Consider the following 57,671-nt stretch of genomic DNA (forward strand, 5'->3'; position numbering starts at 1 on the left):
CCCATCAGAATGTTGTCCCGCACGGAGCCAAAGAACAGCCGCGCCTGCTGGCTCAGCAGCTGCATGTCGCGGCGCACGTCAGCCGGGTCCAGGTGGTTCAACGCGATATTATCCAGCAGAATGCTGCCCTGCTGAGGCTCCTGCATCCCTGCCAGCAGTTGCAGCAGCGTGCTTTTGCCGGAGCCATTGCGTCCGAGCACCGCCACCCGCTCACCGGCGCGAATCTGCAGTTTGCTGATGTTCAGAACGGTGAGTTTTTCTTCATCGTCGTACCAGAACCCCACCTCTTCCAGCGCATAATCCCCCCGCAGATGGGCTTTATGCACCTTCTTGCCCTGCTGAGGATCGTCAATCGGGCGCTGCATCAGATCGTCGAGTCCTTTACGCGCCACTTTCGCCGACTGCCAGCGGGAGAGCACGCCTGAAATTTGCGACAGCGGCGCGATGGTCCGCGACGCGAGAATAGAGGTCCCCACCAGCGCACCGGTGGTCATGTCCCCGCTGATAACCAGGTAACACCCCACCAGCAGCACCACGGCATACACAATCGACTGCACCTCCTGCGTCCAGGTCAGCAACAGCCCGGTCAGCCAGCGCTGCTTCATGCCGACGTTAGCGGCAACATCATTGGTGTTATTCCACTGATTCTGGAAGCGCTGTTCAGCGCGCATCAGCTTGATGTCTTCAATGCCCTGAACCGCTTCCACCAGCGTGGCGTTACGAATGGCAGACTCGCGCATCCCTTCGCTGGACAGTTTGCCCAGCGGGCGCTGGACCAGCAGGCCCGGGATAAGCAGCAGCGGCACGGCAAGCAGGACAACCAGTACCAGCGGTCCGCCAATCATCCACAAAATGAACACAAACAGCAGGAAGAATGGCAGATCGGAGATGGCCGCAATGGTGGTGGACGTGATCAGTTCACGAACCGACTCCAGCTCGCGGATCTGGGCAATAAACGACCCGGTTGACTTAGAGCGGGCCCCGTTTTTAATTCGCAGCGCGTGTGCAAAAACGCGTTCAGAAATACGCAGGTCGGCGCGCTTACCCACCACATCCGAAATGTGCACGCGCAGCATGCGCATGATGAATTCGAAAACAATGGCGATCATCACGCCGCCAAACAGGACCCACAGCGTGGCTTCCGATTGCGAGGGCACCACCCTGTCATACACCTGCATGGAAAAGACCATGCCGGAAAGGGCCAGGACGTTAGCGACCAGCGCCACCAGCATAATATCGCTGTAGCGTCGCCAGTCCTTCAGGGCCAGCTGCCAGAACCAGTTTTTCTCATACGGTTTGATGTAATCATCCACCCGGGCATCCGGCGTGGACTCGAGCGGGCGCAGCACCAGCAGTCCTGTCAACCGTGAGCACAGCGCCTCACGCGTCAGCGTCGTCTCCAGGCCGCCGTCACCGCTGAACTGCAGGCTCACGTTGCCCTCGCTGTCCATGCGGTTAATGACCGCGATTTGTCCGCCGGTAAATTCCGCAAGCAGAGGTAAACGCCACGGGTCGAGGGAGACCGCGTCGGCCGCCACCATACGCATCCCTAACCCAAGCTGGCGTGCCATCTCTTCCAGCACCAGCTGGCGTGGAGACTGGCTTTCATGGTTAATCGTGACCCGAACATGCTCTGCCGAGAAGTCCAGCCGATAGTGCTTCGCGATGATGAGCATGCCCTGCAACCAGGGTTCGTACTGTGGATGTGTCTTCATAATGTTGTGAAATCTTTTATCGCTCTTCGTTGTAGCCACGCAAAAGGCCGCGAGGAGTGATCCTCGCGGCATAGTTTTACGCAATTAACAGTTGATGATTTGCCAGCAGCGTAGCCAGATCGGTCTGCACGCCGTTCAGCGTGACCAGCGTTGTGGGTGAGAACTGGCCGCCGCTACCGTCCAGGTCAACCTGGATTTCGGTATTGCTGCCGTTTTGCACCACGCGGATGTAATCGGTGATATTCCCCGCACTGCCGTCCAGCGTGGCGACCCCGTTCACATAGCTCGCTGAGCCCGTACCGGTGTAGCCGCTGCCTGAAAGCAGGTCGCGCAGGTCAATACGGTCCGTATCCGCCGTGCCTTCCCAGGTGCCTACCGTAAAGCCGTTCACCACATCACTGCCGTTACCGCCTGTGGCATTGGAGGCGTTGATCAACGTGTAGAGCAGCGTATCGTGACCGCCGCTGCCAATATTGAACGTATCGTTACCGCCACGGCCTTCGAACTGGTTGTTACCGCTGTTGCCGGTAATGACATCGTCAAAGTCCGAGCCGTTAATGCCCTCAATGTTCAGCAGGCGTGAGGTACCAAACCCGGTGTCCTGCGCGGTTGAAAGACGCAGGTCGACGGTCACGCCGGACGTCGCATTGCGGTAGTCCACCACGTCCATCCCCCCGGTGTTGCTCCAGGTGTCGTGATCCGAGTGGGTCGTCCAGCCGCCGGAACCGTTATAGGTATACGTGCCGTCCTCGGCGATAAAGGTGTCGTTATACCCGGTACCGGTAAGCGTCCCGCTGTGCCCTCCGGTTGCTGCTTCGGCAGTGAGGACGTAGCCCTCTTTGCCGTTGCCGGCTTCCAGACCGCTCCAGGTGACGTTATCCGACACGCCATTGGTGATTTTCAGGATCTCGGCCGAGTAAGTTTCATTCGGATCCAGACCGTAGAAACTCACCAGTGCAGAGGTATCGTTCGAACCGATACCGGACTGGGCGTTGATGATCTGCGAGGCCACCAGTACGCCCGCCGCGTTATACAGATTGACCGTATTACCGTAGTAGGCGTTGATACCCTCACTGTCGACAATGTGCAGATGCATCGCCGTGCCGTCGGCAACGGTTTTGCTGTTTTGCACCAGCACCACCTTGCCGTTCTGCTGCGACACCAGCAGATCCTGCGCGCCGTCCCAGTTGTAATCCACGGCGGCCACACCGGTGACGTTCGCCAGTCCGGAAGCCAGCTGACTTGATGTCCAGCTTGAACCGTAACCGTTGTTGGTAAACAGGGTTGCGGTCTGCGCTCCGCTGTAGGTACTGAGCTTGATGACGTCCATCTGGCCGTCAGCGTTCCAGTCCACCGCCACCGACAGATACCCTGCTGACGCGTTAGAGGCCTCAACCGCGCTCTTGGTGGTGGACAGTTTCCCGGTACCGTCGTTGTAGTAGATCACCCCGCCGTTGTTGTTGTAGCTGCTGCCCAGGTACAGATCCATGTAGCCATCGCCGTTGAAATCCGCCCACGTCATCGACGCCGCCGTGGTGGTATTCGCCACGTTTGCCACAAACACGTTAGTCAGGTTCTGACCGAGGGATAACGTCCCGTTACCGTTGTTGTTAATCACGGTAAGCGAGTACGCGCCGCTGCGGTTGGTGTGCTGAACCACATCCACGGTGCCGTCGTTATTCAGGTCAACACCGGAGATTTCACGCATGGTGGTGAATTGTCCCCAGAACCCGGCGCCGCCATAGCTCCCATCCGGCGTGAGTACCCCCTTGTTGTTAATAAGGTAGGTAATGGAGTCCGCACCGGCATCGCCATACGCAAGGTCCAGATATCCGTCACCGGTTTTATCGTAGGCAATGACACCGCCGTACCAGATAGTGGTTCCCATACCCAGTTGGCTGGCGTTGTAAGTGCTGCCATCGTAGGTCCACATCACCTGTGTAGACCCGCCGTAGGTGGTTTCAGTCGCAAAGATGTCCTGCGTGCCGTTACGGTCAAAATCGGCAGCGGTCTGGCTAACGGCAGGGTAGCCACGCGTATTGGTCAGCGCGTTCGCCGCGTAGGTAGAATCATCACTGCTGGAATAGGACTGTCCGTTAGCAATGATATTCCACAGGCCGCTGCTGTTCATGCCGACGGTCATGGTCGAGTTATCGCTGTTACCCGCCGTGGTGGCCCAACTGGTATTCACCGTGGTGGTATCAATCACCAGGCTGCCGCTCGCCGTCCCGGTGGTATTGCCGTTACCCGCGCTGCTCTTCACCTGTGCCGTTACGTTATAACTGGCAACGCTCAGTGCATCGCTGTCCGGGATCTGCAGATACCAGGTGTTGTGATCCGGGTCGACCACCACCGCGCCGCCCGTCTGCGAGGTGTAGGTTTTACCGTTCACATTCACCACCAGGTACTCGCCGTTCACCAGATCCGCGGAGACCGTTCCGCTGACAATCGGCGTGGTATCCGATGTTGTCTGCGCGGTAATTGCCGCCGTGGTGGTCGGGATACTGGTATCGACGTTCAGTACAAACCCGTCCGATTCCGTATAGTTACCGGCTTTATCGGTTACCCGCAGGATATACGTATGATTGCCATCGCTCAGGCCATTATCCTGGAAGGACCAGCTTGCGCTACCGTTCATCGTGACCTGGCCCAGCAGGATCCCGTCACGATAAAGCTGCACAATCTCACCGTCATCCGGCGCGCGGTTCAGCGTTCCGTTGATCAGCGGCGAGCTGTCATCCGTCGCCATCGCGCTGCCAAAGGAGCCCTGACGCTCACCTTCGCCATCGGTATAGCTCACCACGGTGCCCACGGTGGTTGGCGGCGTGGTATCCACCGTCACCACCTGCGATGAGGTTGAGCCCACGTTGCCCGCCTGGTCGATAATCCGCACCTGATAGGTGTAATCACCGTCAGCCAGATCGCGGGTATCGGTGTAGCTCCAGCGCTGGTTGGTTACCGTTGCATCTGTCCAGGTATTCCCGCCGTCCAGGCTAATCTGCACGCGTTCATCATTGGCCAGCGCGCTGCCAAGCGAGCCGTTGAGCGTAAGCGTGGTGTCCATGGTGATGAAATCAGTGCCGGACTGCCCGGTATCTTCACTGATGCTGTCAATGGTGATGCCGTACTGAGGCGCATGGGTATCAACCGTGACCGTCTGCGACGTGGTCGCCCCGACGTTACCGGCCAGATCGACCACCCGCACCTGATAGTTATAGCTACCGTCGGCCAGGGTACGCGTGTCGTTATAGCTCCACTGTGTGCCATTCACCGTCGCGTTAACCCAGGTGGTGCCGCCATCCATACTGACCTGAACATACTCGCCCGCACCGGGTTGCGCCCCCAGCGTCCCGTTCAGGGTGTAGGACGTTGAACTGGTCAGGAAGTCGTTGTTGTCGAAGCCGGTATCCACGGTGATGTTATCCACGGTCACCGTAATCGCCGCATCCGGGGCGACCGTATCGACAGTCACCTGCTGATGGGCACTGGATCCCACGTTACCTGCGGCATCCACCACGCGCACATAATAGTCATAGGTGGCATTACCCAGCGTGCGGCCGTCTACGTAGTACCAGCTGTTGCCGGTGACAATCACGTTCTGCCAGGTCACTCCACCGTCGATGCTGATTTGCGCATATTCGCCGTCAGCCAGCGTCGCGCCGAGCGAGCCATGCAGCGTCAGCGAGGTATCATGGGTGATAAAGTCGCTGCTGCTCAGGCCAGTGTCATCGCTGATGCTGTCAATGGCGATGGTTTTACTGGCATCGGGTGCCACGGTATCAATGGTGACCACCTGGCTGGTGGTGGCGCTGATATTGCCCGCATCGTCAATCACGCGAAGCTGATAGTTATAATCGCCGTCCGCCAGCGTGCGGGTATCAACCCAGGTCCAGCTCAGTCCGCTGACGCTGACGTCCGTCCAGGTTACGCCGCCGTCGAGGCTGATCTGCGCGTGATCGCCACTCCCCAGCGCCGCACCGAGCGTCCCTTTCAGGCTGATCTGGTTATCGCTGGTGATAAAGTCGCTGCCAGACAAACCGGTATCCTGACTGACGGAATCGACCGTAATGGTCGTCGCCGCAGGCGCGGTGAGATCCACCACCACGTTCTGGCTGTCCGTTGCCCCTACGTTACCCGCGTTATCAATCACGCGGACCTGGTACTGATACGTACCGTCCGTCAGGGTGCGGCCATCGGTGTAGCGCCAGGTGGTGCCCGTGACGGCCAGGTCAATCCAGCTCGCCCCGCCGTCCACGCTGATCTGCGCTTTCTCGTTATTGCCGAGCTGCGCGGTCAATGAACCGTTAACAATAATCTGGCTGTCGTTGGTGATGAAATCACTCGCGCTCAGCCCGGTATCGTTTTGCAGGGCGTCGATACTGATCCCCATTGACGGCGCGGTCAGATCCACGGTCACGGTGTGATCGTCGCTGGCAGTGTTACCGATGGTATTACTCACCTGGGCATGGATCACATACGATCCTCCGTCTGCCAGCGCGGTCACGTCTGCACTGCCTACGGTGTAGTTCCAGCTACCGTCAGCCTGCACGGTTGTGGTGTAGGTTTTGCCGTTCAGGGTGATGGTCACCGTCTGGCCCGCAGGCGCGTCGGTGGTACCACTGACCACCAGAGGGATACCATGTTCAGCGGCGCTGACGATATCGTCCTGCGCAAAGGTGTGGATAGTTATGGTCGGGACATCACCGTTCAGCGTCACGTCGTGCGTCGCGCTGCCCGGGTTACCGGCCTTATCGTTCACCGTCGCCGTTAGGGTGTAATTCCCGTCGCTCAGGCCGAGGAAATCATGCCCCGGCACAAAGACCGACCACGAGCCGTCCGCCCCCACGGTCGCCTGATAGCGGTGATCGTTGAAGGAAACCGTCACCGTCTGGCCCTGTTCCGCCGTGGTGGTGCCGCTGATGGTCTGGCCTGCCAGCTGCTCAGCGTTATTGACAATATCGTCATCCGCCACAGTGCCGATGGTTACGGTTGGCGCCACGGTATCCACCGTCAGGGTGTGAGTGGTCTGTCCGCTGTTACCCGCTTTATCGTTGACTGAAGCGGTCAGCGTCAGCGCCCCTTCATTCAGGGCCGCCAGGTCGGCGGCCGGCACATTCAGCGTCCACGTACCATCGTTCGCCACCGTTGCGCTGTAGGTTTTACCCCCCAGCGTTACGGTAACGGTCTGCCCGGCTTCCGCGCTGGTAGAACCGTGCACGGTCAGCGGCTGCTGTGCTTCTGCTGCATTTAACACGTCGTCGCCAGAGAGCGTATTCACACCGATCACCGGCGCGGTGGTATCCACGCTGATGCTGTGCGTTGCCGACGCGCTGTTGCCCGCGCTGTCCTGGGCAGCAACGGAGACAGGATAATGTCCGCCATCGGTCAGTGCGCCCACATCAGCAGCCGGCACGGTAGTCGTCCAGGAGCCGTCACTCTGAATGGTGGCGGTGTAGCTTTTACCGTTCAGGGTTACCGTGACCTGCGTCCCGCTGGCAAACTGCGCGCTCGAGCCGTTAATCACCAGTGAGGAGCCTGCTTCTGCCGCGTTGATCACGTCGTCGCCGGCAATGGTATTCACGGTCAGCGCCACCGAGGCCGTGTTGACCACCACATCATGGGTCTTCGTGCTGCTGTTGCCCGCACTGTCGGTAATGGTTGCACTGAGGGTCGCGGTGCCGTCAGCCAGCGAGGAAATTACGCTGGCCGGTACGCCCACACTCCAGTTGCCGCTCGCATCCACGGTTGTCGTGTACTGATGAGACCCGACGGTAATCACCAGCCTGTCGCCGACGTTTGCACCGGTTGCACTACCGCTGACGATCTGCGCCTGCGCATGCTCCACGCTGTTGATCACATCATCAACGGCGACCGCGTTAAAGCTGATAACCGGTGGCGTGGTGTCAAGGGTAATGGCTTTAGCCGCACTGCCTGGGTTACCGGCCGCATCGCTCACGCTAACCTGTACGGTGTAGCCGTTGTCGGCCATCGCAGTCAGGTCGGCCCCGGGCACATTCACACTCCACGTGCCGCCTGCCTGAACCTGCGCGGTGTACTGCTTATCGCCGAGCGTTACGGTGACCGTCTGACCCGCTTCTGCCGTGGTGGTGCCGGTGATGGCCACACCTGCAGACGCTTCGCTGGCGTTGATCACATTGTCGCCGGCAACTGTATCAATTGTCACGCCAGGCGCGGTCGCATCGACGCTGTATTCGCGCCCTGCTGAGGCGCTGTTGCCGTTCACGTTGGTGACGCTCACCTGTACGCTGGCATCGCCCTCTTTCAGACCGGCCAGGTCAGCAGACGGTACCGTCGCCGTCCAGTTACCGCTGGCATCAACGGTGGCCGTGTAGTGCTTGCCGCCAAAGGTGATGCTGACGGTCTGGTTGGCTTCCACGTTGCTGGTGGTGCCGGAAAGCAGCAGATCTGCCCCTTTCTCCGCCGCGTTAATCACATCGTCAACGGCAATGGTATCAATGCTGATGGCGACGGCCGCCAGATCAACAGTGACGTCATGGCTGATGGTCACCGGATTGCCCGTGGTGCTTTGGCCTGCAACGGTAACGCTTACCGTTCCTGCCTGCAGCGCGCTTACATCCGTCGCCGGAATAGCCGCGTTCCAGGTCCCGTCAGCCAGTACGGACGCCGCATAGGTTTTGCCGTTCACCGTTACCGTAAGCATGGTCCCCGCTGCCAGCCCATCGCTGGAGCCGCTGACAATCAGGTTCTGACCATGCTCAATGCTGTTGATCACATCGTCGCCTGCCACGGTATCGACACGCAGCCCCGGCAGGCTGGCATCGATGGAGATATCACGCTCGCCGGAACCGGTATTGCCGTGCCCGTTGGTAACCGTTGCGGTGACGGTCAGGTCGCCATTACCCAGCGCGGTCAGCACGGACTGCGGGACATCAACCGACCAGCTCAGATCGCTCTGTACCGTTGTGGTGTAGGTATTGCCACCGACAGAGACCGTCACGGTGTTACCCGCTTCGGCGTTCACCACTTTCCCGCCGATCGTCTGGCCTGCCGCCACTTCCGCTGCATTGATGACGTTGTCACCGGCCACGGTGTTGATGGTGACGGTCGGCAGCGCGGTGTCGACCTGCAGGTTCGCCGTATTGCTGACGCTGTTCCCCACGGTGTTCGTCGCGGTTGCGCTCAGGGTGTAGTTCGCCTCACCCAGCGCGGCCAGATCCGCTGCCGGTACCGTCAGGCTCCAGCCGCCGTCCGCCGCGGTTGTTGCGGTGTATTGTTTGCCGTTCAGGGTCACGGTGACCAGGGTGCCTTCCGCAAGGTTAGCGCTGGTACCGCTGACGCTCAGATCCTGACCTTTCTCCACCGCGTTCAGCACATTGTCGCCGCTCAGGGTACTGAAGCCCACGGAAGGCAGTCCGGTATCGACGGTCACGTTATGGGTGCCAGATCCGGTATTGCCCGCGGCATCGGTGACGCTGACGCTGACCGTCACGGTGCCATCCTGCTGCGCGGAAATCACGTTCGCCGGAACGCCGACGCTCCAGTTACCCGCGGCGTCCAGCACGGTGGTGTAGGTCTGGCCGCCAACGGTCACGGTGACTTTATCGCCCGCCGCCGCGCCGGTGGCGGAGCCGCTGACGATCTGCGCCTGCGCATGCTCAGCCACGTTAATCACGTCGTCGCCCGCCACGGTGTTGATGGTCACGACCGGCACCGTCACGTCGACCGTCAGGTTGTGAGCCACCGAGGCCGGGTTACCCGCCTTGTCACTGACGGCGGCCGTTACGGTCACGCTGCCGTCCGTAAGCGCCGCCAGGTCGGCTGCCGGAACGTCCAGCGTCCAGTTGCCGTCTGCCCCCACGGTGGTGGTGTAGTCCTTCCCGTTCAGGCTTACGGTGACCGTCTGGCCCGCTTCGGCGGTGCTGGTACCGGACACCGTCAGGTCAGCTTTCGCTTCGGTCGCATTCAGGATGTCGTCAGCCGCCAGGGTGTTAATCGTTACGGACGGCGCGGTGGTGTCCACGCTGTACTCGCGACCCGCAGACGCGCTGTTGCCGTTGACGTTGGTGACGCTCACCTGCACGCTGGCATCGCCCTCTTTCAGACCGGCCAGGTCAGCAGACGGTACGGTATAAGTCCAGTTACCGCTCGCATCGACAGTGGTGGTATAGATTTTACCGCCCATGGCGAGGGTGACGGTCTGTCCGGCTTCCACGTTGGTGGTCGCACCTGACAGCACCAGATCGGTCCCTTTTTCCGCCGCGTTAATCACGTCATCGGTAGCGATGGCGTTAATGCTGATCGCCACGGTCGCCAGATCCACCTTCACGTCGTGGCTGATGGTCATCGGGTTGCCCGTCGGGCTATCACCGGTAACGGTAATTTTCACGGTGCCTTCCGGCCACGCGCTGACGTCTGCGGCCGGCACGGCTGCGTTCCAGGTCCCGTCCGCCAGTACGGACGCCGCATAGGTTTTGCCGTTCACGGTGACGGTCAGTGCCGTGCCCGCTGCCAGCCCATCGCTGGAGCCGCTGACAATCAGGTTCTGACCATGCTCGATGCTGTTAATCACATCGTCGCCTGCCACGGTATCGACACGCAGGCCCGGCAGGCTGGCGTCAATGGTGATATCGCGTTCGCCGGAACCGGTATTGCCGTGCCCGTTGGTGACGGTGGCCGTCACGCTCAGTCCGCCGTTACCCAGCGCCGTCAGCACCTCTGAAGGCACGTTGACGGACCAGGTCAGGTCATCCTGCACCGTCGCCGTCCAGCTGTTACCGCCCATCGTAACGGTGACGGTATTGCCCGCTTCGGCGTTCATCACTTTCCCGCCGATCGTCTGACCTGCCGCCACTTCCGCCGCATTGATCACGTTGTCACCGGCCACGGTGTTGATGATGACGGTTGGCAGCGCGGTGTCGACCTGCAGGTTCGCCGTATTGCTGACGCTGTTCCCCACGGTGTTCGTCGCGGTTGCGCTCAGGGTGTAGTTCGCCTCACCCAGCGCGGCCAGATCCGCTGCCGGTACCGTCAGGCTCCAGCCGCCGTCCGCCGCGGTTGTTGCGGCGTACTGTTTGCCGTTCAGGGTCACGGTGACCAGGGTACCTTCCGCAAGGTTGGCGCTGGTACCGCTGACGCTCAGATCCTGACCTTTCTCCACCGCGTTCAGTACGTTGTCGCCGCTCAGGGTATCGAAGCCCACGGAAGGCAGCCCGGTATCGACGGTCACGTTATGGGTGCCGGATCCGGTATTGCCCGCGGCATCGGTGACGCTGACGCTGACCGTCACGGTGCCGTCGCTGAGGCCAGAAATCACGTTCGCCGGAACGCCCACGCTCCAGTTACCCGCGGCGTCCAGCACGGTGGTGTAGGTCTGGCTGCCAAGGGTCACGGTGACTTTATCGCCCGCCGCCGCGCCGGTGGCGGAGCCGCTGACGATCTGCGCCTGTGCATGCTCAGCCACGTTAATCACGTCGTCGCCCGCCACGGTGTTGATGGTCACGACCGGCACCGTCACGTCAACAGCCAGGTTGTGAGCCACCGAGGCCGGGTTACCCGCCTTGTCACTGACGGCGGCCGTCACGGTCACGCTGCCGTCCGTAAGCGCCGCCAGGTCGGCTGCCGGAACGTCCAGCGTCCAGTTGCCGTCTGCGCCCACGGTAGTGGTGTAGTTCTTCCCGTTCAGGCTTACGGTGACCGTCTGGCCCGCTTCGGCGGTGCTGGTACCGGACACCGTCAGGTCAGCTTTCGCTTCGGTCGCATTCAGGATGTCGTCAGCCGCCAGGGTGTTAATCGTTACGGACGGCGCGGTGGTGTCCACGCTGTACTCGCGGCCCGCAGACGCGCTGTTGCCGTTGACGTTGGTGACGCTCACCTGCACGCTGGCATCGCCCTCTTTCAGACCGGTCAGGTCAGCAGACGGCACCGTCGCCGTCCATTTGCCGTCGGCATCCACCGACGCCGTATAGGTTTTACCGCCGAAGAGGATGCTGACGGTCTGATTCTCCTCCACGTTGGAGGTGGTGCCAGAGAGCACCAGGTCCGCGCCCTTCTCAGCCGCGTTAATCACATCATCCGTGGCAATGGCGTCAATCCCGATGGCGACCGCCGCAAGGTCCACCGTCACATTGTGGCTAATAGACACCGGCGTACCGGCGCTGTTCTGCCCCTCAACGGTGACAGCTACCGTGCCTGCCGCCAGCGCGCCAACATCGGCCGCCGGAATAGCCGCACTCCAGGTGCCGTCAGCCAGCACGGTGGCCGGATAGGTTTTATTATTTACCGTTACGGTCAGTGCGGTTCCTGTCGCCAGTCCTTCGCTGGTGCCGGTCACGATCAGGTTCTGGCCATGCTCGATGCTGTTGATCACATCGTCACCCGCCACGGTATCCACGCGCAGGCCCGGCAGGCTGGCGTCGATGGTGATATCGCGCTCGCCGGTGCCGCTGTTGCCCACGCCGTTAGTCACGCTGGCGGTGACGGTCAGTTCGCCGTTACCCAGTGCGGTTAACACGGACTGCGGTACGTTGACGGACCAGGTCAGGTCATCCTGCACCGTGGCGGTCAGGGTGTTACCGCCGAGGGTCACGGTGACGGTGTTGCCCGCCTCGGCGTTCACCACGGTACCGCTGAGAGTCTGGCCGGTCGCCAGCTCCGCGGTATTGATAATATCGTCGCCAGCCACGGTGTTGATGGTGACACCCGGCAGGACAGACTCCACGTTCACGGTGTGAGTCACGCTGGTACTGTTGCCAACAGCATCGGTTGCAGACGCGGTGAGGGTGTAGATCGCTTCACCCAGTGCGCCGACCTGATCCGCCGGAACGGTAGCCCTCCACAGCCCGTTATCATCCACCGTCGCGCTGTAGGCTTTGCCGTTCAGCATCACGGTGACGATCGCGCCCGCCGCCAGACCTGACGCGGTGCCGGTGAGGGTGAGATCCTGCGTTTTCTCGGTGCTATTGATGACATCGTCGTCTGAAACGGTGTCAATGGTCAGCACCGGAGCGGTAAGGTTGACGGCCACGTCGTGAGTCGCACTGTTGCTGTTACCCGCTTTATCGGTCAGGGTCGCGGTGATGGTGTGATCCCCGGCGGCCAGAGCAGTGACGTCGGCCGCAGGCACTCCCACGCTCCAGTTGCCCGCGGCATCCAGCGTGGCGGTGTAAGATTTATTATTGATGGTGACGGTGACCACATCACCCGCTGCCGCGCCGGTGACAGACCCGGTGACAATCAACGCCTGCGCGTGCTCAACGCTGTTGATGACGTCGTCATCCGAAACGGTGTGAATGGTCAACTGCGGCACCGTGGTATCCACCAGCACGTCACGATCCACCGAGGCCGGGTTACCCGCTTTGTCGGATACCGCCGCGGTGATGGTGTAGTTTCCGTCGATAATGCCGCTCAGGTCGGTTGACGGTACGCTCAGGCTCCAGCTGCCATCCGCCTGCACGGTGGTGGTGTAATCCTTGCAGTTCAGCGTCACGGTCACGGTCTGACCCGCTTCCGCGTTTGTGATGCCGTTAACCACCAAATCCTGCTGCGCTTCAGACGCATTAATGATGTTGTTGTCGCTGACAATGTCGATAGAGACCGTCGGCGCGGTCGTATCCACGCTGTATTCACGGCCCGCTGACGCGCTGTTGCCGTTCACGTTGGTGACGCTAACCTGCACGCTGGCATCGCCCTCCTTCAGGCTGACTAAATCAGCAGAAGGCACGGTAGCGGTCCAGTTACCGCTGGCATCCACGGTCGCGGTGTAAGACTTGCCGCCGAAGGTGATATACACGGTCTGGTTGGCTTCGACGTGGGTGGTGGTACCCGACAGGACCAGGTCCGTGCCTTTTTCCGCCGCGTTGATCACGTCGTCGGTGGCAATCGCGTTGACGCTGATCGCCACCGCGGCCAGATCGACCGTGACGTCATGCGCGATCGTCACCGGGTTTCCTGCGGTGCTCTGACCCTCAACGGTTACCGTCACCTTGCCTGCGCTCAGCGCGCTGACGTCGGCGGCCGGGATCGCTGCCGTCCAGGTTCCGTCGGCCAGAACCGTCGCGGCATAGGTTTTACCATTGACGGTCACCGTCAACGCGGAGCCGGTTTTCAGCCCATCACTGGAGCCGCTAATAATCAGGTTTTGACCATGCTCGATGCTGTTAATCACATCGTCGCCCGCCACGGTATCGACCCGCAGACCCGGCAGGTTGGCATCAATGGTGATGTCGCGGCTGCCGGAGCCGGTATTGCCGTGACCGTTAGTGACGCTTGCCGTCACGGTCAAATCGCCGTTGCCAATGGCCTTTAAGACTTCAGGCGGCACATTGACCGACCAGCTCAGATCATCCTCAACGGTGGCGGTCCAGGTGTTGCCCCCCATTGAAATCGTGACAGTGTCACCACTTGCGGCACCGCTGACTTTTCCGCTCAGGGTCTGTCCCGCAGTCACTTCCGCCGCATTGATGACATCATCAATGGCGACAGCGTTAATGGTCACCACCGGTAGCGCACTGTCGACAAGTGCCTGATGGCTGGTGCTCGCGCTGTTGCCTGCTGTATCGGTCACGCTCGCGGTGACCGTGTAGTTCGCTTCGCCCAGCGCCGAGACGTTTGCTGCCGGTACCGTCACGCTCCAGTTGCCGCTGGCGTCAGTCGTGGCCGTGTAGTTAATGCCATTCAGGGTCACGACGATCGTGGTGCCGTCCGGCTGGTTGCTGGTGCCGGAAAGTTGCAGATCTTCGCCTTTCTCGATGGCATTGATCACATCATCGCCCGCAACGGTATTGATAGCGATAACCGGAGCGGTCAGGGAAACCGCAATCTCATGCGTCTGCGTGGTGCTGTTGCCCGCTTTGTCGGTGAGGGTCGCAGACATCGTATGGTCGCCATTGCCCAGCGCGCCCGCGTCAGCCGCCGGAATACCCATACTCCAGTTGCCGGACGCGTCCAGCATTGCGCTGTAATTTTTACCGTTCAGCGTCACGGTGATCACGTCGCCTGCCTGTGCCCCGGTGACTGTGCCAGAAACGATCAGCGCCTGACCGTGTTCAGCAATATTCAGAATGTCATCACCGGCAACGGTGTTGAAGGTGATCTGCGGCACGGTAGTGTCCACCAGCACAGACGCATCCGTGCTGGCCGGGTTACCGGCTTTATCCGACACGGTCGCCGTAACGACGGCAGTGCCGTCGGCGATACCGGCCAGATCGGCTGCCGGCACGTCAAGCGTCCAGCTGCCGTCAGCCTGTACCTGTGCGGTGTATTGATTGCCATTAAAGGTCACCGTGACCGTCTGCCCCGCTTCGGCAGTCGAGGTGCCGCTCAGGGTGAGATCCTGTGCCGCCTCTGCCGCATTGAGCATGTTGTCGTGACTGACCGTATCGATGGTGACCGCAGGCGCAGTGGTATCGACGCTGAATTCGTGTGACGAAGAGGCCGGGTTGCCATTCACGTTGCTCACGCTCACCTGAACGCGGGCATCGCCCTCTTTCAGGCCGCTTACATCCGCAGCCGGAACGGTGTAAGCCCAGTTGCCATTCGCATCCACGGTGGTGGTGTAGCTTTTGCCACCAAAGGTGACCGTCACCGTCTGACCGGCTTCGACCCCAGACGTGGTGCCGGAGAGCGCCAGATCGTGTCCCTTCTCTGCCGCATTCAGCACGTTATCAGGGGTCACGCTGTTAACGCTTATCGCGACCGGGGCGAGATCGACATCCACCACGGTCCCGATATTCACCGGGTTGGCGGAAGCATCCTGTGCGCGGGCTGTAATGTCGAGAGGACCGTCCGCCCACTGGCTGACATCCGCCGCAGGCACAACCGCTTTCCAGGTTCCGTCGGCCAGGACCGTGGCGACGTACTCAATGTTGTTAATGGTCACGGTAACGCTGCTGCCCGCCGCCAGATCGGTGCTGGTACCGGAAACAATCAGGTTCTGCCCATGCTCGATGATATTGATAACATCGTCGCCCGCCACGGTATCAATACGCAGACCAGGCAACTGGGCGTCGATGGTGAAGTCCAGCGCGGCAGAACCGGTGTTTCCGTGCGCATTCGTCACGCTGGCCGTAACCGTCAGCTCACCGTTACCGAGCGCGGTTAACTGGCTCTGGGTTAACGGCAGGCTCCAGGTAAGATCGTCCTGCACCGCAACGGTATACGTCTGGCCGCCCAGGGTAAGGGTGACAATGTCGCCTGCCGCCGCGTTGGCGACTTTCCCCGTCAAGGTCTGGCCTGCCGCCAGTTCCGCCGCGTTGATGATGTTATCGCCCGCCAGCGTGTTGAGCGTGACCACCGGCAGCGAGCTGTCTACCAACACATCGTGCGTGGCCGACGCGCTATTACCCACACTGTCCGTGACGCTCGCCGTCACCGTGTAGTGCGCCTCGCCCAGCGCGCTTACTGCGGAGGCCGGTACGGTAACACGCCAGTTACCGCTGGCATCCGTAATGGCGGTGTAGTGAATGCCATTCAGGGCCACGGTGATCGGGGTGCCTTCTGGCTGGTTGCTGGTCCCGGAAAGCAGCAGATTTTCGCCTTTTTCGGTGGCGTTAATCACGTCGTCCGCCGCCAGAGTGTGAATACCTATCTCCGGCGTCACGGTATTAACCACCACCTCCAGCGTGCTGCTGCCGGTGTTGCCAGATTGATCGGTCACAGAGACCGTAATCGTCCAGGTTCCGTCCGCCAGGCCCTGTACCACAGACGCAGGCAGGCCGAGGCTCCAGTTGCCCGCCGCATCCACCACGGTGGTGTAATCCACGTTATTGATGGTCACCGTGACCCAATCACCCGCTGCCGCTCCGGTCACGGAGCCGCTGAGAACCTGCGCCTGGGTATGGGCAAGCTGGTTAATGGTATTGGTATCGGTGACAAAATCGTTAATGGTCACCTGCGGTACGGTGGCATCCACCAGCCCGACGCGATCCGTGCTGCTGCTGTTACCTGCCACATCGCTCACGGTTGCCGTTACCGTGACGGTGCCATCGGCCAGTGCGCCGACGTCCGCGGCAGGTACTGTCAGTTGCCAGCTACCGTCATGTTGAACGGTGGTCTGGTAGGTTTTACCGTTCAGCGCGACGGTGACCGTCTGGCCCGCTTCCGCCGTGCTGCTACCGCTTAACACGATATCCTGCTGCGCTTCGGCGGCACTGACGATGTTGTCATCGGTCAGATTATTGATCGTGATGTCCGGAGGCAGCGTATCGACCGTCACCACGCGCGACGCATCGGCGCTGTTGCCGTTAACGTTCGTCACGCTGACGCTCACCTGCGCGCGGCCGTCAATCAACGTTTCCATGGCGCTGGCCGGTACGGTCAGGCTCCAGGAGCCGTCCTGCTGCACCTGCGCGGTATAGGTCCGATCGGCGAATTTCACCACCACAGTCTGCCCGGCTTCCACGCCCTGCGTCTGGCCTGAGAGCGTGAGATCGCTGCCTTTTTCCGCCGCGTTCAGCCGGTCATCACCGGAGATGACATCAACAGTAACCGCCACGGCGTTCAGGTCGAGTTCGATCGGATGTTCAGCGGCAACGGCATTGCCCCACGCATCTTCTGCACTGACGTGCACCGCGATATGGCCCGGCGTCCAGGACTGGAGGTCGATCGCCGGGACACCAATCTGCCAGCCACCGGTGGCGTTGACCACGGTGACATAATCGACGTTATTGATGGTGACGGTGATCTGCGTGCCTGCGGCCAGATGGCTGCTGGAGCCGGTCACGGTAAGATCCTGATGCTGCTCAATGGCATTGATCACGTCATCACCGGAAAGGGTGTTGACGCGCAGACCCGGCAGCGTCGCGTTGATATTGATATCGCGCTCGCCGCTGCCCGTATTGCCGTGGCTGTTGGTGACTGACGCGGTAATGGTCAGGTCGCCGTCGCCGAATGCCCTGAGATCCGCAGACGGGATAGTGAGGTTCCAGGTCAGATCGCTACCCACGGTGGCGCTGTAATGCTTGCCACCAACGGAAACAGACACCGTATCCCCTGCCGCTGCACCCGTGACACGACCGCTGATCGTTTTATCGGCGGCCACTTCGGCGTTATTCACCCGGTTGTCGCCGGCAAAGGTATTGATGACCACCTGTGGCAACACGGTATCAACCAGCAGTGTGGCCTCCGCTGAGCCGCTGTTGCCCACGCTGTCGGTACCGCTGACGCTGACGGTGTACAGCGTGTTCGCCAGTTGCAGGACGTCGGAAACCGGTACCTGAACTGACCAGCTCCCGTTCTCGACAACGGTTTGATAATTGACGTTGTTCAGCGTCACGGTGATGGCGCTGCCGTCTGGCAGCGTGCTGGTGCCTGTCAGGCTCAGCGGCTGCATAGCCTCCTGAGCATTGAGAACGTTATCCTGGCTGATGGCATGAACGGTAAATTCCGGTGGGTTACCGCTCAGCGTAATGCCGTGTGTGGCGCTGCCTGTATTGCCCGCGGCATCGGTAACGGAAACCGTAATGTTGTGGTTGCCTTCTCCCAGCAAGCCCACCACGGACGAAGGCACACCCACGCTCCAGCTGCCATCCGCCTGCACCACACCGGTGAAGGTCTGACCGCCAACGGTTACGCTCACGACATCCCCTGCTGCGGCGCCGCTCGCCGTACCGGAAATAATCTGCGCCTGGCCCTGCTCGCTGGTATTGAGGATATTGTCGTCAGCAACGGTGTTAATCGTCACGACCGGCGCGGCGGTATCCACGGTGAAATCGACGGTCGTGGAAGATCCGTTCCCCGCTTTATCGCTGACGTTCACCGTTAGCGTATGGTCGCCATTCGCCAGCGATTGCACCTCGCTGGCGGGCAGCGTAACGGACCACGTGCCGTCGCTCCCTACCGTGGCGGTATGATTTTTCCCGTTGAGCGTTACCGTCACAATCTGGCCGGCTTCCGCATCGGTTTTACCGGTGAGCGTCAGCGCCTGGTTGTGCTCAGCCGCGTTGATGATGTTGTCCTGCGCAATCGTATCAACAGAAAGCGCTGGCGCGTTGGTATCCACACCTATCGTCTGGCTGCCGCTCACGGTATTGCCCGCGGCGTCTTTACCGCTGACGTTCACCGTCCAGGTGCCGTCACCCAGCGCCTGTGCATCCGCGGCAGGCACGTTCACACTCCATACGCCGCCGGCCCCCACTTCCGCCGTGTAGGTTTTGCCGTTCAGCGTGACGGTAAGCCCGGTTCCCTGCGCCAGATTTTTGCTGGTGCCGGACAGCGTAAAGCCAGCGGAGTGTTCGCTGGCATTGATCACGTTGTCACCGGCCGTTGTCCCCAGCGTGATGCTGGCGTTAGCGGTAGAAATTGTGACGGTAATGCTGCCCGCCTGCGTCGTTTTGCTCCCGTCGATTTGCACGACAGACCAGGTATGTTCGCCGTCAGCCTGAGTCGGGAGTTTTACGGTCCAGGTACCCTCTTTCCCGACCATGGTGCTGGCAATGGTGCTTCCGCTGCTGTCTTTAACCTGAATGGTCGCGCCCGGCTGCCCGGTACCGCTGAAGGTTGGGGTGTGGTCGTCCGTGATCGCTTTTCCACTCAGCACACCCTGCTTATCACCCGCGTTGTCCGTCAGCAAAAAGGTCGGCGTCGCGCTTTCAACATCTTTGGTGTTGTCGATGACTTTAGTTTTGGTTTCGCCGTCACCCCCGTGCGCCAGCAGTGCGCCAATGGCACCGCCGCCCAACGCAGCGCCTGCAATCCATCCCCATGGCGCGTCATTGAGAACGCTTCCCTGCTCAAGGAAAGGCTCAATGCTGGCAACCGGCGTAGCCTGCGCGGTTAACTCGGTAACAGCAACGCCAGACGCTTCCCCGGCATCGGCAAAAGAAATATGCGTCAGTTCCTGCTGATCGTTGAAGACCAGTTCTGATTGATTATGGGTCTGTGGATCTTCAACAAAATAGTTATTGCAGCGAATAACGCTGCCGTCTTTCATATAAATAAGCAGGTCTTTACCCTGGCGAACATAACGCACAACATCCTGAGCAGAACCCTGAATTTCAATCACACTCGGCGAAGAAATAGAAACCGACAAATTACCCTCTCCGGTTAATTTCGTTTTCTCGGCCGATTTGCGAATGATGACATCAACAATTTTTACGTTACTCATTTTCCTCTCCTTGCAGGTGTCCGGATTCCTGTGGATATGTCCACCAAATGGATGTAGCTATCCCTGGGAAAAAGCACCCATTATTTTCTTACTTATTTCGCACAAAAAGACGCGTGTTTTTTAACTCAAATCAGGTAATTTTGCGGCAGCGTTTTTCTCTATGCCGATCATTGGCATCAAATTATCAACGGCAGATGCGTAATTAATCGCCGAACTCCAGCCATCATATTCAGCCATTATTTTGGCTGAGGTGGCTTGCCAGACATCCTGTTCAACGCTGAGCAAATCGTTAATGCTCCGCTTGCTCAGGGTATATTCATTTCTGTAAACATCCCGGGCGCGTAACGCGCTTTCCAGCTGCAGCTTCCCCGCCTGCATTCTCCCCTGCGCGCCGGTCCAGTCAGCCTGCGCGACAGAGGCTTTTTGCAGGACATCGAACCGCGCCTGGTCAACCTGAGACGATGCCATGGCCCTTGCCCCTTCGGCCTGGCGAACGCGGGCTGAAACGGCGCCACCCTGGTATAGCGGTGCGTCAATATTGAGCTGAATCTGGTCATCCCAGTAAGAACGGTTGTCGGACTCGTAGCGGGTGCGGCCTCCTTTCAGGCTTAACGTCGGCCAGTGCTGAGACTTTGCCGTTGCCACGCCATACTGAGCTGAACGCTCCATATTCTGCGCGGCCATGACCGCGGGAATGGCCGAGTAATCAATGCGATTAAGCGAATCTTGCTCAACGGCAAGCTTCGCCGGTACAGGTGAATAGCGCTCGGCCTCCATGCCAGTCAACACCGCAAGCCGTGCGCGGGCGCTGTTTAACGCCGCGTTATACTGCTCGACCGTGGCCTGCATACCGGCAATGCGCGTGCGCGTCTGAAGCTCGTCAGAGGTTGAACTGACGCCTGCGTCGGCGCGGAGTTTGGCCAGTTGTTCAACGTTTTTGAGCGCCTGAACGTTCTCTTTGGCGGCCTGCAACAGGTCGGAATAGCGTTTGACTTCTACGTAGCTGAGCGCCGTTTTTTCCGCCACCGCAGACAAGGTGCTCATCAACTGGTAACGATAGCTATCGCGCTGCGCCGTGGACTGGTCGATGCTGTTGTTGGTCTTGCCAAAATCGTATACCAGCTGCGTCAGACTCAATCCCCAGGCCGCAGAATTGCGCAGCGAGCCGCTGGAATCGGTGGTCTGGCTATGGCCGGCGCTACCGTTTAACGATATTTGTGGCATCCAGCCGCTGCGTGCTTCATCTATTTGTGCCTGACCTATTCCCAGTTGCGCGGCCTGCTGGCTAATCGACGGATCGCGATCGATGGCAAAAAGAATACTCTCTTTTAATGTTGTCGCGGCAATCGGAGCAATCCCCACCTGGCGGCTATTCGCAGAGGCCGTATTAAAGGCTAGCGAAATTAATGCCAGGGCGACTGGAAATCTCAGCAACATATTATTTCGCATGATAGTCATTTTTATCTCCCTGACTTTGAATGACGCTTAAATATTTACCCCTAAAGGGGTATAAATAATTCGACAAATATCTTACCTGGGTCCGAATAAATATTGGACAAACGCTCCCCAACCCCATTTCCATTGGAGATGAGAGCCGACCATATTCTTATGACAATAAGAATTTACTTATTTCTTTAACTGGTTTGCAGCATAACAAAATGCGCTATAGGCAACTACACCCACAATGTTAATGTGGTGTTACAGATAAGAAAAAAGATGGGGTTTCTGGACAAAACCTTAAAAAGGGGCTTTCAAATGAAACAAATAAAGTCTTTGTTATTTAAGTAAAATTTTAGAATCGCCGGATGCACATTTTTGCGTTAATTTCAGCATGCGTCAGACACAAAGATTTTCAAAGAAATGTCAATTTAAGTAACCATAATGCCATATACAACATTAATATCTATTAATATAAAAATACACAGAATTTATTGCTATTTATTAATTTCATTAAAGCATTAATGGTTGTATATTGGTATCACAATGGTTATATCCGCCAGTGTGTTTAATAAAACACAACAGTAACATTGCTGTTAACATTTGGAATGAATCACTCACACCGTATTAATAACATTTTAATAATAACCAATGTGAACAATACCGGACATTGATACTTACAGGCGATCAACACCCTTCCCTCTGCGGTAAAATGCTGTAATATGCAACTTATTGCGACATTTTGCGGGATTCACCCATGCACAAAACGGCCAGACAAAAATATGTGCTTGATATCATTAGTGAGCACGGGCAGGCCAGCATTACGGAACTGGCGGACAAACTGCAGGTCTCAGCGGACACCATCCGCCGGGATCTGACCGATCTCGAGAAACAGGGGCTGGCGCAAAAGAACCACGGCGGGGCAATTGCCCTGAATCTGTCGGCCATGAATCGTCAGGGGCGCAATACACTGCTGCCGGAAACCAAACAACGTCTTGGTAAGCAGGTGGCGCAGGCTGTTCCGCCAGGTTCGACGCTGTTTCTGGATGCGGGGAGCACGGTAATGGCTGTCGCCTCGTTCCTGAAGGGACCGCTGACAATCATCACCACCTCGCTGGATATCGCGTGGCACTTCAGCGACCGTGACGATATCGAACTGATCCTGCTCGGCGGAAAATGGGATCACAAGCAGCGACTGTTTGCCGGCAGCGCCACCCTCTCCCTGCTGTCACGCTACCGCGCGGATATCGCCATTTTGGGAGCCTGTGCTATTCATGCTGAACTCGGTCTGAGCGCCGGAAAAGAGGCCGATGCCGAGGTCAAACGGGCGATGCTCGCGGCCAGCCATGAGCGCTGGATTGTCGCCGACCATCTGAAACTAAACCGCTGTGAACCGTATCTGGTCAGCGGATTATCCAACATCCAGCACCTCTTTTTAGATCGTCCCTGGCCTGAGCTTGGGGACCCTGGCGCAATGCACATTACGGTTTGCGCGAAATAACGTGGAGAAGGTCATGAGTAAAGTGAAGACAATCAACATTGCGCTGATCGGGTATGGATTTGTAGGCAAGACCTTCCATGCCCCGCTGATCCAGTCCGTGGACGGCCTTAAGCTGGCGGTGGTTTCGTCTCGTGATGAAGAGAAGGTTAAACGCGATCTTCCTGATGTTCAGGTGGTGGCAACCCCGGAAGAGGCAATTCAGCATCCCGATGTCGATCTGGTGGTGATTGCCTCCCCTAACGCCACCCACGCGCCGCTGGCAACGCTTGCCCTGAATTCAGGCAAACATGTGGTCGTGGATAAACCGTTCACGCTCGACATGCAGGAAGCCCGCGACCTGATTGCCCTGGCGCAAGAGAAGCAACGGCTGCTCTCCGTCTTCCATAACCGCCGCTGGGACAGCGACTTCCTCGGCATTAAGCAGGTTATTGAGCAAGGAACCCTTGGCAAGGTCAAACACCTTGAGTCGCACATTGACCGTTTCCGCCCGGAAGTGCGCGTGCGCTGGAGAGAGCAAAACGTGCCCGGTAGCGGTCTGTGGTTTGATCTGGGGCCGCACCTGATTGACCAGACGCTGCAGCTCTTTGGACTGCCACAGTCGGTACAGGGCAATATCGCCACGCTGCGTGACGGCGCGGAAATTAACGACTGGGCACACGTGGTCTTAGATTATCCGCAACATAAAGTGATTTTGCACTGCAGCATGCTGGTGGCTGGCGGAACGGCACGTTTTACCGTTCACGGCGATAAAGGCAGCGTGGTGAAAGCCCGAATCGACCAACAGGAAGCGCAGCTGCTGGCGGGCGTGATCCCCGGCAGTGAGGCCTGGGGCGAGGACAGTGACAGCATGGTGTTCTTTGGTGTAAACGGTGAGCCGCAGACCGTTACCACGCCGAAAGGCGATCAGCGTCAGTACTACATCAACGTGCGTGATGCGCTACTCGGAAAAATCACCAATCCGGTTCATCCGGTCGAGGCGCTGGCGGTAATGGCGGTACTGGAAGCGGCCGTGAAATCCTCAGAGACGGGCACCACTCAGGCGCTGGAGTTAACCCCGGAAGAGCGCGCTCAACTGCAATAAAACGCTAAAAAACAGCCCTGCAGACTGCTGCAGGGCTCGTTGTTATGGGTTACTGGCGTTTTTTTGGCATCATGCGCAGGAGGGTGTTGTCTTTCCAGAAATAGTGATGCATCAGCGCCGCCATCGCGTGCAGACCAATCACAACGTACCCCACGTTGGCCAGCGTCTCGTGCCATTCTTTCAGAACGTCGACCAGATCAAAATTCGATTCTGCCGCGTGCGGCATCACCAGACCAAAGGCTAACCAGTCAGTACCGCGGTTATACATCATGACAATACCAATCAGCGGCAACGCGATGAACAGCAGATACACCACCAGATGACCAAGATGGGACAGCCCGGTCACCATCGGTTTTGGCTTTGGTTCAATCGGCGGTGCGCGGAATTTAAGGCGAACCACTAAACGCGTCACCATCAACACCAGCACAGAGATGCCGCACGAAACGTGGATCATGTTGATTACCGGCCGGGCGGTGCGTGGGAAGAAGCCTTTGAACTCCATCGCGCAGTAGGCGACGATGATTAACAAAAACACCAGCCAGTGGATAGCAATTTGCAGGCTTGTATATTTAGTACGCATGAGATTTCCTGATAAATAACCGATATCGCGCCAACATAATCCCCTTTCCTTAAAAATTCATTAATTTTTCTGTATGGTTTTTCAAATACTTCCCCTCGCATGAAGCTTCTTCAATGTAAGCGTTAAGTGAGCGCCGTATTGACGGTTATTTATCGGTAAGAACCACGTTCCATGGCAGCAGTTCGGCCACTTTGTTGCTGGGCCACTCCGGCAGTACGCTCAGGATATGGCGAAGGTAGGCTTCCGGATCGATACCATTCAGCCTGCACGTCCCGATCAGTCCGTACAGCAGGGCTCCGCGCTCACCACCGTGGTCGCTGCCGAAGAAGATAAAATTCTTTTTCCCAAGACAGACGGCACGAAGGGCTCGTTCGGCAGCGTTGTTATCAGGCTCTGCCAGGCCATCTTCACAGTAGTAGCACAGCGCATCCCACTGGTTCAGGACATAAGCGAACGCTTCGCCCAGACGGGACTTTTTCGACAGCGTCTCATTTTTTTCTACCAGCCATTCATGCAGCGATGCCAGCAGTGGTTTGCTTTGCGATTGTCTGGCTGCCAGACGCTCTTCTGTCGTGAGGCCGCGTATTTCTTCTTCTATCGCGTACAGCTCACCGATACGTTTCAGGGCTTCTTCTGCTGTCGCTGTGTGAGTGCTTATACAGACATCATGGATTTTTCGGCGGGCATGGGCCCAACATGCGGCTTCTGTCAGCGGCCCTCCTTCACGTTCCGGACTGAACAACCGATCGTAGCCTGCGAAGGCATCCGCCTGCAGCACACCATGATAGTGGCGAAGGTGTTGCTGAGGATGTTTTCCCTGCCGGTCTGGCGAGAAGGCGAACCATGCCGCTGGCGGATCTGATGAACCTGCGCTTCTGTCGTCACGTACATACGTCCAGATACGCCCGGTTTTCGTCTTCTTTCTGCCCGGTGCAAGCACCGGAACCGGAGTGTCATCCGTATGCAGTTTGTGGCAGTCCATCACGTAGTGGTAAAGGGCCTCATCCAGCGGGGCCATTAACCGGCAACATGCATCCACCCAGTTGGAGAGCAGAGCCCGGCTCAGATCCACGCCCTGACGGGCAAAGATTTCGCACTGGCGATACAGCGGCAGGTGTTCGCAGTATTTGGCCGTTAACACGCGGGCCAGCAGACCCGGCCCGGCGATACCCCGATCGATGGGACGTGATGGCGCAGGTGCTTCAACGATACAGTCACATCGGGTGCAGGCCTTTTTCACCCTGACCGTGCGGATCACTTTCAGGGCGCTGGAGACCAGTTCCAGCTGCTCCACGCTGACTTCGCTGAGGTACGCCATACCGCTGCCGCATTCCGGACAGCTGGTTTCCGCAGGATCCAGCCGATGTATCTCGCGGGGAAGGTGTGCCGGTAACGGGCGACGATGGCGGGACTGACGCAACTGGCGAGGTACCTGCGGATCGTCTTCCCGTCCGTTGTAGCGATCGCTTTGCTGCTCCTGCTGTTTCAGCAGGGCTTCGGCTTCTTCAACCTGTCGGCGAAGTTTTTCGGAGCGGGTACCGAACAACATTCGACGCAGTTTTTCTATCTGTGCCCGCAGATGCTCTATCTCGCGCTCTTCGTTCTCTATTTTCTCTTCTGCGCGGGCCAGTGCAGAACGCAGGAATGACTCAGTCTCTGCAACGAGACTGAGCTGACTGTCTTTCTGGCGAAGCGTGTCTTCCAGCGCAGCGATACGGGCGAGATAGTCGTGATTCATAACCGCTTTTATAATGCGGTCATGATTTTTTTACAACATTGTCAGTGAGTTAAGGCGGGATATTTTTGGCTGGCGCCAGTCCAGCTTATCAAGGAGCATGGCAAGTTGTGAGCGGGTGATCGCGATTTTGCCGTCGCGTACAGCAGGCCAGACGAACTGTCCCTCTTCCAGGCGTTTGATAAACAGGCACAGACCATCAGCATCAGCCCAAAGTATTTTCACGGTATCGCCACGGCGTCCCCGGAAGATAAACAGATGGCCGGAGAAGGGATCCTCATCCAGAACGTGGTGTATCTGTTCGCCCAGCCCGTTGAAGGATTTACGCATATCCGTGGCCCCGGCGACCAGCCAGATGCGGGTGCCTGACGGGAGGGATATCATTGTGTCCTCCCGGTCAATTCGCGGATCAGCACAGTCAGCAACTCTGACGACGGGTTCTCCAGCGTCATTTTGCCGTGGCGGAACTCAACATGACAGGAAGTGGCGCTGGCGTGAGCGGAGGAGAACGTACACAGAGTGTCATTCTCTGCGGCGGGCAACGGGTCGTTGAAAACGTCGACGGACAACAGAGTCGGAGAAGCCGGAAGAGATTGAGGTACCACCGGCCCCACGATAGTTGCAGGCATTCGACGAGAGATTCGCCCCTCTCTCTGCCAGAGGCGTAGCCACTTAAAAATGAGATTATTATCAACGCCATGTTCCCGCGCCAGTTGTGCGACGTTGGCATCTGGTCGTGAAGCCAGTTCGACCATCCGAAGTTTGAAGTCACTGGAATAGACGGTACGCGATTCAGTTCGCCAGTTGGCAGCATTTTCCATAAACAGAGCTCCTTCTAAATTAGACGGAGCTCTAAGCTAGCGATCCCGGGACTGGAATCACAGGCGGCAGTGACTTGACGCTTACCTTCAATTGCCGCCCTGTCCGTGATGGTCTAAGCCTGGATGAGTTCAAACTGTCGCAAAGACGCGTTCACAGGAGTACACCATGAGTAAAATTGGCATTAACGGATTTGGACGCATAGGACGCCTTGTCCTGCGTCGCCTTCTTGAAACCCAGGACAGCAACACCGTCGTCGCTATCAACGATCTTACTTCTCCCAAAGTGCTGGCCTACCTGCTCAGGCATGATTCCAACTACGGTGGCTTCCCGTGGAGCGTAGATTTCACCGAAGACGCCCTGATTGTTGATGGAAAAACTATCGCCGTGTACGCCGAAAAAGAGGCAAAACATATCCCGTGGAAAGCCGCGGGCGTGGATATCGTCGTGGAATGCACCGGCTTCTACACGTCGGCAGAAAAATCACAGGCACACCTCGAGGCCGGTGCCCAAAAAGTGCTGATCTCTGCCCCTGCCGGTGAGATGAAAACCATCGTGTATAACGTGAATGACGATACCATTGACGCCAGTGATACGATTATTTCCGTTGCTTCCTGTACCACCAACTGCCTCGCCCCACTGGCAAAAGCCCTGCACGATGCGTTTGAAATAAAAGTGGGCACCATGACAACCATTCACGCCTATACCGGCACGCAGGCGCTGGTGGATGGCCCGCGCGGGAAAGACCTTCGCGCCTCACGCGCCGCGGCGGAGAATATCATTCCGCACACCACCGGGGCGGCCAAAGCCATCGGTCTGGTGATTCCGGCCCTCAGCGGCAAGCTGAAAGGCCACGCCCAGCGCGTACCGGTGAAAACCGGTTCAGTGACCGAGCTGGTCTCGATTCTGGGTAAAAAGGTCACCGTTGAGGAGATCAACGCCGCGCTGAAAAAAGCGACGCAGGGGAATAAATCTTTTGGTTATACCGATGAAGAGATTGTTTCGTCTGATGTGATTGGCTCTCACTTTGGTTCTGTCTTTGACGCCACACAGACCGAGGTATCAGAGGCTGGCGATCTGCAACTGGTGAAAACCGTCGCCTGGTATGACAACGAATACGGTTTCGTCACCCAGCTGGTGCGCACGCTGGACAAATTCGCCTCGCTGTAATGCCTGTCCCCTCTCCGCGGAGAGGGGAATACCGCAAACGGCCTCTGCTCAGAGAAGCGACCGGTGGTTCAGGGCATCCGTAAGCACAGGATCCTGCTTTAACCGTGCCCACGCTGCAGTCACCTCGTCGGGGAATTCAACGTGTGCAATAAAATCACGCCCGGCCGGGCCATAGCCGTTCATGTCATCACAGAGTCGCGGAAGCTCGCCTAAAATGAGCGAGAGATAACGCTCTACCGGCCAGAGACCAGCACTCTCCCCGCTGAACACCAGCCCGTTTTCGCCATTTTTCAGCACCGGTGTATAGCCCGGGTGGCTGACCCACTGCGGCGAAGCAGACTCGTCACGGCACACGCGGGCAAAGGTTGCCATCGTGCGGCGCTGCATGGTCGGATCCTGCACGACCAGCACACGCCCGGACGTCTGTTGATGCTGTTTGAGCATGTTCCAGCTAAAACGCGCGTTTTCTCCGCAGTTGGTTGATTGATCGTCAACCCACACGCGCGCATCAGGGATCTGCCAGAACTGGCGGGCAATATCGGCCAGAATACGTGCTTCCGCTCGCCCCGTTACCGGGACAGTGTGATAACGCGGATGCTGAGCGATGGCCGCATACAAAAACGCGGTCGAATGGCCAATCCCTCCGCTAATCAGTAACGGAACGTCGTGTTCAGCGGCAAGACGGCAGGCAGCGTCGATGGTCGGCATCACCGCGTTTCCGGCCAGAATAACCCTGTCAACCGCCGCCACGTCGCGGGTATCGCCCAAATCATCCTGTGCCAGCCACTGGCCGACCGTGTTGATTGCCGCCAGGGTTGACTCCGGCAGAAGGGGAAAATGCGTCTGAACCATGGTGATGTCCTCAGTTGCTCAGGTTCAGATTAACGACTTCAGATCGACAAAACAACGGCCTTCCGGGCCGCTCTTTTTCCTTAACCTGTTCTTCAACATTTGATTAACCTGCGAAAATCATATTCACTTGAATTATCATTTGCGGCAAACGTAGAATCGTTAGCCCACTCATTATTCAATTTTTTCTAAGGTAAAAGACGTTATGCGCCTGCCCGAACGCGACCCTTATGCTCCTCGCGAGTGGCAGCCTCATGAGAAACCCGCCCTGTTGGGTTCGCCCTCCACGCCAGAACACAGCACGCCAAAACGGATTGCCTACGGGGTTGTCGGTCTGCTGGTGTGCCTGACGGGGGCGTTGGGTAATGCGGTGGTCACCGCCAATCTGCAAAATCTGCAGGGAACCTTCGGGGCCTGGTCGACAGAAATCGCCTGGCTCCCGGCGGTGTATGTGATGACCAACATCTCCATCAACCTGCTGCTGGTGAAATTCCGCCAGCAGTATGGTTTGCGCGCCTTCACGGAAGGTTTTCTGGTGCTGTATGTGCTGGTCACCTTTTTCCACCTGTTTGTAAACGATCTCAGCTCCGCGCTGATGGTGCGTGCCGCACACGGGATGGTGGCCGCCGCGCTCAGCTCCCTCGGTATTTACTACCAGATACAGGCCTGGCCCGCGAAACACCGTCTGAAGGCGCTGACCATCGGGATTACCGGGTCATCGCTCGCCATCCCCCTCGCCCGCCTCTTTTCGACCGAGCTGCTGCAGCTTGACGAGTGGCGCGGGCTTTACTTCTTTGAGCTCGGGCTGGCGCTCATTTCACTGGCCTGCGTGATAGCGTTGAAACTGCCTCCTGGCGACCGGCGCAAGGTCTTCGAGAAAAAAGACTTCATCACCTTCTTTTTACTGGCCCCGGGGATGGCGCTGCTCTGCGCGGTGCTCTCCTTAGGCCGTCTTTACTGGTGGTTTGAAGCGCCGTGGATCGGCTGGTCGCTGGCATTAGCGCTGGTATTAATCGTGTCTGCGATCGTGTTTGAACATAACCGTTCTAACCCGTTGCTGAATACCCGCTGGCTGTCGAGCGGCAGCATCGTGCGTCTCGGGCTCATTATGCTGCTGATCCGCATCGTGCTGGCGGAGCAAAACACCGGCGTTATCGGCTGGCTGCAGTATGTCGGCCTGCAGAATGAGCAGATGACCCACCTGGCGTGGTCTATTTTTGCCGGTATTGTCTGCGGGATTGTGACCAGCTGTTTGACCATCAAGCCCACAAAACTGGCGTGGCCGATCATTACCTCGCTGGCGCTCATGATTGTTGCCTCCCTGCTGGACAGCCAGTCGAACAACCTGACCCGCCCGGACCAGCTGATGCTCAGCCAGTTCCTGCTGGGCTTCGGCAGCGCCTTCTTCCTCGCGCCCGCCATGCTGGCCGCCATTGGCGGGGTAATCGCCGATCCACGTAACCTGGTGAGCTTCTCGGTGATGTTTGGCATGAGCCAGAACCTCGGCGGCCTGCTCGGCTCTGCCATCCTGGGGACCTTCCAGACCTGGCGCGAGAAATACCACTCCAGCATGCTGGCCGATCAGCTCACAACCCTGAACCCGCTGGTGAATGACCGTATTCAGGCTTACACCGGGCTGTACCGGAGCCTGATTGGCGACAGCTCGCTGCTGGGTACCCAGGCCATCACCCAGCTGCAAACGGTTTCATCGCTTGAAGCAAATATTCTGGCTTATAACGATACTTATTTACTGACGGCGAGCATTGCCGCCGCCACCCTGGTCTGGATTTTATGGCGCTTGCTGCGCCTGCGCCTGACTGCCCGTATGGCCCTGAAGAAGGCAACAGGCAACAAGTAATGAATATGAAGATGATTTCTCTGGAGATGTTATGAGTCAGCAGGATGCCGCTAAAGAGCAGGCCAACACCCGTAAAAATGTTCGTATCGTTTCGGTTTTCACCGCGGCGGCAATCGGTATTGTCGGCGTACTGGTGATCCTCTACGCCTGGCAGCTACCCCCGTTTACCCGCCACTCGCAGTTTACTGATAATGCCTACGTGCGCGGACAGACGACCTTTATCAGCCCGCAGGTTAACGGCTATATCACTGAGGTGAAGGTGCAGGATTTCGACCGGGTCAAAAAGGGCGAGCTGCTGCTGCAGATTGATGACCGTATCTACCGCCAGCGGGTGCATCAGGCCGAAGCGCAGCTGGCGATGAAGATTGCCGCCCTGAACAACAACCTGCAACAGCGCAAAAGCGCCGAAGCGGTGATCGCCAAAAACGAAGCGGCTCTGAAAAATGCCCGCGCCCAGAGTCTGAAATCCCAGGCGGATTTGAAGCGCGTGAAGGACCTGACGGCGGATGGTTCACTGTCTATCCGTGAGCGCGACGCCGCGCTGGCAAGCGCAGCCCAGGGCAGCGCCGACATTGATCAGGCGAAAGCCACGCTGGAAATGTCGCGCCAGGATCTGCAAACGGTGATCGTCAATCGCGGCGCGCTGGAGGCGGATGTGGAAAACGCCAAAGCGGCGCTGGAGCTGGCGCAAATTGACCTGCAAAACACGCGCATTGTGGCGCCTCGCGACGGCCAGCTTGGTCAGATCGCCGTTCGTCTGGGCGCTTACGTTACCGCCGGAACCCACCTCACCACCCTCGTGCCGCCTCAGCACTGGGTGATCGCCAATATTAAAGAGACGCAGCTGGCGGAGCTTCGGGTGGGTCAGCCGGTGAAATTCACCGTCGATGCGTTAAATGATAAGGCCTATCAGGGCCGCGTGGAGAGCATCTCTCCGGCAACCGGCGTTGAGTTCAGCGCCATCACGCCGGATAACGCCACGGGTAATTTTGTCAAAATTGCCCAGCGTATTCCGGTGCGAATCGAAGTATTGGGTGACCAGGAAGCCTATCAGCTTCTGCGTCCGGGCATGTCGGTGCAGGTGACCATTGATACGCGGGAGGCGAAGCAATGACCCTTCGCCCGATAGCCGTTCTGATGATCATGACCGTGCTGGCCGGTTGCCAGTCGGTTGACGTGAAACCGGCGCAGCCGTCGCTGCACATCCCCACGCAATGGCGAGCAACGGCAGGCCCGGCAAGCCCTGCAGAACAGCTCTGGTGGCGTAATTTCCACGACAATAATCTGAACCGCTATGTGGACCAGGCGCTTAAGAACAACAGCGACGTGCTGATTGCCCGCGAACGGATTAACGAGTATCAGGCGCGGGTCTACGCGGCCGACGGCAGCCTGTTTCCGTCGCTGGATGCTGGCGTCACGGGCACCCGCGCGCGGACACAATCTGCTGCCACCGGTCTGCCGATCTACAGCAGCCTGTATAAAGGCAGCCTCACCGCCAGCTATGATGTCGATATCTGGGGCGTAAACCGCAGCACCGCGAATGCGGCTGAAGCCTCGCTGGACGCGCAGAAAGCCGCGGCGGCGGCAGCAGATCTTACCGTGGCGTCCTCGGTCGCCTCCGGCTATATCACCCTGCTGTCCCTCGATGAACAGCTTCGCGTCACCCGCTCCACGCTGAAGTCTCGGGAAGAGGCATTCACTCTCGCTAAACGCCAGTTTGAAACGGGCTACAGTTCGCGCCTGGAGCTGATGCAGTCCGACTCCGAACTGCGATCCACGCGGGCGCAGGTTCCCCTGCTGCAGCATCAGATTGCACAGCAGGAGAACGCCCTGAGCCTGCTGCTGGGGAGCAACCCGGGCGAGGTCGCGCGCAGTGAAAGCTTCGCGGCCCTGACGCCCCTGACATTGCCCTCGCAACTGCCCTCCTCGCTGCTTAATCGCCGTCCGGATATTGTGCAGGCTGAAAAGCAACTGGTTGCGGCTGATGCCTCGCTGGCTGCCTCACGCGCCAGCCTGCTGCCGTCGATCAACCTGACCGCAACCGGATCGATACAGGATCGCACGCTCTCCGGCTTACTCGACAACCCGCTGCAGCTCTGGAGCGTCGGCGGCAGCATTCTTGCTCCGCTGCTCAACCGCCAGGCGCTGAATGCACAGGTGGATATTTCGCAGTCCCAGCGCAACCAGGCGCTTTACAGTTATGAAAAAACCGTCCGTAACGCCTTTGCCGAGGTCAATAACAGTCTTGATGCCATCACGCGCTATCAGGAACAACTGACGGAGCTGCTTGCCCAACAAGATGTGGCGCAAGAGACGCTGCGCATAGCGCAAAACCGCTATCGCAACGGCTATTCGTCGTACCTGGATGTGCTGGATGCCCAGCGCACGCTGTTCTCGGTACAAACCAGCGTCGTGCAGGTCAAAAATAACCTGCTGCTGGCGCAGGTTGATTTGTACAGAGCACTGGGCGGAGGCTGGAGCAACGCGTGACCTGATACCCCACAGGCCCTCTCCGGCATGGAGGGGGCGAAAACCGGATCGCAGCGCAACCCGGTGTTTGCCACTCAGGAGTCAATCTATGCAACAACAGTGGTCTGCAGTCGATAATTACATGATCTCTTCACTCATTCCCGAGGATGATATCCTCCAGCGGGTGCTGGAAAACAACCAGCGAGCTGGTTTACCCGAACACGATGTCGCAGCCAATCAGGGGCAGCTGCTGGCGCTTTTTGTCCGCATGACGCAGGCACGGCGGATCCTTGAAATCGGCACGCTGGGCGCCTACAGCACTATCTGGATGGCGCGTGCGCTGCCACCTGACGGGAAGTTGATCACCCTCGAAGCGGACCCCATCCATGCCCGTGTTGCACGGCAGAATATCCAGCTGGCGGGGCTCAGCGATCGGATTGAGCTCATTGAAGGCCCGGCGCTGCACTCTCTTGAACACGTCGGTGATGTTCCACCGTTCGACCTGATCTTTATTGATGCCGATAAGCCAAACAATCCGGGGTATCTGGAGTGGGCACTGTACTACTCACGCCCGGGAACGCTGATCGTCGGGGATAATGTGGTTCGTGACGGCGAAGTGATTAACGCGCAAAGTGACGATGCCCGCGTACAGGGCGTCAGACGATTTATTGAGATGATCGGGGATAACCCGCGCCTGACGGCGACCGCGCTACAAACGGTGGGCAGTAAAGGATGGGATGGCTTTACCCTGGCCGTGGTGAATCGCTAAACGCAGATGCCCTCTCTCACAGAGAGAGGGCGAACACCCGACGTTACGCCGAAATCTGCTCCATTGCCTGCAAAATACGTTTATCCGAAATGGGATACGGCGTTCCGAGCTGCTGGGCAAAGAAGCTGACGCGCAGCTCTTCGATCATCCAGCGGATCGCCTGCACGTCTTCATCGTCACGGCGCGCCGGCGGCAATTTGTTGAGCCACTGCTGCCATGCCTTCTGCACGCTTTCCACTTTCAGCATCTGCGCGCGGTCACGATGCGGATCGATAGCCATTTTCTCCAGACGTTTTTCGATCGCCTGCAGATAACGCAACGTATCGCCAAGGCGTTTGAAGCCGTTGCCGGTAACGAATCCACGGTACACTAACCCGGCCATCTGCGCTTTCACGTCCGACAGCCCCAGCGCCATGGTCATATCCACGCGCCCTTTCAGGCGTTTGTTGATATTGAACACGGTGGTGAGGATCTGCTCGACCTGTTTCGCAATGTCCACCACGGTGTCGTTCAGTTCTGCCCTGACTTTCTCATGCAGTACCGCAAACTCCGCTTCTGACCAGACCGGACCGCCCGCCTCGTGAATAAGCTTGTCCACGCCACAGGAGATGCAGTCGTCAATCAGATCCAGCACTTTACCGTACGGGTTAAAGTAGAGGCCAAGCTTGGCTTTGTTCGGTAACTTCTCGTGCAGATATTTAATCGGTGACGGAATATTAAGCAGCAGCAAACGACGCAGACCACGCCACATCATCTGCTGTTGTTCCTGTGGATTATCAAAGAGTTTGATGGCCACGCTGTCACGCTCATCCACCAGTGCAGGCCAGGCCTTCACCCTGTAGTTGCCGCGTTTTTGCTCATAGCTTTCCGGAAGCGCGCCAAAGCTCCAGATGTGCAATCCGCTCTGCTCGATACCGTCATCAGCCACCGCAGAAAGCGTCTCCTGGACTTTGCCTTTCAGCGCCTCTTTCAGTTCGGTCAGCGATCGGCCTTCCTGCAGCTTTTTGTTTTTGTCGTCCACCACGCGGAAGCTGATTTTCAGGTGATCGGGCACCTGATCCCAGTGCCAGTCGTCGCGGTCGACGGTTACGCCCGTCATGCGCCTGAGCTCACGCTCCAGCGAATCCAGCAGCGGCAACTCCAGCGGCGTTACGCGGCCTAAAAACGCTTCGGCATAGTTTGGCGCAGGCACAAAGTTACGACGCACCGGTTTTGGCAGCGATTTGATCAGCGCAATCACCAGCTCGCGACGCAGCCCCGGAATTTGCCACTCGAATCCGCTCTCTTCGACCTGGTTTAACAGCGGTAGCGGAATGTGTACGGTGACGCCATCCGCATCCGCGCCCGGCTCAAACTGATAGGTCAGACGCAGCTTGAGAGAGCCCTGATGCCAGAAGTTCGGGTAATCGAGTTTGCTGACCGACTCCGCTCCCTCTTTGATCAACATGCTCTTTTCAAAGTTGAGCAGGTCCGGGGTCTCTTTGCTGGCCTTCTTCCACCAGCTGTCGAAGTGGCGGGCAGAAATCACATCGTGGCTGATACGCTGGTCGTAAAACTCAAACAGCGCCTCGTCGTCGACCAGAATGTCGCGGCGACGGGATTTATGCTCAAGCTCTTCCACTTCGGCACGCAGTTTGAGGTTTTCACGGAAGAACGCATGACGCGTCTGCCAGTCGCCCTCCACCAGCGCGTGACGAATAAACAACTCGCGGCACAACGCGGGGTCTATCTGGCTGTAGTTAACCTTGCGCGCGCCAACCACCGGCAAACCGTAAACGGTCACTTTTTCGGTCGCCATCACCGCGCCCTGCGCGCGCTCCCAGTGCGGTTCACTGTATGAGCGCTTCAGCAGGTGCTGGGCAACAGGTTCAACCCATTCGGGATCAATGCGCGCCGCAATGCGGCCCCACAGGCGGCTGGTTTCCACCAGTTCGGCCACCATGGTCCATTTAGGCGGTTTCTTGAATAAACCGGACCCCGGGAAGATGGAGAAACGGGCGTTACGCGCCCCGGTATACTCCTGCTTGTCGGCATCCTTCATCCCGATATGGGAGAGCAGCCCGGTCAGCAACGCAATGTGAATTTCGCGGTACTCCGCCGGTTCACTGTTAACCGGAATGCCCAGCTCTTTCACCACCTGACGCAGCTGCGTGTAGATATCCTGCCACTCGCGCACGCGCAGATAATTGAGGAAATCGACGCGGCACTGGCGGCGGAACTGGTTCGACGACAGCGCTTTCTGCTGCTCGCCGAGGTAGTTCCACAGGTTCACAAAGGCGAGGAAGTCGGACTCTTTATCGTGGAACCGACGGTGTTTTTCATCAGACGCCTGCTGCTTGTCCATCGGACGCTCGCGCGGATCCTGAATCGAGAGCGCGGAGGTAATGATCATTGCTTCACGCACACAGCCGTGTTTCTGTGCTTCCAGCACCATGCGCGCCAGACGCGGGTCAACCGGCAGCTGGCTGAGCTGACGGCCCAGCGGCGTCAGTTTGTAGGCGCTAGCCTGCTCGTCGGTGGTGATGGCACCCAGCTCTTCCAGCAGGCGCACGCCGTCCTGAATATTGCGCTTGTCCGGCGCTTCGACAAACGGGAACGCGGCGATGTCGCCAAGCCCTAGCGCAGTCATCTGCAGGATGACCGACGCCAGGTTGGTGCGCAGAATTTCCGGGTCGGTAAACTCCGGGCGCGACAGGAAATCGTCCTCGGAATAGAGGCGAATACAGATCCCTTCCGACACACGGCCGCAGCGGCCTTTACGCTGATTAGCGGAAGCCTGAGAAACCGGCTCAATTGGCAGGCGCTGCACTTTGGTGCGGTAGCTGTAGCGGCTGATACGCGCCGTACCCGGGTCAATCACATATTTGATGCCCGGCACGGTAAGCGAGGTTTCCGCCACGTTGGTGGCCAGCACAATACGACGTCCGCTGTGCGGCTGGAACACGCGGTTTTGTTCGCTGTTAGACAGGCGCGCATACAGCGGCAGAATTTCGGTATGGCGAAGATCGCGCTTGCTGAGGGCGTCAGCGGTATCGCGAATTTCCCGTTCGCCGCTCAGGAAAATCAGAATGTCGCCCGCGCTTTCATTTCCCAGCTCGTCGACGGCATCAAAGATGGCCTGCAGCTGGTCGCGCTCGGTATCGTCCGCGTCTTCCACTATCGGGCGATAGCGCACCTCCACCGGATACGTTCGGCCAGAGACCTCGATAATCGGCGCATTGTTGAAATGCTTTGAGAAACGCTCCGGATCGATGGTGGCGGAGGTGATGATAATTTTCAGGTCCGGGCGACGCGGTAACAGTTCTTTCAGATACCCGAGCAGTAAGTCGATATTCAGGCTGCGTTCGTGCGCTTCATCGATAATGATTGTGTCGTACTGCATCAGCAGACGATCCTGCTGGATTTCCGCCAGCAGAATACCGTCAGTCATCAGTTTGACCATGGTGTTATCGCTAACGTGGTCGCTGAATCGCACCTTATACCCAATGCAGCCGCCGGGCTGCGTTTGCAGCTCTTCGGCAATACGGTTCGCCACGGTACGCGCCGCCAGACGACGCGGCTGGGTGTGACCAATCAGCCCTTTCACCCCACTCCCCAGCTCCATACAAATTTTCGGCAGCTGAGTGGTTTTCCCTGAACCGGTCTCCCCTGCGACAATCACCACCTGGTGGTCGCGCACGGCGTCAAGAATGTCCTGTTTTTTCTGACTGACCGGCAGGTTTTCCGGGTAGGTAATCTCCGGACGTGCGGCTTCGCGCAGCACGACTTTCCCTGCCGCCTGTTCAATCTCTTTGGCCATCTCCTGATAAATGGCCTGTTGTGCATCAGGATTTTTAACCTTCTTCACCCCGTGCAGACGGCGGGCGAACCGCTGTTTATCACGCAGCATCAGTGAATCAAGCTGTTGCAGGAGCATCGGGAAGGTTAATTTTTGTTGTTCTGTCATAGCGTTAACGGGCAGTGCACTGCCGGGTAAAATCTCTTTTTAATGATTGCTATAGAGTATCACATTGGCGCTTTGAGTGCCTTATTCAAAAAATTCGAACATAGACTTCGATATATTGCGCTATCCCTGCGACAGGATTGTGAATAGAGTGTCAACAAGCAACGGGGCAACCCCCTTCAATCAAATGCAAAAACAGGAATCACCCATGAGCAAAGTATTAGTATTGAAATCCAGTATTCTGGCAGGGTACTCACAGTCTGGTCAGCTCTCTGACTACTTCGTTGAACAGTGGCGTGAACAGCATTCTGCTGATGAAATCACCGTGCGTGACCTGGCTGCAAACCCGATTCCTGTGCTGGATGGCGAACTGGTTGGCGCGCTGCGTCCAAGCGACGCTCCCCTGACGCCACGTCAGCAGGAAGCCCTGGCCCTCTCTGACGAGCTGATTGCTGAACTGCAGGCGCACGACGTTATCGTGATCAACGCGCCAATGTACAACTTCAACATCCCTACTCAGTTGAAGAACTACTTCGACCTGGTTGCCCGTGCCGGCGTAACCTTCCGTTACACTGAAAACGGTCCTGAAGGTCTGGTGAAAGGTAAGCGTGCGATTGTACTGACCAGCCGTGGTGGTATTCACAAAGACACCCCAACTGACCTGGTTGCACCGTACCTGACTCTGTTCCTGGGCTTCATCGGTATCACCGACGTGAATTTCGTGTTTGCTGAAGGTATTGCCTACGGCCCGGAAGTTGCGACCAAAGCGCAGACCGACGCGAAAGCCGCTATCGACAGCCTCGTAGCCGCTTAATCATCCCCCTCTCACCGCCTGGTGGGAGGGTTTCTTTCTGTCCCCGCCGCTAAAAATTCGCTATCATCCGCACCCACTCTTCTGTCGGGCCGTCTGATGTCTGCGATTATAGATTCTTTTATTGCCCCACCGTGTCACGACGAGATCGAGATCCTCTGGCAGGACGAACATCTGGTCCTGATTAATAAGCCTTCCGGTCTGCTCAGCCTTTCAGGCAAAAATCCGCAAAACCGCGATTCCGTGCATTATCGACTGGTACAGACGTTTCCCGGCTGCACGCTGGTGCATCGTCTGGATTTCGGTACATCCGGGCTGATGGTGATTGCGCGCAATAAAGCGATTAACGCCGCTCTCTGTCACCAGTTCAGCCAGCGCGCCGTGCGAAAGGTATACAGCGCCCTGCTTTGCGGGCATGTGGAAAACGACGAGGGAGTGATTGATGCCCCGATTGCTAAAGATCCGGCGCTGTTCCCGCTGATGTCGATTTGTGCGATTACCGGCAAGCCCGCACGCTCACGCTATCAGGTGATGGACCGGTTTTATGATGCGGCACTGCCGTTGACGCGGGTCAGACTGACCCCGGAGACCGGGCGAACCCACCAGCTGCGTATTCACTGCCAGCAGTTGGGCTACCCTATTTTAGGCTGCGATCTGTATGGTGGTCTTGCACTGCCGGGCACCGAACAGATACCGCGGCTGATGCTGCACGCCAGCGAGCTGGATTTTGTGCATCCGGTGAGCGCAGAGGCAATTAACGCCCGTCACGCCGCACCGTTTTAAGCGCTGCTTACCACATCAAATCGTCAGGAATTTTGAAATCTGCGTACGGATCGTCTTCATCCTGCTCTTCCTGACTCAGGGCGCTGTTTAACACGATACTCTCGGCATCGCGCTGGGCGATTTTATCGGCCACCACTGCCGGGATAATCGCATAGTCGCAGTCGCCATTGGCATTAATCACCAGACGCGCAATCGCCAGGCGGCCATTGATCAGCTGGGCCTGCGTCTGCTTGTCGACCTCGATTTTTTTGATGAGATTGCCGTCGGTAAAGTTAAAGGCGATGGTGCCTCTGGTCACGGTGATGCGGTTCATTTCGATCAGCTGCTTGACCTGCGCTTTAAACTCTTTCGCCAGCGTCGCCTGCTTCTGCTGCTCGCTCAGCTGCTTGTCACGCTCGAGCTGCGCTTTTTTATTCTCTTCTACTGCTTCCCTTGCTTCACGGGCCTGAACGCGCGATTTCTTGGCCGTGCGCTGAACTTTAGCCATCTTTTTACTGCTGACTAAGCCTGCTTTCAGCATCTGCTCTTGTAGGGTGAGTTTTGTCATGATCGTTTCTAAACCGTATTGAAATTTTGGGGATTATACCTGGAAAGGCGCTGTTCATGAAGATGGCTCATGTTGCAGTGAAATTAAGTCACTTCCCCTCCGCCACGGGCTCAGGCATAAATTATGCATTGGTAACTTCTTAGCAACAAGAACTTAGGATGTATAACGACGATGAGTAATGCTTTTACATTTAGCCTTAAGCGTAGTTGCTTTGATGAAAATTATAACCCTTCAGAAAATACGCGTACCACCACCAACTTCGCCAACCTGGCCCGTGGCGAAAAACGCCAGCAAAACCTGCGTAATACGCTGGTGATGATGAATAACCGTTTTAACGCGTTAGCGCGCTGGGATAACCCAAAAGCCGATCGCTATGCGCTCGAACTGGACATTATTTCTGTGGATTTGCATATCGGCGCTGAGAAGCCCTTCCCTGCTATCGAAATATTGCAGACAACGATCGTTGATAAAAAGACCCATGAGCGCATCGACGGTATCGTTGGAAATAATTTCTCGTCCTATGTCCGCGATTATGATTTCAGCGTCTTGCTGCCGGAGCACAATAAAAATCAGTCCCGCTTCGCGATCCCGGATAATTTTGGTGAGCTGCACGGCACTATTTTCCGGCATTTCGTTAACTCACCTGAATACAAAGAGAACTTCAAAAAGGCACCGGTGATCTGCCTGAGCGTCTCCAGCAAAGACACCTACCGCCGCACAGGCAACCAGCACCCGGTGCTGGGCATCGAGTATCGTCCGGACGGTACATCCTTAACCGAGCAGTACTTCGGGAAAATGGGTCTGCAGGTTCGTTACTTTATGCCTGAGAATAGCGCAGCGCCGTTTGCGTTTTATTTCACCGGCGATTTATTACGGGATTACACCAACCTGGAGTTGATTAGCACCATCAGCACCATGGAGACTTTCCAGAAAATTTATCGCCCTGAAATTTACAATGCGAACTCGACCGCCGGAGAATGCTACCAGCCCGATCTGAATCATGAGGATCATTCATTAACAAAAATTGTTTATGACCGTGAAGAACGCAGCCGGCTGGCAATTGAACAGGGCAAATTTACGGAAGCGTATTTCATCAAGCCCTATAAACCTCTTCTTGAGCAATGGTCAGGTCACAACACGCTTTAATTAATCGATAATAAAGGTCTTCTACTATGAAAACATTGCTCCCGACTTCAACGGCTGGCAGTTTGCCTAAGCCAACCTGGCTTGCGCAACCCGAAACGCTCTGGTCGCCATGGAAATTGCAGGATCAGGAATTACTTGCCGGTAAACAGGATGCGCTGCGTTTATCTCTGGATGAGCAGATCCGTGCGGGCATTGATATTGTCAGCGACGGCGAACAGACTCGTCAGCACTTCGTCACCACCTTTATTGAACATCTCAGCGGCGTTGATTTTGAGAACCGCCAGACCGTGCGAATTCGTAACCGCTATGACGCGAGCGTGCCGACCGTGGTGGATGCCGTCGCGCGTCAAAAACCGGTGTTCGTTGATGACGCAAAGTATTTACGTCAGCTCACGGATAAACCGATCAAGTGGGCTCTGCCCGGCCCGATGACCATGATCGACACCCTCTATGACGCTCACTATAAAAGCCGCGAAAAGCTGGCCTGGGAATTTGCCAAAATTCTCAACCAGGAAGCGAGGGAGTTAGAAGCGGCAGGCGTTGATATCATCCAGTTTGATGAACCGGCCTTTAACGTGTTTTTTGATGAGGTGAACGACTGGGGTATTGCCGCGCTGGAACGCGCCATCGAAGGTTTGCGCTGCCAGACCGCGGTCCATATCTGCTACGGGTATGGCATCAAAGCCAATACCGACTGGAAAAAAACGCTCGGTTCAGAATGGCGGCAGTATGAAGAAGCCTTCCCTAAACTGCAGACGTCCAATATCGACATCATCTCGCTGGAGTGCCACAACTCCCGCGTACCGATGGACCTGCTGGAACTGATCCGCGGCAAAAAGGTGATGGTGGGTGCCATTGACGTGGCGACCAATACCATTGAGACGCCGGAGGAAGTGGCCGATACGCTGCGTAAAGCGCTGCAGTTTGTCGATGCCGACAAGCTGTGGCCATCAACGAACTGCGGGATGGCCCCGCTCTCACGTCAGGTTGCCAACGGAAAGCTCAACGCCCTGAGCGCCGGCGCCAACATTATCCGTAAAGAACTCGGCGCGTAATCGCTACGTCTGCCAGTAAGGCGGGGTGCCGAAAAGCGCCACGTAATGATCAATCACCGCCCTGACGTTCAGGGGCGGGTGACGGGCGTGAGGATAGATCGCCGCAATGTTCAGCGGCTCGGTATTTATGGCGCACTCCCGTTCCGCGAGGAGTGCGACCAGTTCCCCCTTCTGCAGTCTGTCGCCAATCAGCCAGTCCGGAAACAGCACGATCCCCATCCCGCCCAGCGCGGCAATGAGCAGCGACTCCGCATTATTGGAGGTCATCAGCGGCACCACGGGGTAATGCACCCAGGCGTCCCCCTGACCTCGCACCAGCCAGCGATTGGGACCTGACGACCCGCGGTAGACCAGGCACCGATGGCGACTGAGGTCATCCGGCCCGTCTGGCACACCGTGTTTTCGCAAATAGTCCGGCGACGCGGCCAGATGGTAACGCTGCTGGCCAAAAACCCGCGCGTGAAAGGTTGAATCCGTCAGCATCCCGATGCGAAAGATAACGTCGGCGGCATCTTTATGCGGGTCGATAAAGTCATCGGTCAGCGTCAGTTCTATATTCAGCCGGGGATACCGCGCCGCCAGTGCAGGCAGGCCAGGGGCAACGTGTCGCTGCCCAAAGTACACCGGGCCATTAATGCGCAGCGTGCCGGAAGGCTCCGTCGAACGCTCATCCAGCTCCCGACGCGCCTCCTCCAGGCTTTCCACCATCGCTCTGGCGTAGCGGATAAAAAGGTGGCCGCTTTCCGTTGGGATCACCGCCCGGGTATTACGATAGAAAAGTTGCTGGCCGAGCGCGTCCTCAAGCTGATGGATAACGCGTGAAACCTGCGAGGCAGACATCCCCTCCCGCCGGGCGACCACAGAAAAGTTTTGCGCTTCGTAAACCGCAATAAAAACCCGCAGCGAGCGGATGTTCATATTTCCGGCATCAACCATTAGTGCATTTCCTGCAAAGGTGTTTCCTGCATTATGGCATTTTTCTCATCGATGTTCAGGGCTAGTCTGTTTCGCCTTCAGAACGTAGAGATAATGAATATGCAATGGATGTTAATTTTACTGGTTATTCTCGGCGGCATGGGCCTCTCCATAGAGGCTGGCTTGCTGGGGCCACTGGGTGGGGAAGTCGGCGATTTATGGGCCACGTTCAGTATTTTCGGTACAGGTGCCGCGCTGACGTTTCTGCTGATGCTGTTTTTCAGCCCGCGTAACAGCCCGTCGTTTTTCGCGCAGCCCGCATGGCAACTGCTCGGCGGCGTACTCGGGCCCGTTTACGTCGTCATTTTGACCCTCGCCACGCCGGCCATCGGCATTGCCCTGACGATGATTGGCATTCTGGCAGGTCAGGTCTTTAAGAGTCTTATCATTGACCACTATGGGTTGCTGGGCACCACGCCCAGAAAGATTAACGGTAAACGCATCATCGCGCTGCTTTTCATCATTGCCGCGCTGGTTCTGGTTGCACAGGGGTAACAAAATGACACTGATTATGATTATGTTGGCAGTGTGTGGCGGTGCGACGCTGAGCATCCAGGCCGCCATCAACGGACAGCTGGGAAGCAGCGTGGGCGTCTTTAAAAGCGCGTTTCTGACGTTTTCCGTTGGTGCGCTGGTCACCGCCCTGCTGATCTTCTTCTTTGAACCCAAACAGGCCGTTACCCTGATGGACGTGCCCAAATGGCAGCTGCTCGGTGCCCTGTTCGGCGTGCCCTACATTGTGATAATGGTACTGGCGGTACAACGTATCGGTACCGCCGTTGCCACGGTCGCGGTGATCTTCGGCCAGCTCACCATGAGCATGTTGATTGACAGCTTTGGCTGGCTGGGTAACGCCGTCATTCCGTTTTCGCTAAGCCGTCTCGGGGCCATCGTCTGCCTGGCCATTGCGCTGATCTTCATCTACCTCAGCAGCAAAACCCCAGCCGAACCGGCGCCCGGGCGCGAGTAACGTCACGCCTTGCGGGTAAAGAACAGCGTCACCGTGGCGACGGTGACGCCCAGTTTCTTCAGCTCTGTTTTATTGAACAGATGGGTTTCATCCTGCAGGTACATCCAGTCGTCAAAGTGCAGCAGCCAGGTGCTGCCATTGGCTTTCACCTGCATACTGTAATGCCAGTTGAAGGCGTTTCCCGCCGCCTGCCCGGTTGCCACCCCTTCGATATCCCCTGCCGTGCCTTCGTAGCGCTCGCCACCCATCCGTCGGATATGCCATACCCGCTGCTGCTTTTCGCCGTCGTCATAGACGAAATGTTCATTGAGCGTCAGCGTATCGCCGATAACGTCCCCGGCAATCTCAACGTGAAACCGGCGCAACTGTTTACCGCTGCGATCCTGCACCATGCCCCACGCTTCGGTTTTCCCCTGAAAATAGCGGAAGATATCCAGCTTCGGCTGCTGCTGACGGTATTCCGTCACCTCTGTACTGCAGCCGGCCAGCAGCATCGTTACCGCCAGCGCGATGACCAGAATACGCTTCATTGTTGCCCTCCTGTCAGCTGCTGACGCAGCGCGGGATATTGCGTGCGGGGACTGAGCCAGATTGCCAGAAAGCGCGTGCTGAACGCGGCGGACTGACGTGGTCCCAGCGGAATAAAGGCTTTCTGCGTCGCCGAAGCGCGGTACCAGAACTGCCCCTGCCTGTCGGTGACCACAAACGCCAGCTGGCTGCCCGGCCCAACATCGGGCCAGAGCGACTGGAGCATACGCAGCCAGGCTTCGCTTTGGGGCTCCTGCTCGAGGATCCCCTGCGCCTGCCACTGATCGCGCGTTGCCTCAACCAGGTCGTCACGGTCGATTTCAGGCGCGTAAGTGATGATCAGCGCCCGATCCCCGTTCTCCCCGCTGTAACGCCCCTCCGGCGTGCGAAGCTGTGAGGTATAGACGGTGAACGGCCCCCAGGTCAGCGTGGCGTCACCGACCTTGCGCCAGGTCAGCCAGTCGGCAGCCTGAGCCACGGGGGACAGGATTATCAGTAAGAGAAGCAGTGCCACAGCTCTCATTTTTGTCTCCCCACCAGCAGATGGAAAAACAGCATCAATACCAGCCAGCCCGGTGCCATCCAGCTGATGACAATAAAGGTCGGCTCCACAAAAGTAATGGCGCCAAGCCGTTCACCAATCAGATAGGCGACAGGCCCACCCACGGTTGCCAGCAGGGTCAGCAGCCAGCCGGGTAATGTTGTTGTGCGCGTCAGCTGAGTCCAGACGGTGGCGAACATCAGCCACAGTGCCACCATCCACAGCGGCATCAGTGACTCTCCCGTAAACGCAATCAGGCCCGTCAACGCCCAGAGCGCATCCAGCAGGCTCCCTGCCGCGGCCAGCGCAATGGCGTAAAGTCGGTACGCGGACGGCAACAGCAGGCAGGCCACGACCGCCAGCACGATCCAGATAATCAGGCCCTGCTCGCGAAAGAGCACCACCAGCGCCCAGTAAAAATCGAACGCGATAGCCAGCAGAAAGACCTGCAAATAATGTTTCATACGCGCTCGGCGGTCAGCTGCACCACGCTGATGGTGCGGGCGTTAAACCCGGCTTCGCAGTAGCCGAGGTAGTACAGCCACATCCGACGAAACCGCTCATCGAACCCAAGCTTTTCAATCTCCTGCCATGCATGCACGAAGCGCTGGCGCCAGAGAGCCAGCGTGCGGGCATAGTCGGGCCCCATATCAAAGAGATTGCGCATCACGAAATCGGTGTGGCGCGTCATAAGCTCATTCATGGCGGTGATGCTTGGTAAAAAACCGCCGGGAAAAATGTAGCGCTGGATAAAATCGACGCTTTTGCTGTAGTCGCGATAGCGCTGGTCCTGAATGGTGATGGCCTGTATTGCCATACGACCTCCCGGTCGCAGCCTGGCCTGACAGGTGCGGAAGAAGGTTGGCAGATAGCGCTGCCCCACGGCCTCAATCATCTCTATCGAGACCAGCTTGTCGTACTCCCCGGTGAGGTCGCGGTAATCGCACAGCAGTACCTCAACGCGATCCTGCAACCCGGCGCGGACAATCCGTTCTTTCGCCCAGAGATATTGCTCCTGCGACAGCGTCGTGGTGGTCACCCGACAGCCATAATGACGGGCGGCATATTCCGCCATCGCACCCCAGCCGGTGCCAATTTCCAGCAGGTGATCATTGGCGTTCAGCGCCAGTTGATCGCACAGGCGAGCCATTTTGGCCTGTTGAGCCGCCGTGAGATCCTGCTCATCTGCGGTGAACAGCGCACTGGAGTAAAGCAACTCGTTGTCCAGAAAATGGGCATAGAAGGTGTTACCCAGATCGTAATGCGCGGCAATATTTTCGCGGGCCTGGGCGCGTGAGTTTCGCCGCGTCCAGTGACGAAGCCGTTCAAGTGGCCTGCTGAACAGACGAAATCCCTTTTCCAGCCGGCCAAGCACCTGCCCGTTAAGCGCCAGGATCTCAAGCAATGGTGTGAGCTGTGTGGTTTCCCATTCGCCATCCATCCAGGCCTCAGCGGCGGCGAGGCTGCCCCCCGTTAAGACACGCCAGTACACGCCCGGGCTCAGGATCTGAACGTCCGCATGCAGCGCAGCGGATGTCTCGCCGAAATGGAACGTCTGAGCACCCTCACGCAGGGTCAGCGAGCCGCCGCGGATACCGCTTAACAGACGAAACAGCAGCCAGCGCGCGATGCGGACGTTGCGCGGGATATCGGGTTCAAGCGCAAAGACGGGATCGGTCATGAGCGTTCACTCCTGCTGACGGGATGGTTATACAGCGGCACGCGCTTGAGCCACAGCCGCAGCGCCTGCCAGTAAATAGCGAAAACGGTTTTGAGGGTCATCAGTGGAATGCGCAGCAGCAGCGACCGCAGTGCCGCCCGGGTAAGCGGCTCCCGGCGTAGCGCCAGCGTGGCGTCAAACACCTTCGCTTCCTGATGGTTTTCAATGTGCATATGCAACGAGTCGTCAGGCGGGTTAAAGCGCCAGTGGTAGACCATGTCCATCGGGTTAAAAGGGGAAACATGAAACGCTTTTTCTGTGGGACGCGCATCCTGCCCATTCACCGCGTAGTAATGACGCTCATTCCACGGGGTATTGCGAACTTCCGCCAGCACCCAGCGCAGCGTCTCCGCCCGGTCATAGCAGTAGTAAAAGTTGACCGGATTAAAATGGAATCCGAAGTAGCGCAGCTGCGTCAGGAGCATAACCCGCCCCTGCGGCCGTTCTCCGGTCAGGCTTTCAAGCCTGGTGAGGACGTTCTCTTTAAGTGGCGTGCCCAGCGGATAATCCGCATCATGGAACGAAGCGGCGGCAACGCGATTGCGACGTACCCCGACCGCGGGCAACGTCTCCAGCTCATCGAGATCGAGCCAGGCCATAAAGACGCTGTAGCGGAACTGGTGCGCTTTCGGACGGAAGCGACGATGGCGTAATACACCGTGATAGAGGCAGCTGTTCATTTCAGTTCCCCTCCCCGGCGGCTATCGCATTCACCACGTCCAGCGCACTGCGCACGCCATCTTCATGAAAGCCGTTGTACCAGTAAGCGCCGCAGAACCAGCTACGCTGGTGGCCGTTAATCTCACCGCGACGCGCCTGTGCACGCCAGCTTTTGGGGTTAAACAGCGGGTGTTCATAGACAAAGCGTTTCATAACAAAGCGTTCATCCACGGGGATGTCCGGATTAAGGGTGACGCAGAACAACGGGCTACCCGCAGGCAACCCCTGCAAAATATTCATGTTGTAGGTGACGCAGGCGCTGGCCTGATCCTGCTGGCTCAGACGGTAGTTCCAGCTCGCCCAGGCACGCTGACGTACCGGTAGCCAGCGCGGATCGCTGTGAAGCACCACCTCATTACGCTGCCAGCCGATATCGCCCAGCACGTCCTGCTCAGCCGCGCTCGGCGCGTCAAGCATCGCCAGCGCCTGCCCGGAGTGACAGGCAAAAATCACCTGATCAACGCTGTGGCTCGCGTTGTCGAGCTGGATCGTTACCCCATTCTGCTGACGAATCACCCGCTGTACCGGGGCGTTGAGGTGTAGCGTCAGACGGTCACCGAGTTTATCCAGCATGGCGCGGATGTATTCTCGCGAACCTCCGGGCACGACGTACCACTGCGGACGATGCGTCACATCCAGCAGGCCGTGATTGTCAAAGAAACGCAAAAAGAGCGGCAACGGAAAACGTTTCATCTCCTGCAACGACGATGACCAGATGGCCGCCCCCATTGGCAGAATGTAGTGACGCGCGAAAAACGGCGTAAAGCGGTGCCTGTCCAGAAACGTCTGCAGCGTCGCGTGCGGATCTGGCTCGCTCTCCAGCGCCAGTTTCGCCAGGCGATTAAAGCGGACAATCTCCCCGAGCAGCCGCCAGAACGACGGGTTCACCAGGTTTCGACGCTGGGCAAATAACGAGGTCAGGGTGTGTCCGTTGTATTCCAGCCCGGTTTGCGGGTTATGCACTGAAAAGCTCATCTGCGTCTTTTGCCCACTGATACCCAGCTCGCTCAGCAGGCCCATAAATCGTGGGTAGGTACGGTCGTTGTAGACGATAAAACCGGTATCGATGGCGAAAGTACCTTGTGGCGTCGGCACGTCAACCGTCGCGGTATGCCCGCCGGGAGTGGCCCCCGCTTCGAACAGCGTCACCTCATGATGACCGGCAAGACGCCAGGCACAGGTCAACCCGGCGATGCCGCTGCCGATAATGGCAATCTTCATGAACGCACCATCCTGCGCAGCAGTGTGCGCTGAAGAAATGCGGGAAGCCCTGAGAGCAACCGCAAGATAAGGCCAAACCCCACCGGAAACGCAATTTGCATTTTCCCTTTCGCCAGCCCGGTCCGAATGGCCTGCACGGCCTCCTCAACGCTCACCCTGCCCGGCATGGCAAAGTCATTTTTTCGCGTCAGCGGCGTATCAACGAAGCCCGGGAATACCACCGTCACGGCGACCCCTTTCGGCTCCCAGTCGAGCCGCAGACTGTCGGCAAACCAGCTCAACGCCGCTTTGGACGCGCCGTAAGCCTCTGCGCGCGGGAACGTCAGCCAGTGCGCCATGGAGCTGACCAGCACCACGCGGTTGCCTGAAACCAGCTGCGGCTGTAACGCGGCCAGACAGTTCACCGGCCCGAGGAAATTGGTGGTCATCACCCGCTCTACCAGCGCTGCATCCACCACGCCCTGCTCAAGGTATTCGCAGGTACCGGCGCAGAGAATAACCAGGTCGGCATAGCAGCCCGTCAGCGCCTGGCGACAGGCGTCCCTGTCTGTCATATCGAACAGGCGAACCGTGATAGTGGGGCTGTGCTGATGCAGGGCGTCCAGACGCGCCGGATCGCGCCCGCAGGCGATAACCGTGTGGCCGTCAGCAGCGAAGGATTTCGCCAGCCCGGCGCCGATGCCCGAGCTTGCTCCGGTAATCAGAACCGTGCTCATGCGTTCACCCTCCGCTTCACGCCGCGCACTGCCCAACCGAGCAGCGGAAGGTGTTCGTAGATCATCTCTCCGGCGTCGTAATAGTCACGCTGGCGAGTAATCAACCCATGCTCGGTCTCCACCACCGAACATCCCGGCAGGTCGAGCGGCTCGCCTCCGGCAATGCGCGGATGCGACCAGTGCATAATCCACGTGACAACGAAACGGCGGTCACCGAACAGCGGAGGATCAATGGTAAAACGGCAATTTTCAACATTGGCCAGCAGATGGGTGAAATAGCGCTGGAGCGCGAAAATCCCGTCATGCTCGCCGAACGGATCGATAAGCGTGGCATCCGAATGATAAAGCCCGACCAGCGCTGAGGGCGGCTGGCTATCCAGTGCGGTGTAGTACTCAACAAACCGACTCACGACAGAGGGCAAAGTGCTCATGGGTCACATCCTGGCGGTAAACAACGTGGCGTAATCGCATAATTAAAACTTACACAATTAACGTTACCTGTCCAAGTTTGTGTAAAACTATTTTTTATTTATATTAATTTTCAAAAAGTTACACATTTTTTGCCGATGCTTTTTTCAGAACATTTTCTGACACACCTGTTTCCCGTTTTGCTTTTCAGTTTTACCTTAAGGCGAATTTCCCCTTCTTCTTCCAGACTTATCCTTTTTAATCATAAGGATGAGGAAACCCCGCGATGAAACGTTTCTTTCTGTCACTTTTCTCCAGTCCGGAATCATTGCTCCAGGTGATGAGCCAGCAGGAAATTATCGAAGCCGTGGAGGATGGCGATCGCATCATCATCGACCAGGACGGAAACGCCTCGGTGAACTACAAGAGCAACGAGGTGCGACAGGATTTCCTGCGTCATGTTAACGCGCTGAAGAGGGCCTGATATGGGAACGGCTATCTTTATGGTGCTGATGGTCTGTGGGTACTGGTACACCAGCCGTGACCTGTCGACCCGTTTTAAAATCAAGCGATCTTTCGGCTGGGATGTCTATTTTCTCGTTGCCCTGTATGGCTGTATCTTCGTTCTGCAAGGGGTGATCGCCACGGGGCTGCTCTGGCTGTTGCTCTACGCACTTTCTGCCGCCGACAACACCTTCCACTTCACGGCGCAAACCTATGCCGACTGGCAAATAGATTTTATGAACTGGAGCTTTTTAGGTATTCAGGCGCCGGTTGTCGTCATGCTGGCCTTCGCCATCCTGTTTTGTCTTTATCGTTCTAACTGGGCAGGCAGCGCCAGGCTGGACGGTGAAGGCAGGAAGAAGCTCTACAAACGTCTCGCGCAGTCGAGCGGTATCGAACAACTGCTGTATCAGTGTATGGAGCAAGGGGAACTGGCGCAGGTGACGCTGCGCTCGAGACGGATTTATGTCGGCATGATCCACACCGCAACGCTCGAGTATGAAAAAACCGCCAATATCGTGCTGATCCCCATGCTAAGCGGCTATCGCGATGAAAAGACAATGCGGATTTGCATCGAAAATAATTACAGCAAATGGTATGCCCGCCACGACATTACTCTGGATTCAGAACCCGGAAGCGCAATGGACTTCAGAAAGGTGATCATGCTGAACCAGATCGAGAGTATTTCCCTGTTTGATCCGGCCAGTGCCAGCTCGCTGGCGATGGCGGAACGGGCAGAAGATGATGACTAAAGGCAGGAGCCTGGCATTTACTGCCAGGCTCAGCGCCAGCACTTCCATGCTAAGCGTATTTCGTCGACGGCCGATCGTGCCCCGGTTCAGGCGGCGTTTTCTGTCAGCCGTTCTACTCCCTTTTTCAATGAGCTTGTGACCTCATCCGCTGCGATCCCCATTTGCGCATGAATAATCGCACCGTCGATCAGCATCATGATTTCATTAACGGTTTTCTCATCGGTTATGCCGGTCAGGGACGCTATTTTTGCCTTTGTTTCGGTTTTATGATTGCGGCAAATATCTTTTATTTCGCGTTCATTTTCTTCAGATTTTGCTTCTGCGCTGGCATTAATAAAGGCGCACCCATGGAATAACGGCGAAATAAACCATTCATACAGCGTGTCAGATAATGCACTGGCCGGGGTTTTACCCGCAGCAAGATGTCGACGCAGCGTGCTTTCAAACCAGTCAATCCATATTCCGTGTCGATAGTGGAGATAGGCAACAATCAGTAAACTTTTTCCCGGAAAATGGCGATAAAACGTCACTTTCGTGACTTTAGCCTGCTTGATAATGGTATCCACGCCCGTTGCTTTAAATCCGCTGGAATAAAACAGATCGTGCGCGGTCAGCAAGATTTTTTCCCTCACACTGATTGTTTTATCGTTATTCAAGTTGACTCTGTTCACAGATCGACGGCCTCAATTGACAGGTTGACAGCGTTATTTTTCAGGCCTAGATTAACACCAGTAGACAGACCTGTCTACCTAATACCAACCAGAGGTAGCCGAAATGAACACACGCCCCCCTTTACCGCCTTTTACGCGTGAAAGTGCCATCGAAAAAGTCAGACTGGCAGAAGATGGCTGGAACAGTCGCGACCCGGCCAAAATCGCACTTGCCTATTCGCTGGATACCCAGTGGCGAAACCGCGCGGAGTTTGCCACTAACCGTCAGGAAGCGCAGGCATTCCTGGAGCGCAAATGGAAAAAAGAGCTGGATTATCGTCTGATCAAAGAGCTGTGGGCATTTACGGAAAACCGTATCGCCGTGCGCTATGCCTATGAATGGCATGATGATTCAGGCAACTGGTATCGCTCTTACGGTAATGAAAACTGGGAATTCGAGCCGGATGGTCTGATGAAGCGCCGCTTCGCCTGCATCAACGATATGCCGATAAAAGCGTCTGAGCGCCTGTTTCACTGGCCGCTGGGCAGACGTCCTGATGACCACCCTTCACTGAGCGACCTGGGGCTGTAGGTTTCGTCAGGATCATGCTTCGCCATTACGGGGGGTCATACGCTCCGGGTAACCTTTCGGTTACCCGGGCGGGCTTATCTTTTACACCATGAAAAAGAGGCAGACTATTATTTAAATCACACCCAATTGTTTCATCAGCGTCAGGTTATCTTCAATATGCCAGTTGGACACTATTTTACCGTTGCCGATCTCATAGATATCCGTCGCGATAAAATCCACGTTCTGACCCTGCCCCTTTATTTTGCCAAATGTCCCGCTGAAATGACCGTGGAAATGCAAATGGGACACGACACGATTACCCGTAACGATCATTTGTTCCACCTCGCAGCGTAAATCCGGCACCGCGGTGCGAAATGCCCTCGAGGCCATAATGGCGCCCTCTGGCCCCTGTTTACGGCCTTCCGGTGGGGTTTTATCCACAAAATTAACCGCCAGCGCTTCCCGCGCCAGAGACTCTTTGCCGGTATCCCAGAACGTGGCATACGTAACGGCCGCATGTTCGCTCGCCGTTAATTGCGTTTGCGACAGCGTGTTATCCACGATAAGAAGATTCGGTTTCACCCGGTCGCTCTGGGCCGAATAAGCCACGCCGGATACGCCAGCCAGAATTAACGCCAGCACAGCTGGACGTGCATATGTTGAATATTGCATAAACGCTTACAACCTGTGATTAAGTTTTCCGCCAGCATGTTCACTGCCGGAATCAATTCGGATCAACGCGGGGTCAGTTAAGTAATGCCCCGCCCTCAATATCAATCACCGAGCCCGTAACAAAGGCATTATCGATGGCAAAGAGATAGCCCTGAGCAACGTCTTCCGCTCGTCCCCACGCTTTAGCGGGCAACGTCTGTGCTGCAACAGTCAGCATTTTTTCCCGCGCAGCCGCATCCATCCCGGCGTGGGCTTCGGTATCGGTCAGACCCGGGCTGATGACGTTTACGCGACGCGGTGAAAGTTCTTTTGCCAGCACTTTTGTTGCCGCCTCGATGGCGGCGTTCATGGTGGTTTTAACTATGGCACCGGCTACCACGCGGCGTGCAACAAATCCGCTGGTCAGCGTCAGCGTACCGCGGGGCGAAATATTCCCGCTCAGATACCTGGCGACATGCATGCTGCCCCAAAATTTGGTATCAAAAGCCAGTCTCGCCGCGCCAGGGTCGAGGGTGGAAAGCGGCCCTCCCGGTGCCTGAGAGCCGGCCGTGACAATAATATTGTCAACCTCACCCAGCGTTTCGCTTAACGCGATCACCTCTGCTTCATTGCTAATATCGAGGACGAGGGTCTCAACAGAGGCGGGAGATGGACTGAGCCGCGCGCGGGCAGCGTTCAGTTTCTCTTTATTGCGTCCCGCGAGAATAATGGCGTCACCGCGCTCTGCCAGGGCACGGGCTACAGCAAAACCAATACCGGACGCGCCGCCAATAATTAACGTTTTACGGGTCATCATTTTTCCTCACACAGGTTGTAAGTGGGGTAATCGGTATACCCCACCGCTGTACCACCAAAGAGCGTGGCGGGATCGCTGACGTCATTCAGCGGCCAGTGATGCGCCAGCCGCTGTGGTAAATCGGGATTGGCAATAAACGGGCGTCCAAACGCAATCAAATCGGCATACCCTGCTGCGAGGATTTTTTCCGCCTTTTCGGGGGTATAATTTCCTGCCACGATCAGGGTGCCACGGAATGTTTCGCGCAGTTTTTTGCGAAAACTCTCCGGAACCTGTGGCGCATCATCCCAGTCGGCTTCCGCCAGGTGAATAAACGCAATGCCTCGTTGCTGGCACCAGGCCGCGAGGGCGAGAATGGCTTCGATGACCTGCGGATCGTTCATTCCCCGCTGTGTAATAAACGGCGAAAGCCGGATACCGGTACGCTCAGCGCCAATGGCCTCAGCAATGGCATCGAGCACCTCCTGCGCGAAGCGGATCCGGTTCACGAGACTGCCGCCATACTCATCCGTGCGGATGTTTGACGTGGTTCTCAGGAACTGATCAATCAGATAGCCGTTTCCGCCGTGCACCTCCACGCCATCAAATCCGGCCTGAACGGCATTGAGCGCCGCCTGTCGGTACTGTTCGACGACGAGCGCGATCTCTTTTCGCGACAGCACGCGTGGCGTCGGGCAGTCAACCATTTGACCTTCGCCATGTTCATTCACCACCCATACTTTCGCATCGGGTGCCAGCGCGGAGGGCGCGACGGGCAGTCCGTCTTCGTGAAAACGGGCATGAGACATCCGCCCCACGTGCCAGAGCTGGGAAAAAATCACCCCTCCCGCCTGATGGACCGCGCCGGTAGTGAGTTGCCACCCCGCAACCTGCTCTGGCGTATGGATCCCCGGAGTCCATGAATAGCCCTGGCCCTGAGGCGAAATCTGCGTGGCTTCGGTGATGATTAAGCCCGCGCTGGCCCGCTGTCGGTAATATTCAGCCATCAGCGTCGAGGGAATATTTCCCGGCTGAAGAGCGCGGGCACGGGTCATTGGTGCCATGACGATGCGATTTTTCAGGTTGAGATCCCCTAACCTGTAGCGTTCAAAAAGTGAGGTCTGGTTCATCTGGACGTCCCTTGTGGTTACGATGAAATCACTTTACAGGCGGCATCTGATTTTGATAATTACACTAAAATCAGATGCACTTTTCGGAAAATATGAATAATGGGTAAACTCGAAGATATGGCGCTGCTGGTTGAAGTGGCTGAGGCTGGCGGGCTTTCCGCCGCTGGCCGCCGTCTGTCACTTTCCCCGGCCACCATGACCGCCCGCCTCAAAGCGATTGAAGAACGCTACCAGACGCGCCTGTTTCACCGTTCCACGCGGGCTATCTCCCTCACCCGGGCGGGTGAAGAGTTTTACCATGCGGCACTGCGCGTGCTGGAAGAGATGCATCATGCCGAGTCGTTACTGGCACAAAAAGAGGGCGTGCTCAGCGGTAACATTCGTCTTTCCGCCCCCTCTGACTTTGGCAGGCAGTATCTCAGCCCCGCCGTCATGGCATTTTCCCGCCTGCATCCGGAAATCAAATTTTTCGTTTACTTAAGGGAACACGTAGAGGATCTGGTCGCTAACCGGCTGGATATGAGCATTCGCTTCGGCAACCTGCCGGACAGCAGCCTGGTGGTCAGAAATATCCGTCCCAATCACCGGGTGCTGGTCGCGTCAGCAGCGTATCTTGACGACCAGGGTATCCCTGCCTCCTGTGACGCGCTGACGGACCACCGCTGTCTGGCGCTGGAGTCGCAAGGAGTGGTGATGAATGAATGGCGGTTTGAGGTTGAGGGGAAAGAGCGCGTCGTTCGCGTAGAGCCTGCCATGGTCTGTGATGACGGAGCGCTGCTTCGTCAGTGGGCCCTCGACGGGGCTGGCATTGTGGGCAAATCGTGGTGGGACGTGAAGGACGATGTCGAGAAAGGAAGGCTGAAAGTGTTGCTTGCCGGGAGCTTCACCGGCTTTAGCCGGTTTGATCGCAAAGATGTCGGGCTACAGTTTGTCTACCCGCAACGGAAACTCCAGCCGCTTCAGGTCACCGCATTTAGCCAGTTTTTTATCGACTGGCTTAAAAAGACTGAACGCGGTGAGCTGATGACGTCGTGAAGCCGCCGGTTGCGTTAAACGGCCCGCGTCGGCCGTTTAAAATACATCAACACACGGCTGACCGACTTTATGAAGGGCATCGGTCAAGCGGGTCCGAAGTTCATTCAGCGCCGCTTCTTTCTCCGCCAGTTGCGCCAGTTTGCGCCGCAAAGCGGCCTGTTTTTCCTCCGCGGTAAAGCGGTCATCAACCCAGACCGCCAGAACATCGGCGATTTCAGCCAGGGTAAACCCCAGCATTTTGGCATGCCCGATCAGCTTCAGCCGTTGTAAATCCACAGCCGAGTAGACTTTGTAGTTATTACTGCCGTTTGGCTGCGGAATTTTTTCCAGCAAGCCCGCCCTTTCATAATAACGCACCGTCTCTTTCGATAACCCAGTTCTGGCACACAGCTCGCCGATCCTCATCGCGTCGTTCTCACCTTGTAAAAATCACGCTTGACCGTGTACCTGAGTACACGGTTTATCCTGTGCCGCACAGACAGGGAAAACGGGATTTATGTTATGAATTCTTTTGATTATACAGGAAAAACAGCACTGGTTACCGGTGCATCCTCGGGCATCGGACGGGAGTTCGCCCGCCAGCTCGCGGCCCGTGGCGTGGGGTTGATCCTGGTTGCCCGCTCCGAGGCAACGCTGCAGGCGCTTGCGGCTGAGCTTCACAAAACGCACGGCGTATCACTCACCGTTATCGTGCAGGACTTAACGCTGCCTGAGGCCATTACCCACATTGTGGAACGGCTGGAAGCGTTACGGCTTTATCCCGATATTTTGATTAATAACGCGGGGTTTGCCACCTACGGGCGATTTGAAAAACTATCTCTGGCGCGCCAGCGTGAAGAGATCAACGTCAACTGCGTCGCTCCCGTGGCGCTCGCGCACGCCCTGCTGCCCGCGATGCTGCGTAAAGGTTCAGGCGTGATGATTAACGTGGCCTCAACCGCTGCCATGCAACCGGATCCGTATATGGCAATTTATGGTGCAACAAAGGCATTTTTACTCTCCTTTTCGAACGCGCTGTGGGGAGAATACCGCGCCCACGGCATCCGCGTGCTGGCGCTTTGCCCCGGCGCAACGGATACCGCCTTTTTTGAGGTGGTGAATGCCGAGGAAGCGTCAGTGGGCAAAAGAATGCCAGCGCAGAACGTGGTCGCGCTGGCGTTACGGGCCGTGGATACGCAACGCAATACGCTGATCCCCGGCTGCGGCAACTGGCTGCTGGGCCAGTTACACCGGTTTGTCACCCGCCGACGTCTGGCGATCATTGCTGAAAAAGTATTACGACCTAAGCCCGCCGGTCAGGGGACGCGCTCAGACGCATAATCCCGTTCAGGCCAAAGCGTGACGTTTCAGTGCCGCGCAATTGCACTGAAACGCGCGCAATCTCTCGCAAAGACTGACAATATCCCGCGAAAAACAGTGATACACTTAGCCGA

General features: G+C 57.3%; 42 protein-coding genes (1 of these 42 running past the window's edge). 18 read left to right on the forward strand and 24 right to left on the reverse strand.

What is annotated here, in order from left to right; genetic code table 11:
- From HV157_RS02305 to HV157_RS02315, 3 genes are all read right to left on the reverse strand, one after another.
- Nucleotides 1-1,715, reverse strand: the 5' portion of a protein-coding gene (locus HV157_RS02305; RefSeq protein WP_047955582.1) for a type I secretion system permease/ATPase. The gene continues 466 nt to the left of window position 1, outside the view; only the first 1,715 of its 2,181 coding nucleotides appear in the window; the start codon lies at nt 1,713-1,715; its stop codon lies beyond the left edge, outside the window.
- A gap of 76 nt (nt 1,716-1,791) precedes the next feature.
- Entirely contained in the window at nt 1,792-19,797 is an 18,006-nt protein-coding gene (locus tag HV157_RS02310; RefSeq protein ID WP_182378389.1) for an Ig-like domain-containing protein, read from the reverse strand.
- Between the two features lie 120 nt (nt 19,798-19,917).
- Entirely contained in the window at nt 19,918-21,255 is a 1,338-nt protein-coding gene (locus tag HV157_RS02315; RefSeq protein ID WP_182268562.1) for a TolC family outer membrane protein, read from the reverse strand.
- 736 nt (nt 21,256-21,991) lie between these two features.
- Here HV157_RS02315 and HV157_RS02320 point away from each other — a divergent pair.
- Complete coding sequence (locus tag HV157_RS02320) at nt 21,992-22,735, forward strand: DeoR/GlpR family DNA-binding transcription regulator (protein WP_020884208.1); 744 nt, start codon at nt 21,992-21,994, stop codon at nt 22,733-22,735.
- Between the two features lie 13 nt (nt 22,736-22,748).
- On the forward strand, nt 22,749-23,816 hold the full coding sequence (locus HV157_RS02325; protein WP_182268561.1) for an oxidoreductase: 1,068 nt from the start codon (nt 22,749-22,751) through the stop codon (nt 23,814-23,816).
- A 49-nt stretch (nt 23,817-23,865) separates the two neighbouring features.
- On the opposite strand, the gene cybB is transcribed toward HV157_RS02325, so the two are convergent.
- The 4 genes from cybB to HV157_RS02345 all read right to left on the reverse strand — a co-directional run bounded on the left by cybB (nt 23,866) and on the right by HV157_RS02345 (nt 26,952).
- Nucleotides 23,866-24,396: a cytochrome b561 gene (cybB, locus tag HV157_RS02330; protein ID WP_025204247.1), complete on the reverse strand. Its 531-nt coding sequence runs from the start codon at nt 24,394-24,396 to the stop codon at nt 23,866-23,868.
- A gap of 145 nt (nt 24,397-24,541) precedes the next feature.
- Nucleotides 24,542-26,134 (reverse strand): IS66-like element ISKox1 family transposase, encoded by a 1,593-nt coding sequence (locus HV157_RS02335; protein WP_182268560.1) that lies wholly within the window; start codon nt 26,132-26,134, stop codon nt 24,542-24,544.
- Between the two features lie 30 nt (nt 26,135-26,164).
- Complete coding sequence (gene tnpB / locus HV157_RS02340; protein WP_004189161.1) at nt 26,165-26,515, reverse strand: IS66 family insertion sequence element accessory protein TnpB; 351 nt, start codon at nt 26,513-26,515, stop codon at nt 26,165-26,167.
- Nucleotides 26,512-26,952, reverse strand: a complete 441-nt coding sequence (locus HV157_RS02345; RefSeq protein ID WP_182268559.1) for a transposase — start codon at nt 26,950-26,952, stop codon at nt 26,512-26,514. Before HV157_RS02345 ends, tnpB begins: the two co-directional genes overlap by 4 nt.
- A 166-nt stretch (nt 26,953-27,118) precedes the next feature.
- Between HV157_RS02345 and gap the strand changes: the two genes are divergently transcribed.
- Entirely contained in the window at nt 27,119-28,120 is a 1,002-nt protein-coding gene (gene gap, locus HV157_RS02350) for a type I glyceraldehyde-3-phosphate dehydrogenase (protein WP_014169977.1), read from the forward strand.
- 48 nt (nt 28,121-28,168) lie between these two features.
- Here the strand turns inward: gap and HV157_RS02355 are convergent, their stop codons facing one another.
- Nucleotides 28,169-28,972, reverse strand: coding sequence for a YdcF family protein (locus tag HV157_RS02355; protein WP_149376562.1), 804 nt, complete (start codon nt 28,970-28,972; stop codon nt 28,169-28,171).
- A gap of 202 nt (nt 28,973-29,174) precedes the next feature.
- Here HV157_RS02355 and HV157_RS02360 point away from each other — a divergent pair, with 202 nt between their 5' ends.
- The 4 genes from HV157_RS02360 to HV157_RS02375 all read left to right on the forward strand — a co-directional run bounded on the left by HV157_RS02360 (nt 29,175) and on the right by HV157_RS02375 (nt 34,065).
- Nucleotides 29,175-30,827 carry an MFS transporter gene (locus tag HV157_RS02360; RefSeq protein ID WP_032681063.1) on the forward strand — a complete coding sequence of 551 codons (1,653 nt, stop codon included), beginning with the start codon at nt 29,175-29,177 and terminating at the stop codon, nt 30,825-30,827.
- Between the two features lie 31 nt (nt 30,828-30,858).
- A complete protein-coding gene (locus HV157_RS02365; protein WP_014169974.1) occupies nt 30,859-31,941 on the forward strand; it encodes an HlyD family secretion protein in 1,083 nt (360 codons plus the stop codon).
- Nucleotides 31,938-33,317, forward strand: a complete 1,380-nt coding sequence (locus HV157_RS02370) for an efflux transporter outer membrane subunit (RefSeq protein ID WP_032681064.1) — start codon at nt 31,938-31,940, stop codon at nt 33,315-33,317. The genes HV157_RS02365 and HV157_RS02370 overlap by 4 nt, the downstream gene beginning before the upstream one ends.
- A gap of 88 nt (nt 33,318-33,405) precedes the next feature.
- Nucleotides 33,406-34,065 (forward strand): O-methyltransferase, encoded by a 660-nt coding sequence (locus HV157_RS02375; protein WP_032681065.1) that lies wholly within the window; start codon nt 33,406-33,408, stop codon nt 34,063-34,065.
- 43 nt (nt 34,066-34,108) lie between these two features.
- Here the strand turns inward: HV157_RS02375 and hrpA are convergent, their stop codons facing one another.
- The gene (gene hrpA / locus HV157_RS02380) at nt 34,109-38,011 is read right to left on the reverse strand and encodes an ATP-dependent RNA helicase HrpA (protein WP_182268558.1); all 3,903 of its coding nucleotides are present in this window, start codon (nt 38,009-38,011) and stop codon (nt 34,109-34,111) included.
- A gap of 205 nt (nt 38,012-38,216) precedes the next feature.
- On the opposite strand from hrpA, the gene azoR reads away from it, so the two are divergent.
- Nucleotides 38,217-38,822 carry an FMN-dependent NADH-azoreductase gene (azoR, locus tag HV157_RS02385; protein ID WP_017693462.1) on the forward strand — a complete coding sequence of 202 codons (606 nt, stop codon included), beginning with the start codon at nt 38,217-38,219 and terminating at the stop codon, nt 38,820-38,822.
- A 96-nt stretch (nt 38,823-38,918) separates the two neighbouring features.
- A complete protein-coding gene (locus tag HV157_RS02390; protein ID WP_020884216.1) occupies nt 38,919-39,602 on the forward strand; it encodes an RluA family pseudouridine synthase in 684 nt (227 codons plus the stop codon).
- Between the two features lie 7 nt (nt 39,603-39,609).
- On the opposite strand, the gene HV157_RS02395 is transcribed toward HV157_RS02390, so the two are convergent.
- Nucleotides 39,610-40,149 carry a DUF2058 domain-containing protein gene (locus tag HV157_RS02395; protein WP_014169968.1) on the reverse strand — a complete coding sequence of 180 codons (540 nt, stop codon included), beginning with the start codon at nt 40,147-40,149 and terminating at the stop codon, nt 39,610-39,612.
- A gap of 171 nt (nt 40,150-40,320) precedes the next feature.
- Here HV157_RS02395 and HV157_RS02400 point away from each other — a divergent pair, with 171 nt between their 5' ends.
- Nucleotides 40,321-41,295 carry a DUF1852 domain-containing protein gene (locus HV157_RS02400; RefSeq protein WP_014169967.1) on the forward strand — a complete coding sequence of 325 codons (975 nt, stop codon included), beginning with the start codon at nt 40,321-40,323 and terminating at the stop codon, nt 41,293-41,295.
- A 26-nt stretch (nt 41,296-41,321) separates the two neighbouring features.
- The gene (locus tag HV157_RS02405) at nt 41,322-42,350 is read left to right on the forward strand and encodes a methionine synthase (RefSeq protein ID WP_182268557.1); all 1,029 of its coding nucleotides are present in this window, start codon (nt 41,322-41,324) and stop codon (nt 42,348-42,350) included.
- A gap of 3 nt (nt 42,351-42,353) precedes the next feature.
- Here HV157_RS02405 and HV157_RS02410 read toward each other — a convergent pair whose 3' ends face one another.
- Complete coding sequence (locus HV157_RS02410) at nt 42,354-43,286, reverse strand: LysR family transcriptional regulator (protein WP_025204257.1); 933 nt, start codon at nt 43,284-43,286, stop codon at nt 42,354-42,356.
- A 99-nt stretch (nt 43,287-43,385) separates the two neighbouring features.
- Between HV157_RS02410 and HV157_RS02415 the strand changes: the two genes are divergently transcribed.
- The gene (locus tag HV157_RS02415; RefSeq protein ID WP_182268556.1) at nt 43,386-43,820 is read left to right on the forward strand and encodes a DMT family transporter; all 435 of its coding nucleotides are present in this window, start codon (nt 43,386-43,388) and stop codon (nt 43,818-43,820) included.
- Between the two features lie 4 nt (nt 43,821-43,824).
- Nucleotides 43,825-44,295, forward strand: a complete 471-nt coding sequence (locus HV157_RS02420; RefSeq protein WP_032678109.1) for a DMT family transporter — start codon at nt 43,825-43,827, stop codon at nt 44,293-44,295.
- Between the two features lie 2 nt (nt 44,296-44,297).
- Here HV157_RS02420 and HV157_RS02425 read toward each other — a convergent pair whose 3' ends face one another.
- The 8 genes from HV157_RS02425 to HV157_RS02460 are packed head-to-tail and all read right to left on the reverse strand — an operon-like array spanning nt 44,298 to nt 50,172.
- Nucleotides 44,298-44,825: a DUF3833 domain-containing protein gene (locus tag HV157_RS02425; RefSeq protein ID WP_182268555.1), complete on the reverse strand. Its 528-nt coding sequence runs from the start codon at nt 44,823-44,825 to the stop codon at nt 44,298-44,300.
- Nucleotides 44,822-45,346: a hypothetical protein gene (locus HV157_RS02430; RefSeq protein WP_182378391.1), complete on the reverse strand. Its 525-nt coding sequence runs from the start codon at nt 45,344-45,346 to the stop codon at nt 44,822-44,824. Before HV157_RS02430 ends, HV157_RS02425 begins: the two co-directional genes overlap by 4 nt.
- Nucleotides 45,343-45,828: a DUF2878 domain-containing protein gene (locus tag HV157_RS02435; RefSeq protein ID WP_086532548.1), complete on the reverse strand. Its 486-nt coding sequence runs from the start codon at nt 45,826-45,828 to the stop codon at nt 45,343-45,345. Before HV157_RS02435 ends, HV157_RS02430 begins: the two co-directional genes overlap by 4 nt.
- Complete coding sequence (locus HV157_RS02440) at nt 45,825-47,045, reverse strand: cyclopropane-fatty-acyl-phospholipid synthase family protein (protein WP_047744609.1); 1,221 nt, start codon at nt 47,043-47,045, stop codon at nt 45,825-45,827. The genes HV157_RS02435 and HV157_RS02440 overlap by 4 nt, the downstream gene beginning before the upstream one ends.
- Nucleotides 47,042-47,764, reverse strand: a complete 723-nt coding sequence (locus HV157_RS02445; protein ID WP_014169958.1) for a DUF1365 domain-containing protein — start codon at nt 47,762-47,764, stop codon at nt 47,042-47,044. Before HV157_RS02445 ends, HV157_RS02440 begins: the two co-directional genes overlap by 4 nt.
- A gap of 1 nt (nt 47,765) precedes the next feature.
- Nucleotides 47,766-49,025: an FAD-dependent oxidoreductase gene (locus HV157_RS02450; RefSeq protein ID WP_182268553.1), complete on the reverse strand. Its 1,260-nt coding sequence runs from the start codon at nt 49,023-49,025 to the stop codon at nt 47,766-47,768.
- Nucleotides 49,022-49,741: an SDR family NAD(P)-dependent oxidoreductase gene (locus tag HV157_RS02455; protein ID WP_025204266.1), complete on the reverse strand. Its 720-nt coding sequence runs from the start codon at nt 49,739-49,741 to the stop codon at nt 49,022-49,024. Before HV157_RS02455 ends, HV157_RS02450 begins: the two co-directional genes overlap by 4 nt.
- Entirely contained in the window at nt 49,738-50,172 is a 435-nt protein-coding gene (locus HV157_RS02460; protein WP_014169955.1) for a nuclear transport factor 2 family protein, read from the reverse strand. The genes HV157_RS02455 and HV157_RS02460 overlap by 4 nt, the downstream gene beginning before the upstream one ends.
- A 263-nt stretch (nt 50,173-50,435) precedes the next feature.
- Here HV157_RS02460 and HV157_RS02465 point away from each other — a divergent pair, with 263 nt between their 5' ends.
- Nucleotides 50,436-50,633 (forward strand): hypothetical protein, encoded by a 198-nt coding sequence (locus HV157_RS02465; RefSeq protein ID WP_008502331.1) that lies wholly within the window; start codon nt 50,436-50,438, stop codon nt 50,631-50,633.
- 1 nt (nt 50,634) lies between these two features.
- The gene (locus HV157_RS02470; protein WP_047744605.1) at nt 50,635-51,405 is read left to right on the forward strand and encodes a hypothetical protein; all 771 of its coding nucleotides are present in this window, start codon (nt 50,635-50,637) and stop codon (nt 51,403-51,405) included.
- 86 nt (nt 51,406-51,491) lie between these two features.
- Here HV157_RS02470 and HV157_RS02475 read toward each other — a convergent pair whose 3' ends face one another.
- Nucleotides 51,492-52,076 carry a TetR/AcrR family transcriptional regulator gene (locus HV157_RS02475; protein WP_047955565.1) on the reverse strand — a complete coding sequence of 195 codons (585 nt, stop codon included), beginning with the start codon at nt 52,074-52,076 and terminating at the stop codon, nt 51,492-51,494.
- A 103-nt stretch (nt 52,077-52,179) separates the two neighbouring features.
- Between HV157_RS02475 and HV157_RS02480 the strand changes: the two genes are divergently transcribed.
- Complete coding sequence (locus tag HV157_RS02480; RefSeq protein ID WP_014169951.1) at nt 52,180-52,647, forward strand: DUF1348 family protein; 468 nt, start codon at nt 52,180-52,182, stop codon at nt 52,645-52,647.
- Between the two features lie 111 nt (nt 52,648-52,758).
- Here the strand turns inward: HV157_RS02480 and HV157_RS02485 are convergent, their stop codons facing one another.
- The 3 genes from HV157_RS02485 to HV157_RS02495 form a co-directional block, all read right to left on the reverse strand.
- Nucleotides 52,759-53,298, reverse strand: a complete 540-nt coding sequence (locus tag HV157_RS02485) for an ester cyclase (RefSeq protein ID WP_014169950.1) — start codon at nt 53,296-53,298, stop codon at nt 52,759-52,761.
- Nucleotides 53,299-53,371: 73 nt separating this feature from the next.
- Nucleotides 53,372-54,094: an SDR family oxidoreductase gene (locus HV157_RS02490; RefSeq protein ID WP_182268552.1), complete on the reverse strand. Its 723-nt coding sequence runs from the start codon at nt 54,092-54,094 to the stop codon at nt 53,372-53,374.
- Nucleotides 54,091-55,203: an alkene reductase gene (locus tag HV157_RS02495; protein ID WP_153852401.1), complete on the reverse strand. Its 1,113-nt coding sequence runs from the start codon at nt 55,201-55,203 to the stop codon at nt 54,091-54,093. The genes HV157_RS02490 and HV157_RS02495 overlap by 4 nt, the downstream gene beginning before the upstream one ends.
- 99 nt (nt 55,204-55,302) lie before the next feature.
- Between HV157_RS02495 and HV157_RS02500 the strand changes: the two genes are divergently transcribed.
- Nucleotides 55,303-56,238 carry a LysR family transcriptional regulator gene (locus HV157_RS02500; RefSeq protein WP_182268551.1) on the forward strand — a complete coding sequence of 312 codons (936 nt, stop codon included), beginning with the start codon at nt 55,303-55,305 and terminating at the stop codon, nt 56,236-56,238.
- 36 nt (nt 56,239-56,274) lie between these two features.
- Here HV157_RS02500 and HV157_RS02505 read toward each other — a convergent pair whose 3' ends face one another.
- On the reverse strand, nt 56,275-56,643 hold the full coding sequence (locus tag HV157_RS02505) for a MerR family transcriptional regulator (RefSeq protein WP_020884230.1): 369 nt from the start codon (nt 56,641-56,643) through the stop codon (nt 56,275-56,277).
- Between the two features lie 96 nt (nt 56,644-56,739).
- On the opposite strand from HV157_RS02505, the gene HV157_RS02510 reads away from it, so the two are divergent.
- Nucleotides 56,740-57,558, forward strand: coding sequence for an SDR family oxidoreductase (locus HV157_RS02510; RefSeq protein ID WP_182268550.1), 819 nt, complete (start codon nt 56,740-56,742; stop codon nt 57,556-57,558).
- Nucleotides 57,559-57,671 lie beyond the last annotated feature (113 nt).

The sequence above is a fragment of the Enterobacter sp. RHBSTW-00318 genome (assembly GCF_014101375.1).
Taxonomy (GTDB): Bacteria; Pseudomonadota; Gammaproteobacteria; order Enterobacterales; family Enterobacteriaceae; genus Enterobacter; species Enterobacter ludwigii.

Coding starts and splice junctions, on each gene's coding strand:
- HV157_RS02310 (WP_182378389.1), bottom strand. CDS start 19,797: ATGAGTAACGTAAAAATTGTTGATGTCATCATTCGCAAATCGGCCGAG.
- HV157_RS02315 (WP_182268562.1), bottom strand. CDS start 21,255: ATGACTATCATGCGAAATAATATGTTGCTGAGATTTCCAGTCGCCCTG.
- HV157_RS02320 (WP_020884208.1), top strand. CDS start 21,992: ATGCACAAAACGGCCAGACAAAAATATGTGCTTGATATCATTAGTGAG.
- HV157_RS02325 (WP_182268561.1), top strand. CDS start 22,749: ATGAGTAAAGTGAAGACAATCAACATTGCGCTGATCGGGTATGGATTT.
- cybB (WP_025204247.1), bottom strand. CDS start 24,396: ATGCGTACTAAATATACAAGCCTGCAAATTGCTATCCACTGGCTGGTG.
- HV157_RS02335 (WP_182268560.1), bottom strand. CDS start 26,134: ATGAATCACGACTATCTCGCCCGTATCGCTGCGCTGGAAGACACGCTT.
- tnpB (WP_004189161.1), bottom strand. CDS start 26,515: ATGATATCCCTCCCGTCAGGCACCCGCATCTGGCTGGTCGCCGGGGCC.
- HV157_RS02345 (WP_182268559.1), bottom strand. CDS start 26,952: ATGGAAAATGCTGCCAACTGGCGAACTGAATCGCGTACCGTCTATTCC.
- gap (WP_014169977.1), top strand. CDS start 27,119: ATGAGTAAAATTGGCATTAACGGATTTGGACGCATAGGACGCCTTGTC.
- HV157_RS02355 (WP_149376562.1), bottom strand. CDS start 28,972: ATGGTTCAGACGCATTTTCCCCTTCTGCCGGAGTCAACCCTGGCGGCA.
- HV157_RS02360 (WP_032681063.1), top strand. CDS start 29,175: ATGCGCCTGCCCGAACGCGACCCTTATGCTCCTCGCGAGTGGCAGCCT.
- HV157_RS02365 (WP_014169974.1), top strand. CDS start 30,859: ATGAGTCAGCAGGATGCCGCTAAAGAGCAGGCCAACACCCGTAAAAAT.
- HV157_RS02370 (WP_032681064.1), top strand. CDS start 31,938: ATGACCCTTCGCCCGATAGCCGTTCTGATGATCATGACCGTGCTGGCC.
- HV157_RS02375 (WP_032681065.1), top strand. CDS start 33,406: ATGCAACAACAGTGGTCTGCAGTCGATAATTACATGATCTCTTCACTC.
- hrpA (WP_182268558.1), bottom strand. CDS start 38,011: ATGACAGAACAACAAAAATTAACCTTCCCGATGCTCCTGCAACAGCTT.
- azoR (WP_017693462.1), top strand. CDS start 38,217: ATGAGCAAAGTATTAGTATTGAAATCCAGTATTCTGGCAGGGTACTCA.
- HV157_RS02390 (WP_020884216.1), top strand. CDS start 38,919: ATGTCTGCGATTATAGATTCTTTTATTGCCCCACCGTGTCACGACGAG.
- HV157_RS02395 (WP_014169968.1), bottom strand. CDS start 40,149: ATGACAAAACTCACCCTACAAGAGCAGATGCTGAAAGCAGGCTTAGTC.
- HV157_RS02400 (WP_014169967.1), top strand. CDS start 40,321: ATGAGTAATGCTTTTACATTTAGCCTTAAGCGTAGTTGCTTTGATGAA.
- HV157_RS02405 (WP_182268557.1), top strand. CDS start 41,322: ATGAAAACATTGCTCCCGACTTCAACGGCTGGCAGTTTGCCTAAGCCA.
- HV157_RS02410 (WP_025204257.1), bottom strand. CDS start 43,286: ATGGTTGATGCCGGAAATATGAACATCCGCTCGCTGCGGGTTTTTATT.
- HV157_RS02415 (WP_182268556.1), top strand. CDS start 43,386: ATGCAATGGATGTTAATTTTACTGGTTATTCTCGGCGGCATGGGCCTC.
- HV157_RS02420 (WP_032678109.1), top strand. CDS start 43,825: ATGACACTGATTATGATTATGTTGGCAGTGTGTGGCGGTGCGACGCTG.
- HV157_RS02425 (WP_182268555.1), bottom strand. CDS start 44,825: ATGAAGCGTATTCTGGTCATCGCGCTGGCGGTAACGATGCTGCTGGCC.
- HV157_RS02430 (WP_182378391.1), bottom strand. CDS start 45,346: ATGAGAGCTGTGGCACTGCTTCTCTTACTGATAATCCTGTCCCCCGTG.
- HV157_RS02435 (WP_086532548.1), bottom strand. CDS start 45,828: ATGAAACATTATTTGCAGGTCTTTCTGCTGGCTATCGCGTTCGATTTT.
- HV157_RS02440 (WP_047744609.1), bottom strand. CDS start 47,045: ATGACCGATCCCGTCTTTGCGCTTGAACCCGATATCCCGCGCAACGTC.
- HV157_RS02445 (WP_014169958.1), bottom strand. CDS start 47,764: ATGAACAGCTGCCTCTATCACGGTGTATTACGCCATCGTCGCTTCCGT.
- HV157_RS02450 (WP_182268553.1), bottom strand. CDS start 49,025: ATGAAGATTGCCATTATCGGCAGCGGCATCGCCGGGTTGACCTGTGCC.
- HV157_RS02455 (WP_025204266.1), bottom strand. CDS start 49,741: ATGAGCACGGTTCTGATTACCGGAGCAAGCTCGGGCATCGGCGCCGGG.
- HV157_RS02460 (WP_014169955.1), bottom strand. CDS start 50,172: ATGAGCACTTTGCCCTCTGTCGTGAGTCGGTTTGTTGAGTACTACACC.
- HV157_RS02465 (WP_008502331.1), top strand. CDS start 50,436: ATGAAACGTTTCTTTCTGTCACTTTTCTCCAGTCCGGAATCATTGCTC.
- HV157_RS02470 (WP_047744605.1), top strand. CDS start 50,635: ATGGGAACGGCTATCTTTATGGTGCTGATGGTCTGTGGGTACTGGTAC.
- HV157_RS02480 (WP_014169951.1), top strand. CDS start 52,180: ATGAACACACGCCCCCCTTTACCGCCTTTTACGCGTGAAAGTGCCATC.
- HV157_RS02485 (WP_014169950.1), bottom strand. CDS start 53,298: ATGCAATATTCAACATATGCACGTCCAGCTGTGCTGGCGTTAATTCTG.
- HV157_RS02490 (WP_182268552.1), bottom strand. CDS start 54,094: ATGATGACCCGTAAAACGTTAATTATTGGCGGCGCGTCCGGTATTGGT.
- HV157_RS02495 (WP_153852401.1), bottom strand. CDS start 55,203: ATGAACCAGACCTCACTTTTTGAACGCTACAGGTTAGGGGATCTCAAC.
- HV157_RS02500 (WP_182268551.1), top strand. CDS start 55,303: ATGGGTAAACTCGAAGATATGGCGCTGCTGGTTGAAGTGGCTGAGGCT.
- HV157_RS02505 (WP_020884230.1), bottom strand. CDS start 56,643: ATGAGGATCGGCGAGCTGTGTGCCAGAACTGGGTTATCGAAAGAGACG.
- HV157_RS02510 (WP_182268550.1), top strand. CDS start 56,740: ATGAATTCTTTTGATTATACAGGAAAAACAGCACTGGTTACCGGTGCA.